The following is a 55741-nucleotide window of genomic DNA, read 5'->3' as shown; positions in this document are numbered from 1 at the left end:
TATCCATATGCAAACAATACCGTAACCCTTGCGGCCCCATGCCGCGTGAGGCTACGACGCGAGTCGATCCATGGGTAAAACTGGCTATTTCACACACCGCGATTGCTGGAAGCACGACATGGGGGCCGGCCATCCGGAGTGCCCCGCGAGGCTCGATGCGATCGAAGACAGATTGCTCGTCACTGGCGTCGGCGACGCATTGCAACGTGGTGAAGCGCCGCTCGCCACGCTCGCGCAGATCACCCGAGCGCACAGTGTTGCGCACATGGAGTATCTCGAAGCGCTGAGCCAGCGCCTGATCGAGGACGCACCGGCCGGCGGCCCGGACCACGCGCAGATCGATCCCGACACCGCGTTGACCCGCTTCACCGTGCTGGCCGCGCGCCGCGCCGCCGGTGCCGCGATCGCGGCGACCGACGCGGTGATGGCAGGCGAGATCGACAACGCCTTCTGCGCCGTGCGCCCGCCCGGTCACCATGCCTGCCGCGACAAGGCCATGGGCTTCTGCTTCTACAACAACGTTGCGATCGCCGCGCGCCATGCCATCGAAGAGCACGGGCTGGAACGCGTTGCCATCGTCGACTTCGACGTGCACCACGGCAACGGCACCGAAGACATCCTGAGCAACGATCCGCGCGTGCTGATGGTCGGCATCTTCCAGCACCCGTTCTATCCGTACAGCGGCACGGAGCACCCCGCGGCGAACATGCTCAACCTGCCGGTGCCGGCCTACACCCGAGGCATGGACGTGCGCGAGCTGATCGAGGCCTGCTGGATGCCGCGGCTCGAAGAGTTCAAGCCGCAGATGATTTTCGTGAGTGCCGGTTTCGATGCGCACCGCGACGACGACCTGGGCCAGCTCAAGCTCAACGAGCAAGACTTCGGCTGGATCACGAGCCGCATCGTCGATGTGGCGCGCCGGCATTCCAACGGGCGCATCGTGTCGATGCTCGAAGGGGGCTACAACCTCGACGCCTTGGCCCGCAGCGTCGAAGAGCATCTGCGGGTGCTGGCGGATCTCTAGCCCGGACCGATGGATTTCAGCGTCTTTACCCAAAGATTCAACGAGATCCATGCGCGCAGCGTGTGGATAGAAGTCGTCGTGTTGGTCGTTTGCGTCGGTGTTGCCTGGGCGGCATGCCGTTGGTTCGGGCGCGACCAGCCGAAGGATTCGATCTGGTTCGGCGAGCGGACCTTCGATGGCGTGCTGTTCCCGCTGGTGGCACTGGTGCTCACCGATCTGGCGCGACGTGGGACCTTGACCTTCCAGCCGGTGTTCGTGCTGCGCATCGCGGTGCCGGTGTTCCTCTCCCTCGCGGTGATTCGTTTCTTCGCGCTCGTATTGCGCGCCGTGTTTCCGGCTTCGGCCATGGCGCGGCTGGTGGAGCGGACCATCTGGTGGTTCGCGTGGATCGGGGCGGTGCTCTGGATCATCGGCTTGCTGCCGCCGGTGCTGGCGGAACTTGACGAGATCACGCTGGCCTTCGGGCGGACGCGGGTGAGCCTGCGCACCATCCTCAGCGGCTTGCTGTCGGCCGGGCTGGTGCTCGTGATCGCACTGTGGATCTCGTCGACCATCGAGAACCGCATCTTGCGGGAGGCGGTGCATGACCTGTCGATGCGCAAGGTGGCGTCGAATGCGGTCCGTGCGTTGCTGCTGCTGATCGGCCTGCTGTTCGCCTTGTCGGCGGTGGGTGTCGACCTGACGGCACTGTCCGTGCTGGGCGGCGCGCTGGGCGTGGGCCTGGGCTTCGGCTTGCAGAAGCTCGCGGCCAACTACGTCAGCGGGTTCGTGATCCTGCTCGAACGGTCGATCCGAATCGGCGACAACGTGCGGGTCGACGGTTTCGAAGGCCGCATCACGGACATCAAGACACGCTACACGCTGGTGCGCGCGGGCAACGGGCGCGAATCGATCGTGCCCAATGAATCGCTCATCACGAGCCGGGTCGAGAACCTTTCGCAGGCCGATCTCAAGTTCAACATCACGACCAACATCGTGGTGGGCTACGACAGCGACGTCGCGAAGGTGCAGGAGATCCTGTGTGCGGCTGCGGCGGCGCAGCCGCGCGTGATGACCGACCCGGCGCCGGTTGCCTTCCTCCTCAACTTTGTGCCGGACGGATTGGAGTTCAGCCTCAACTTGTGGGTGTCCGATCCGGACAAGGGCAGGGACAACCTCCGCTCGGCCATCAACATCGCGATTCTCCAGGGGTTGCGCGATGCCTGCATCGTCGTTGCCCACCCGCAGAGGGTGGTGCGCATCGATTCGTTACCGCCTATTGTGGTTCCAGCCGAGCAGGCTCGCCTATAATCGCAAAAAAGCACGATCGTTCGTTTTCCGGGCCACGACGTGCCACCCCGATTGAAATGGACAGTTCGCGCAGAGGCCGGCGCCTAAAATCTCCGGCTGCCCTGCACCCCCCGGTTTCGCAATTCAATGGAGTCAACCCAATGAAGATCCTGGTCCCCGTCAAGCGGGTCGTCGACTACAACGTCAAGGTGCGCGTCAAGTCCGACGGCACCGGTGTGGACATCGCCAACGTCAAGATGAGCATGAACCCCTTCGATGAGATCGCCGTCGAAGAGGCAGTGCGCTTGAAGGAGAAGGGCGTCGCCACGGAAATCATCGCCGTCTCGTGCGGTGATGCGAAGTGCCAGGAGACCCTGCGCACGGCCATGGCCATCGGTGCCGATCGCGGCATCCTGGTGGAGACCACCGAAGAGCTGCAACCCCTGGCTGTTGCCAAGCTGCTCAAGGCGCTGGTCGACAAGGAACAGCCCCAGCTCGTGATCCTGGGCAAGCAAGCCATCGACGACGACGCCAACCAGACCGGCCAGATGCTCGCAGCCTTGGCCGATCTGCCCCAAGCCACCTTCGCCTCCAAGGTCGAAGTGGCCGGCGACAAGGTCAACGTCACGCGCGAAGTCGACGGCGGCCTGGAAACCATCTCCTTGTCGCTGCCCGCGGTCATCACGACCGACCTGCGCCTGAACGAGCCGCGCTACGTGACCTTGCCCAACATCATGAAGGCCAAGAAGAAGCAGCTCGACACCTTCAAGCCCGAAGACCTCGGGGTGGACGTCACGCCGCGCCTGAAGACCCTGAAGGTCTCCGAGCCGCCCAAGCGTGGCGCCGGCATCAAGGTGCCCGACGTGGCCACCCTGGTGGACAAGCTGAAGAACGAAGCCAAGGTGATCTGAGGAAGAACGACATGACCGTACTTGTTATTGCCGAACACGACCACGCCACGCTCAAGCCGGCGACCCTGAACACCGTGACCGCAGGCATCGCTTGCGCGAGCGGCGATGTCCACGTGCTGGTCGCTGGCGCCAATGCCGCCGAAGCCGGCAAGGCTGCCGCCCAGGTGGCAGGCGTTGCCAAGGTGATCGTGGCCGACAGCCCGAGCCTGGCGGAGAACCTCGCCGAGAACGTTGCAGCTCAGGTTCTCGCGATCGCCAAGAACTACAGCCACATCCTGTTCCCGGCCACGGCCAACGGCAAGAACGTGGCGCCTCGCGTGGCTGCCAAGCTCGATGTCGCGCAGATCAGCGACATCACCAAGGTGGACAGCCCCGACACCTTCGAGCGCCCCATCTATGCGGGCAATGCGATTGCCATCGTGCAGAGCAGCGACCCGATCAAGGTCGCGACCGTGCGCACCACGGGCTTCGATGCGGCCGCAGCCACTGGCGGCAGCGCAGCGGTGGAAACCGTGGACGGCGTGGCCGACAGCGGCAAGAGCAGCTTCGTGGGCCGTGAAGTGACCAAGAGCGAACGCCCCGAACTGACGGCCGCCAAGATCATCGTCTCGGGCGGCCGGGCACTCGGCAGTGCCGAGAAGTTCACCGAAGTGATGGCACCGCTGGCGGACAAGCTCAACGCAGGCCTCGGTGCGAGCCGTGCGGCAGTGGACGCAGGCTACGCCCCGAACGACTGGCAAGTGGGACAGACGGGCAAGATCGTGGCGCCGCAGCTCTACATCGCAGCCGGCATCTCCGGCGCGATCCAGCATCTGGCGGGCATGAAGGACTCCAAGGTGATCGTGGCGATCAACAAGGACGAAGAAGCACCGATCTTCAGCGTGGCCGACTACGGCCTTGTGGCTGACCTGTTCACGGCCGTGCCGGAACTGGTCAAGGCACTTTGAGATAGACCCCCACTCGATGTTCGAGCCAAAGGGCATCGTTCGCGATGCCCTTTTTTTCGCATCGGTTCGCGTTCGGCCGAAGGGCCACAGGAGACAAAGATGAGCTACACCGCTCCCCTCAAGGACATGCTGTTCGACATCGAACACCTCGCGAACATCGCGCAGGTTTCGCAGATGCCGGGCCTCGAAGAAGCCGGCCTCGAAACCGCACAGGCCGTGCTCGAGGAATGCGCGCGCTTCAATCAGGACGTGGTTGCGCCGCTCAACGTGGCGGGCGATCGGGATCCTTCCTCGTTCAAGGACGGCAAGGTCACGACCACGCCGGGTTTCAAAGAAGCCTTTGCCCAGTACGTCGCGGGCGGCTGGCAGGGCCTGCAGCATCCGTCAGCCTTCGGTGGCCAAGGCCTGCCCAAGACGATCGGCGCTGCGTGCGTGGAGATGCTGAACTCGGCCAACCTGAGCTTCGCGTTGTGCCCGCTGCTGACCGACGGGGCGACCGAGGCGCTGCTCACGGCCGGCTCCGACGAACTGAAGGCCATCTATCTCGAGAAGCTCGTGAGCGGCGAGTGGACCGGCACGATGAACCTGACCGAGCCGCAGGCCGGCAGCGACCTCGCGATGGTGCGCAGCCGCGCCGAGCCGCAGCCCGATGGCACCTACAAGGTGTTCGGCACCAAGATCTTCATCACCTACGGTGAGCACGACATGGCCGAGAACATCGTGCATCTCGTGCTGGCGCGCGTGACCGGGGCGCCCGAAGGCGTGAAGGGCATCAGCCTGTTCGTGGTGCCCAAGTTCCTCGTGAATCAGGACGGCTCGCTGGGTGCGCGCAACGACGTCCATTGCGTCAGCATCGAGCACAAGCTGGGCATCAAGGCCTCGCCGACCGCAGTATTGCAATACGGCGACCATGGCGGCGCGGTGGGCTACCTCGTCGGCCAGGAAAACCGCGGCCTCGAATACATGTTCATCATGATGAACTCGGCCCGCTATGCGGTGGGCATGCAGGGTATCGCGGTCGCCGAGCGCGCCTACCAGCATGCGGTCGCCTATGCCAAGGACCGCGTGCAGAGTCGCCCGGTCGATGGCTCGATCAACGCCAGCGCACCGATCATTCATCACCCCGACGTGAAGCGCATGCTGATGACGATGCGCGCCTACACCGAAGGCTGCCGCGCCATGGCGAGCGTGGCAGCAGCTGCCTATGACGCGGCGCACCATCACGCCGACGCCGACACACGCAAGCAGAACCAGGCCTTCTACGAATACTTGGTGCCGCTGGTCAAGGGCTACAGCACCGAGATGAGTCTGGAAGTCGCCTCGCTCGGCGTCCAGGTTCACGGCGGCATGGGATTCATCGAGGAGACCGGTGCGGCGCAGTATCTGCGCGACGCCAAGATCCTGACGATCTACGAAGGCACGACGGCGATCCAGGCCAACGACCTTGTGGGTCGCAAGACCGCGCGTGACGGCGGCCAGACCGCCAAGGCGATCGCCGCGCAGATCGAGAAGACCGAAGCCGAACTCGCGAAGCGCGGCACGCCCGATGCATCGGCGATGGCCAAGCGCCTGAAGGCCGCACGCGAGGCCTTTGTCGACGTGGTCGAGTTCGTCGCCGGTCAGACCAAGGCATCGCCCAACGCCGTGTTCGCGGGCAGCGTGCCCTACCTGATGCTCGCGGGCAATGTGGTGGCGGGCTGGCAGCTTGCGCGTTCATTGCTGATCGCGGAAGACCTGGCAAAGGCCGGGACCGACGTGGCCTTCATGAAGGCGAAGGTCGCGACGGCACGCTTCTACGCCGAGCACATCCTGAACAAGGCGCCCGGCCTTCGCGACAGCATCGTCGAAGGTGCCGACAGCGTCATCGCCCTGGCGCTCGAATCGTTCTGACCGCACGCGCCGCGCCCTGTCACTCAACTGACGGGCGCGGGCCGCGCATGACCCTAAGCTTCACCCAACATTTCCCCGGAGACCCCATGTCCAAGTTGCCGCCTGTGCTCGCCAATCTGCCGTTGCCCATCATCGGTTCACCGCTGTTCATCATCAGCAATCCCAAGCTCGTGATTGCGCAGTGCAAGGCAGGCGTGGTGGGCGCGATGCCGGCGCTCAATGCGCGGCCCGCGTCGCAGCTCGAAGACTGGCTTGCCGAGATCACCGAGGAACTCGCGGCCTACAACAAGGCGAATCCGGACAAGCCGGCCGCGCCGTTCGCTATCAACCAGATCGTGCACAAGAGCAATGACCGGCTCGAGCACGACATGGAGATGGTCGTCAAGTACAAGGTGCCGATCGTGATCACCTCGCTCGGCGCGCGCACCGACGTCAATGACGCGGTCCATAGCTATGGCGGCGTGACCTTGCACGACATCATCAACAACAACTTCGCGAAGAAGGCGATCGAGAAGGGCGCCGACGGCATCATCGCCGTCGCTGCGGGCGCCGGCGGCCACGCGGGGGTGAAGAGCCCGTTCGCCCTGGTGCAGGAAATCCGCCAATGGTTCGACGGCCCCATCGCGCTGTCGGGCTCCATCGCCACCGGTGGTGCGGTGCTGGCGGCGCAGGCCATGGGCGCCGACTTCGCCTACATCGGCACGGCCTTCATCGCGACCGAAGAGGCGCGGGCGAGCGCCGAGTACAAGCAGGCCATCGTCGACGGCACGTCCGACGACATCGTCTATTCGAACCTGTTCACCGGCGTGCATGGCAACTATCTCGCGCCGAGCATCGTGGCGGCGGGCATGGATCCGACCAACCTGCCCGAGGGCGATCTGAAGACCATGAACTTCGGCGGTGGCGATGGCAGCAAGGCCAAGGCCTGGAAGGACATCTGGGGTTCGGGCCAAGGCATTGGCGCGGTCACCGAGGTCGCGAGCGCCGCGGCCTTCATCGAGAAACTCAAGCGCGAATACCAGGAAGCGCGTAGCCGCCTTGCAGTCTGAGCGCGTGACCATGGGCACTCCCGTGCCAGCTTCCCTGGGGCGCATGCCCCTTCTCGACGCGGTGAAGGGCATTGCTTGCGCCGTGATCGTCGCGCATCACCTCTCGCGCTACGGTCCCATGCCAGAGGGCGCGTCTACGCTCGCGCCAGCGTTGTTCGATTGGTTGGCGGAAGACGGACGGCTGGCCGTCCAGGTGTTCCTAGTGCTGGCCGGTTTCCTGGCTGCAGGGAGCCTCGCGCCCGACGGCGTCCTGCGCGTCGATCGGCCGCTGGTGCGTGTCTTCCAGCGCTACGGGCGGTTGGTCATGCCGTATCTCGTGGCGCTGATCTTGAGTGTGCTGGTCGCCGCCCTGGTCCGCCCGTGGCTCGATGACGAGGCCGTGCCCGCACCGCCGGGCATGGCGCAGTTGCTGGCGCACGGGTTGTTGCTGCAGGACCTCCTTGGCTACGACGCCTTGTCGACCGGCGTGTGGTACGTCGCCATCGACTTCCAGCTCTTCGTCCTCGCGCTCGCAGCGATCGCCTTGTCGGAGCTGATGCAGCGGCGCTGGTCCGTGCGGCCCGAGCGATCACGCTGGCTGGTCGCGGGGCTCGTGCTGGCGCTGGTCATCGCTTCGCTGGCAGTGTTCAACCGACACGAGGAGCTCGACACCACGGCGCTGTACTTCTTCGGCTCCTATGGACTGGGCATGCTGGTTTTCTGGATCGGCCGAGCGACTCGGACCAGCACCTGGGCCTTTTCCATCGTCTTGCTGGCATTGCTCGGTGCTGCGGCGTTGGCGCTCGATTGGCGCAGCCGCATCGCGACGGCGCTGGTCACTGCGCTCTGCGTCGCCATCGTCCAGCACCTCGACGGGCTGAAGCCTGCCGCCTGGCCGTCGATGGGCGAGCCGCTGGTGCGACTGGGGCGCATCTCGTATTCGCTGTTCCTCATTCACTTCCCGGTGCTCTTGCTGGTGAGTGCGGTGGTGAGCCGGTTGCTGCCCGCAACGCCGTGGATCGACTTGCTGGGACTTCTCGTCACCTTTGCGCTGTCGATCGCGGCGGCCTTGCTTCTGTACCGCTGCGTCGAATCGCGGCCTGCCACCTTGCGCGCGGTGCTGAGCCTGTTCGCGGGCCTGCTGGCCTGCGGGCTGGTGTTGGCGAGCTAGCGGGCGCGCAGGGCCCCGCCCTGGTCCCGGCCGGAGAGCGCCTTCGCGTAGTGTTCCGCGAATCGCAGCGCCACGGATTCCCAGTCGTAGCGCTTGGCTTTGCGTTGCGCGGCGCTCGACATCGCCTCGCAGCGCGCCGGGTCCAGGCTGGTGATCTCGCGCACCGTGGCGAGATCCTTCGGGCCGTTGTCGAAGTCGAGAAAGAAGCCGGTCTCTGACTTGTCGACGAAGCCGTTGATCGGCTCGATGTCGCGGCAAACCACGATCTTGCCTGCCGCCATTGCCTCGACGATGCCGATGCCGAAGCCTTCGTATTCGCTGCCCGTGATGAACACGGTGCGTTGCTGCAGTTCCTGCATCAGGGCCGCATCTTCGATGTACGGATGCATCCGGACCGAGTCGCCCAATTGGAGAGCGTCGATCCGGGCCCGCAGTGATTCACCCAGCTTGTCGAAATCGGGGCCGGCGATCAGCAGGTCGATCGCGATGCCGTTGTCCCTCGCCATGGCGACCGTGTCGATGACCGCATCGATGCGCTTGTTGCGCGACCACCGGCCCCAGTAGATCCAGCGGGTCGGGTCCGGCGTGCCGGTCGTGCGGCCGCTCTGGAACTTGCCGAAGTTGATGCCGGGTTCGTTCTTCGCGATGTTGTCCGAATAGCGGGCGAAGTAGATCATGTCCGAATCGCTGCCGGCCAGGACCTTGCGGTAGTGCCGCAACAGCCTGCGCATCAGGAAGCGCTCGTGGAGCCACTTGAATGCCTCGTGCTGCCTGGTGTGATGAAAGCCGCCATGCGTGCTCAAGACCGCCGGAACGTTTCGACACTGAAGGATGATGTTGGTCGTCAGCACCATCAGATGCGGGTCGTGCACGTGCAGCAGGTCGTAGCCGGCCGCCAGCCGGCCCAGCCCTCGTGCATAGCCCACGAGGCGGTTGCCGGTCACCGGCACGCGATACACCTTGAGGCCGTCCATCTCGCTCACCGAGAAGGCTGCATGGTTTGCCGAGACATGGGCAACGTCCACCTGCGTGCCGCCGCGCGAAATGCGCGTCGCGAGTTCACGCACGAAGGATTCGATACCCCCGATTTCCGGAAAGTAGGTCGGCGTGATGGAAAGGATCTTCAATTGGCGTTCTCCGTCGATCGACACTGGAGCTTAGCGGTTGCGTCATGGGGATTTGGCATTCTGGTGCGGGCTTTGCGGCGAAGATCGTCGGCGCAGCGCGACATCTCTTATGATTGCCGAGTTTTCAGTAAATACTGAAATTACACGAATTCAAAAAGTGAATCAACCCGCTTCGACTTCCGGCTTGCGCTCCCTCGACTCTCCCGGGCTGGGGAGCCTGGTTCAGGGCTTCGCGGCGCTGCTGTGGATACCGCAAGCGGCACTGCTGGCGTGGGCCGTGCAGCGGCTGGGTGAGGGAGAAGGCGTCGACGTGATCATCGTGCCCGCGGCAGGCATCCTACTGTTGGGGTTGCTGCGAGCAGTCTGCGAAGCCTGGGGCATGCGTCGCGTCTATGCGGCAGCTCGCTCGCAGTTGTCCGGTCTGCGTGCGGGCGTGGCCGCCGCGCTCGCCGCGCGCTCGCCACTCGATAGTGCGCGGCCCGCTTCGGGACTCGCCGCCAGCGTGATTGCCGAGCAGGCCGAGGCCGTTGTGCCCTACTTGGTGCGCTACGGCCCGGCCCGCTGGCGCGCCACGGTTGTTCCGCTGGTGATCGTGGTGGCCGTCGCGAGCCTGTCGTGGGTTGCAGCGCTGGTGTTGCTGATCGCGGCGCCGCTGATCCCGATCTTCATGGCGATCGTCGGCTGGCGAGCCAAGGCCGCGAGCGAGGCACAGCTGATCGAAGTGGGCGACATGAACGCATTCCTGCTCGACCGCCTTCGAGGGCTGGCGACGCTGCGCGCCCTCGGCGCCATCGACGCCACCGCCCGAAGACTGGGCGAGGCAGCGAAGAGCCTGCGCGAACGAACGATGGTGGTGCTTCGCATCGCTTTCTTGTCGTCCGCCGTGCTGGAGCTGTTCTCGGCGCTGGGTGTCGCCATGGTGGCGGCGTATGTCGGCTTCCATCTGCTGGGGACCTTCGAATTCGGCACCTGGGGCGTGCGCCTGAGCCTGGGCCAGGGCATGTTCATCCTACTGCTGGCGCCTGCATTCTTCGAGCCGCTGCGCGAGCTGTCGGCGGTGTGGCATGACCGCGCGGCCGGCGAGGCGGCGCTCGATTCGCTTGAAGGCCTTGCGCGCGATGGCGTGCCGCTGCCGGGTGCGCAAGCGACCGCGTCGCAGCAAGGCCTGGCCGTGGCAGGTGCGCCGTCGATCCGTATCCACGGATTGCGTTTCGCTCACGCCGGCGAGCATGCCTTCTTCGAAGGCTTCGACCTGCGTGTCGCTGCGGGCGAGCATGTTGCGTTGTTGGGCCCGAGCGGCTCGGGCAAGACGGCCCTGCTGAGCTTGATTGCCGGTCTGGTGCCCGTTCAGCAGGGCGAGATCGTGATCGGCGGCGTGCCGCTGTCGGACCGAACGGCCGTCGCGCTGCGCGGTCGCATGGCGTGGATGGGCCAGAAGCCGCACGTGTTCGCGGGCTCCGTTCAGGCCAACGTCGCGATGGGACGTGCAGGCGTCCACACGCCGCAGGTTGAAGTTGCGATGCAGTTTGCGGCCCTGGACGGCGTGGCCCAGGCGCACCCCAGCGGCGCGCTGGGGGAGGGCGGCACCGGACTTTCCGGCGGCGAGTCCGTGCGGCTGGCGCTGGCGCGCGTTGCCGCCCATCCCGATGCCGACCTTCTGCTGGTCGACGAGCCGACTGCCCACCTCGACACCGAAACCGCGGAGCGCGTGGCCGATGCACTGCTCGAACTCGCGCGCGGAAAGACCCTGATCGTGGCGACGCACGACCCCGTGCTCGCCGCGCGAATGCACCGCGTGATTCGCCTGGATGCAGTGCTCGAAGAGGAGGCCGCGTGAAGCTCTGGCGCGATCTTCGTCCGGTCATCGTTCCCTTCCTGGCCGCGGAGCCCGGCCGGCTCGCGCTGGGTGCTGCGATGGCTGCGCTGACCGTGTTGATGGGCATGGCGCTGCTGGGTCTCTCGGGATGGTTCATCACCGCCACGGCGCTCGCGGGTCTCAACGCCATGACGGCCATCCGCTTCGACGTGTTCATGCCATCGGCAGGCATTCGCTTGCTCGCTCTGGGACGCACGGCATCGCGCTACGGTGAGCGGCTCGTCACCCATGACGCCACCTTCGCCGTGCTCGCCGCACTGCGCGAGCGGCTCTTCCGCGGATGGGCGCGTCCCGATGCCGCGCGCCAATTGCTGGCACGTCCCGCGCGATTGCTGTTCCGCCTCACGGCCGACATCGATGCGCTCGAGTCGCTCTATCTGCGCATGCTCGTGCCGGGCGGCGCAGCGTTCGGCGCCGCATTGTTGGCGGGCATCGTGCTCGGCTTCATGAGCCCATGGATGGGCGTGGCGCTCGCGCTCTGGTTGATCGGCGCCGGCTGGGGCATCGCATTGGTGGCCGCGGCGCGTGCGCAGCCCGCCGCGGTCCGGCGTGCACAGGCGATGGAAGCCTTGCGCGCGCGCGCCGTGGATCTGGTGGCGGGCCAGACGGAACTGGTCATGGCCGGCAGGATCGATGCGCAGTGCGAAGCGCTCGCCGCGGCGGATCGCCATCTGGCCCAGGCCGACCTGGTGCTCAATCGGCTGGAGGCCGGAACAGGCATGGCCTACGGCATGGCGGGCACGCTGACATTGGCAGGGGTGCTGATCGCAGTGGGTTGGCTCGTCGGCGAGGGCTCGATCGGAGCGCCGGCCGCGGCGCTCGCGCTGTTGGTTGCGCTGACTGCCATCGAGCCCTTCGCCGCCTTGCGTCGCGGCGCGCTCGAAGCCGGTCGTTCCTGGTTGGCGGCCCGGCGCTTGGCGCCTCGCATGGCGCAGCAGGAGGCGCCCGCTCTGGCCGTGACCGGCATGCTCGGCGAAGGCTATGCACTGCAAATGACCGAAGCCACTGTGGCCCATCCCGGTAGTCGCACCGCCGCATTGCACAAGGTCTCATTGACTCTGTCCTCAGGAGAGCGTGTAGCGCTCATAGGCCCCAGCGGCGCCGGCAAGTCCACCTTGCTCGCGGCGCTGGCGGGCGAACTGCCGCTGCAATGCGGCAGCGTCCGTGTCCAGCCGCACTGCCTGCTGACCCAACGCACGGAGCTTTTCCAGGACAGCCTGCGCGACAACCTCAGGCTGGCCGACCCCAATGCGGACGACGCCCGAATCTGGCGCGCGCTGCAATTGGCCGGCCTCGCGCAGGAAGTGAAGGCGATGGCTTCGGGACTCGATACCCCGCTCGGCGAGGGCGGCCTGGGACTTTCCGGCGGCCAGTCGCGACGCTTGGCGCTGGCACGGCTGCTGCTGCGAAACGTACCCTTTTGGCTGATGGACGAGCCGACCGAAGCGTTGGACACTGCGACGGCGCACGATGTGCTGCAGCGCCTCGAAGTCCAAGCCGCAGGTCAAACGCTCCTGATCGCGACCCACCTGCGGCGCGAGGCCACCCTGGCAGATCGCCTGGTCTGCATGAAGGAAGGCCGCATCGCGGCGGACCTGAAGCGCGGCACCCCCGCCTTCGATGCCGCACTGAGCGCGCTGCGGCCAGACTGAGATACGAGCGATAGGCAAGAACACGAAAGGAACCCCATGGACTTCGACATCGTCGCCCTCTCACGATTGCAGTTCGCCCTCACGGCGCTGTATCACTTCCTGTTTGTCCCGCTGACCATTGGCCTCGCCGTGCTCCTCGCGATCATGGAGACGGTCTATGTCATGACCGGCCGCACCATCTGGCGCGACATGACCAAGTTCTGGGGCGTGCTCTTCGGCATCAACTTCGCGATGGGCGTTGCAACCGGCATCGTCATGGAGTTCCAGTTCGGCATGAACTGGAGCTACTACAGCCACTACGTGGGCGACGTCTTCGGGGCGCCGCTCGCGATCGAAGGGCTGATGGCCTTCTTCCTCGAAGCGAGCTTCGTCGGGCTGTTCTTCTTCGGCTGGGACAAGTTGTCGAAGGTGGCCCACCTGATCGTCACCTGGCTGGTGGCCATCGGCTCCAACTTTTCGGCGCTGTGGATCCTGATCGCCAATGGCTGGATGCAGAACCCCGTGGGCGCAGCCTTCAACCCGCAGACCCTGCGCATGGAGGTGACGGACTTCTTCGAGGTGCTGGTCAACCCGGTGGCGCAGGCCAAGTTCGTGCACACCGTATCGGCGGGCTACACGGTGGCGTCCATCTTCGTGCTCGGCGTGTCGGCCTGGTACGTGCTGAAGGGCCGCCATCTGCAGTTGGCGAAGCGCTCGATGACGGTGGCTGCCTCGTTCGGCCTCGCGGCCTCCCTCTCGGTGGTCCTGCTGGGCGACGAGAGCGGTTACCTCTCGACCGAACACCAGAAGATGAAGGTCGCCGCGCTGGAGGCGATGTGGAAGACCGAGCCCGCGCCAGCGGCCTTCACGGCCTTCGGATTCCCCGACCAGCGGACCCGCGAGACGCACTTTGCCGTTCATATCCCGATGCTGCTGGGTCTGATCGGCACGCGCTCTCTCACCACCGAGATTCCCGGCATCGACGACCTGGTGCATCGCGCCGAGTTGAACATCCGCGTCGGCATCTCGGCCTACGACGCCCTGCAGCAGATACGCGAAGCCGGCAGCACGGGCGCGGTACCGGAATCGGCCCGCAACATCTTCGAGCAGAACGGGCACGCGTTGGGCTACGCGCTGCTTCTCAAGCGCTACGTGGACGACCCGCGGAAGGCAACACCCGAACAGGTCGCGCAGGCGGCCCAGGACACCGTGCCCGCGGTGGCGCAGCTGTACTGGTCCTTCCGCATCATGGTCGGGCTCGGCATGTTCTTCATCGTGCTCACGGCCACCTTCTTCGTGCTCTCGGCACGGCGCAAGCTCGACGCCTACCCCTGGCTCCTCAAGGTGGCGGTCTTCGCCATTCCCTTGCCGTGGCTGGCCGCCGAGCTGGGCTGGATCGTGGCCGAGGTCGGACGCCAGCCGTGGGTGATCGAAGGCGTGCTTCCGACCGCGGTCGCCGTGTCGAATCTGGGCGCCACCACGCTGCTGATCACCATCCTCGGCTTCGCGCTCGTCTACACGATCCTCATCGTCATCGAGATGAAGCTCATGCTCAAGGCGATCCGCAAGGGCCCGAAGGAACATCCCGTGCCGGCGCCCTCGGTCTACCGCGCCGAAGCCGACCCCGAGCTGACCGCACTTCGGTCCACGCCCCTTTCCGCCGACTGAACCCGGAGCACGACCATGATCCTGCACACACTGCTTTCCTACGAATTCCTGCGTGTCGTCTGGTGGCTGCTGCTCGGCGTGCTGCTGATCGGCTTTGCCGTGACCGATGGCTTCGACCTGGGGACCGGCATGCTGCTGCCGTTTGCCGGCCGCAACGACCTCGAGCGTCGCGTGATCATCAACAGCGTCGGCCCGATCTGGGAGGGCAACCAGGTCTGGCTGATCCTCGGCGGAGGCGCGATCTTCGCGGCGTGGCCGCAGCTCTATGCCGTCTCGTTCTCAGGCTTCTACCTCGCGATGTTCGCGATCCTCGTCGCACTCATATTGCGACCCGTGGCCTTCAAGTTCCGGGGCAAGCGCGACGATGCGAAATGGAAGGCGCGCTGGGATGTGGCCCTGTTCGTCGGTGGCTTCGTGCCTTCGCTGATCTTCGGCGTGGCGATGGGCAACGTGCTCAAGGGCGTGCCCTTCCGTTTCGGGCCGGACATGCACATCTTCTACGACGGCTCCTTCTTCGGCTTGCTGAATCCGTTCGCCTTGCTGTGCGGACTGGTGTCCGTCGCCATGCTCGTGATGCACGGCAGCGCGTGGCTTCAATTGAAGACACAGGGCCTCGTCGCCCAGCGCGCACGGGCCTACGGAAGCGTCGCTGCGGTAGCCACCGTCGTTCTCTATGCGCTGGCCGGGTTCATGCTGTGGTCCTTCGTGGACGGCTTTCGCGTCACGAGCTCGCTGCCGCCGGACGGTCCTTCGAATCCCTTGCTGAAGACCGTCGAAGTGCACGCGAGCGCGTGGTTCACCAACTATGCGGCGTATCCGTGGCTGTATGTCGTTCCGGCGCTGGGCCTTGGTGGCGCGTTGGTCGCGTTGCTCGGGCTGCGCATGCGCGCGGAGATGCTGACACTGATGGCGAGCGGCTTGAGCATCGCAGGCATCATCCTCAGCGTTGGCGTCTCGATGTTCCCGTTCATCCTGCCGTCGTCGATCGATCCGCGCGCCAGCCTCACCGTGTTCGACTCGTCGTCCAGCCACCTCACGCTCTTCATCATGCTGGTCGTGACCGCGATCTTCATTCCCATCATCGTGGCCTACACGAGCTGGGTCTACTACGTGCTCCGAGGCAAGGTGGACGCCGACGCGATCCGCGAAGACCGCGGGCACGCCTACTGATCCGCCCTTCAAGAATCAAACAAGGAACTCACTCATGTGGTACTTCGCCTGGATCCTGGGGCTGCCCCTTGCCGCGACCTTCGCGGTGCTCAATGCGATGTGGTACGAGCTGATGGACGACGAGGCCATCCGCCGAGACAAACTGAACAAGCCATAGGCGCTACGAAGCCGGCTTCTTTTCCTTGGCGCCGGTCAACCTGTCCTTGAGCCCGAGGACCCGGGTCACGGTGGCGCCCATACCCATGAGCTGCATGGCGGTCTCGGGGGCGAGGCGCTGCACGTCGTCGAACCACTTCATGAGCCGGTCGATGAGATCGTGCATTTCGCGCATGCGCTGCTGCGCATGGCGTTCCTCGTCGGAAGAGGGCTCTTCGAGCAGCGCCATCCGCAGCATCGACAGCGTGGGCTCGATCTCGCGGCGACGCCGTTCCTCGGCCAGGACGCGGAAGATCTCCCACACGTCGGAAGGCGCCTCGAAGTACTCGCGCCGGTCGCCCGGGTGATGGCGCAGGCGCACCAGCCGCCATGCCTGCAGTTCCTTCAGGCCCATGCTCACGTTGGAGCGCGAGAACTCCAGCAACTCGGCAATCTCGTCCGCATTGAGCGCCCGTTCGGAGATGAAGATCAGCGCATAGATCTGGCCGACGGTGCGGTTAATGCCCCACTTGCTGCCCATTTCTCCGAAGTGGGCGACGAACTGACGGTTGAGCGGGGGGAGCGACTGGGTAGGCATCAAGCGATTTTCAGTCCGAATTCCCTGAAGCTTCAAGAAAGACTGAAGAGTCTCTTCCCGTCGGGCCTGAAGGATCTGACTATTTCCACGGCGTGGGCGGCGGGACCTCGCAGGCAGGTTCGACGTCGACGCTCTTGAAGTCGGCCGGCGAGACGATCTCCAGATACTCCATGTCGGGCGAGTAGTCGAAGAGAAAGTGCCGGATGCCGGGTCGCTGGTGCACGACATCACCGGCCTCGACGAGCGTTTCCTTGTCTTCGTACATGAAGCGGGCCCAGCCCTTCACCATGATGACGATCTGGAAGTCCGCCTCGTGCCGGTGCCAGCCGGTGCCCGTTTCCGGTGCCATGTTGGCCTTGACGAGGTGCGCGATCACCTTGCCATGGGTGGCCTCTGCGATGCCAAGGTCGCGGTACAGGAAGAAGTCGCGCAACCCGCCCGAGACGAACTCGGTGTCGCCGGGCTTGACGTGGGAGAACTTCGTGTCGGTACGGTCCAGCATGTGCGCTCCTCGGAGGTTTTGAAGGTAGGGATGCTGCGCCGCAGCACGCATAAACCATTCCAGAAATTGCCTTGACATCGGTTCGTCGCGCTTTGAAACTCAACCGTATGGTTCACTCTGACGACGGCACTCTCGATGCCATCTTTGCCGCGCTCTCCGATTCGACGCGCCGGTCGGTGCTCGAACGACTCGGGGAGGGTGGCGGCCTCACCGTGACCGAACTTGCACAGCCGCACGGCATGTCGCTCACCGGCTTCATGAAGCACCTGCGGGTGCTCGAGAACGCCGGACTGGTGTCCCGCACGAAGGAGGGCCGCATCGTGCGATGCGAGCTGTCCCCTCAGCCGATGCAGGAGGCCGCCGTGTGGTTGTCTCGCTATGAAAAGTTCTGGGCCGGACGCCTCGACGCGCTGGCCCGCTTCCTGTATCACCAAGAGGAGACCGCATGGCGAGCCCAGCCACCCGCGACGAAGAGCGCCCCTCGCTCACCCTCCGACGCCACTTCGACGCCTCCCCCGACAAAGTCTGGCGGGCGTGGACCGAGCCACAAGCGCTGAAGCAGTGGTTCGGACCTGAGGAGATCGTTGCGGTGCCCGTCGCCGAGGTCGACCTGCGCATCGGCGGCGGATTTCGCGTCGTGATGGTTGCTGCCGACGGCGAGCGCCATGAGGTCAGCGGCCTCTACCGCGAGATCGTGCCCGACCGAAAGCTCGTGTTCAGCTGGTCCTGGGTCACCACGCCAGAGCGCGTGTCGCGTGTCACGGTGTCGATCGAGCCCGCCGGTCGTGGCACCGAGTTGACGCTGAGGCACGAGGACTTCTTCGACGAGGCCGCGCGCGATGGGCACAACCACGGCTGGACCGGCTCCCTGGTGAAGCTGCAAGTCTTGCTCGGCCGCGCGAGAGCCGACGGATGAACCCGCGGCCGGTCGCGTCGGATGGCGTGCGCGAAACGGTGGACGCGGTGTACCGCGACGAATCGCGCCGCATCTTTGCCACGCTGGTCCGGCTACTGGGCGATTTCGATCTGGCCGAGGAAGCGTTGCACGACGGCTTCCGCGCCGCTCTCGAACAGTGGCCGACGGAGGGTGTACCGGCGCATCCACGGGCTTGGCTGGTGTCGGCGGGGCGCTTCAAGGCCATCGATGCCATCCGCCGCCGTGCGCGCTTCGAAGCCTGGGATGACGCGGCGGATGCCGTCGAGACGGCCATCGATGCCGCTCCCGCATGGGACGACGACGCGGAATTGCTCGAGGACGATCGCCTTCGTCTGGTCTTCACCTGCTGCAACCCCGCGCTGACACCGGACGCGCAGGTAGCGCTCACGCTGCGCGAGGTATGCGGTCTCGCGACGGAAGACATCGCCAACGCCTTTCTGGTGCCGGCGCCCACGATGGCCCAGCGCATCGTTCGCGCCAAGGCGAGGATCCGCGACGAGGGCATTCCGTACCAGGTGCCTTCGGCGGCCGACCTGCCGGACCGACTGGATGCCGTGCTGCGCGTCGTCTACCTGGTGTTCAGCGAAGGCTATGCCGCATCCTCGGGCGAGACGCTGACGCGACCCGATCTGTCCGCCGAGGCGATCCGGCTGGGGCGGCTCTTGCTCGACCTGCTTCCGGAGCCCGAGGCCATGGGCCTGCTGGCGCTCATGCTGCTGCACGAATCGCGACGTGCCGCGCGCACGTCCGCCTCCGGCGATGTGGTGCTGCTCGACGAGCAGGACCGCAGCCTCTGGAACCGGGAGCTGATCGCGGAAGGGATGGCGTTGGTGGCGCACGCCTTGTCGTCGCGCCGCTTCGGTCCGTACACGCTGCAGGCTGCGATTGCAGCCGTGCATGCCGAGGCGGCCGACGCGGCCGCGACCGATTGGGCACAGATCGTCGGTCTCTACGAGGTTCTGTCGAGAGCCGAGCCCTCACCGGTGGTGGAACTCAACCGTGCCGTCGCGATCGCGATGCGCGACGGACCGGCGGCAGGCCTGGCATTGATCGACGGCATCCTCGCGCGTGGCGAACTTGGGGACTACCACCTTGCCCACGCAGCGCGCGCGGACCTCTGCCGCCGCCTCGGTCGCACGGCGCAGGCTCGCGCGGCCTACGAACGTGCGCTGACGCTCGCCCGGCAGGCGCCGGAGCGGAAGTTCCTGGAAAGACGATTGGCGTCATTGCCGGCTTAGGCTTGCAGGGCAGGGCAGGCGATGCATGCCGATACAAATTTTCGAGCGCGTATCGATCGACGAATGTCGATTCAGGGGCCTGCCAATCGACCAGTGGGTGTCCTATCACTCGAAGCTCTGGAGATGCCCATGAAATACCTGTGCCTGGTCTACTTCGACGAAGCGCTGCTCGATGCGTTTTCCGACAGCTCGAGCGCTGCGCTCGCCGCCGAATCGATCGCCTACGACGAAGAACTCAAGTCGCGTGGTCAGCTGGTCGTTGCGGATGCGTTGCAGCGCGTGAAGAACGCCAAGGTCGTGCAAGTGCGGCGAGGAAGGACCTCGCAGACGGACGGGCCCTTCGTCGAGACCAAAGAGCAGCTCGGCGGCTTCATCCTCGTCGAAGCCAAAGACCTCAACGCGGCGATCCAGATCGCAGCGAAGATTCCGCTGGCGCGCATGGGCAGCATCGAAGTGCGGCCCATCGCCAAGGTCGAGCGCCTGCAAGGGAGCGCGTCATGAGATACCTCTGCATGATCTTCGCGACCAACGCGCAGATGAACGCGATCCCGCCCGACGAGCTGCCGGCCTTCGTGAATGCGCACCTCGACTACGACGACCGGTTGAGCGCAAGCGGGAACCTGATCGCCTCCGAAGGGTTGGAGTCATCCGACAAGGCCGTGGTCGTCCGCATGCGCAACGGCAAGTTGTCCGTGACGGATGGTCCTTTCGCCGAAACCAATGAGCAGCTCGGCGGCTTCTACCTCGTCGAGGCTGCGAGCGACGAGGAGGCCGTGCGCATGGCGGCAGGCATTCCATCGGCGTGCGTGGGCAGCATTGAGGTGCGGCCCGTGTCCGCGCCGCGTGGCGATGCCCAGGGAGACGCGCGATGAACTCCGCCAAAGCAAACCCCAAGGCCGCGGCGCGCGAATGGATCGGCCTTGCCGTCATCGCACTGCCGTGCCTGCTCTATTCGATGGACCTGACGGTCCTCAACCTGGCGGTGCCCCACCTGAGCGCGGCGCTGCGCCCCACCAGCGCGCAGATGTTGTGGATCGTGGACATCTACGGCTTCATGCTCGCGGGATCGCTGATCACGATGGGCACGCTCGGTGACCGCATCGGGCGGCGCAAGCTGCTGCTGATCGGCGCGGCCTGCTTCGGCATCGCATCGGTGCTCGCCGCCTTCTCGACCAGTTCGGAGATGTTGATCGCCACGAGGGCGCTGCTGGGCATAGCGGGCGCCACGCTCGCGCCGTCGACGCTCTCGCTGATCCGCAACATGTTTCTCGATGCGGAAGAACGCACCGTCGCGATCGACATCTGGGTGGCGAGCTTTGCGGTCGGCGGCGCCATCGGCCCGTTGGTCGGCGGCTTGCTGCTGGAGCACTACTGGTGGGGCTCGGTGTTCCTGGTGGGCGTGCCGGTCATGGCGCTGCTGCTCGTGCTCGGTCCCTTGCTCCTGCCCGAGTACCGCGACGAAAAGTCCGGCCGGCTCGATCTGCCGAGCGCGGCACTGTCCCTTGTCGCCGTGCTGGCTGTCATCTACGGACTCAAGCGCATCGCCGAGGCGGGAATGGGCGCGCTCCCGGTCGGGGTGATGGCCGCGGGAGTCGCGATCGGCTTCGCTTTCATTCGGCGCCAGGGGAGGCTGGCCGACCCGTTGATCGACCTGCGGCTTTTCCGCGCGCCAGCCTTCAGTGCGGCGCTGCTCATCAACACACTGGGCTTCTTCGTCGGCTTTGCTGCCTTTCTTCTGATTGCGCAGTACCTGCAGCTCGTGCTCGGGTTGTCGCCGCTCAAGGCGGGCCTGTGGTCGGTGTCGTCGAGCCTGGCCTTCATCGTGGGGTCCAACCTCGTTCCGCGCATCGTGCGGCGGGTACGTCCGGGCTTCGTCGTGGCGGGAGGGCTGGTGCTTGCCGCTGCCGGCTGCGGGCTCTTGGCGGGGCTGGATCGGGAGAACGGCTTGCCGATGCTCATCGTCGGCTACGTGATCCTGTCGCTGGGGCTGTCCTTCGTCTTCACGCTGGCGGTCGACATGCTGGTGGGAACCGCGCCGCCGGAGCGCGCCGGTGCGGCGTCGGCGATCTCCGAGACCAGTTCGGAACTCGGCGGCGCGCTTGGCATCGCCGTGCTGGGAAGCGTGATCGTCGGCGTCTACAGGCATGCGCTGTCGGAGTCCTCGCTGGCCGGCGTGCCGCCCGCGGCAGCCGAAGCCGCACGTTCCAGCCTGGGTGCGGCGGCGGACGTGGCGGCAGGGCTGGCCGGAGCGGCGGGCGACCGGTTGATGGAGGCATCCCGCGAGGCGTTCGCGCAGGCCTTCGAGACGACGGCGTCCATCAGCGCAGCAGTGGCGCTGGCGGCCGCACTGCTGGCCGCGATCATGCTGCGCGGGGTCGGAACGCCGCCCGCGCCAGCCTCGACGCAAGGGCAAGCGACTTTGTTGGGATAATCCCCGCATGAGCGGCAATACCTTCGGCACCCTTTTCGCGGTGACCAACTTCGGCGAATCCCACGGACCCGCGATCGGATGCGTCATCGACGGCTGCCCGCCCGGCATGGCGCTCACCGAGGCCGACATCCAGGGCGACCTCGACCGCCGCCGCCCCGGCACCAGCCGCCACGTGACGCAGCGCAACGAACCCGATGCGGTGCAGATCCTCAGCGGCGTCTATGAAGGCAAAACCACCGGCACGCCGATCGCGCTGCTGATCCAGAACACCGACCAGCGCAGCAAGGACTACGGCCAGATCGCGCAGCAGTTCCGCCCCGGCCATGCCGACTTCACCTACTTCAAGAAATACGGCATTCGCGATCCGCGCGGCGGCGGTCGGTCTTCGGCGCGCCTGACGGCGCCGATGGTGGCTGCCGGTGCAGTCGCCAAGAAGTGGCTGTTCGAAAAGTACGGCACCGTATTCCGCGGGTGCATGGCGCAGATCGGTGACATCGTGATTCCCTTCGAAAGCTGGGACCACGTGCCGAACAACCCCTTCTTCGCGCCCGTCGCCGACGTCTCGCAGCTCGAGGCCTACATGGACGCGCTGCGCAAGGCCGGCGACTCCTGCGGCGCGCGCATCCGCGTGACCGCCTCGAAGGTGCCCGTCGGCCTCGGCGAGCCGCTCTTCGACAAGATGGATTCCGACATCGCCTGGGCCATGATGGGCATCAACGCCGTCAAGGGCGTCGAGATCGGCGCCGGCTTTGCCAGCGTCACGCAGCGCGGCACCACGCATGGCGACTCGATCACGCCCGAGGGCTTCGTGACCAACAACGCGGGCGGCGTGCTCGGCGGCATCAGCACGGGGCAGGACCTCGAAGTGAGCATCGCGATCAAGCCGACCAGCTCGATCATCAGCCCACGCCAGTCCGTCGACGTCAACAATCAGCCGGTCGAGGTCGTGACCAAGGGCCGTCATGACCCCTGCGTCGGCATCCGCGCGACGCCGATCGCCGAGGCGATGCTCGCCCTGGTCGTGATGGAGCACGCTTTGCGCAATCGCGCGCAGTGCGGCGAAGTGAACATGCAGCAGGACCCGACGTCGCCCGGCGCCGAGTCCCCGTCGCCCCAGGCGTCCTTCCTCTAGTGTCCGCCCCGCAAGTCGCGGGTGGCCGCGGCCACCTGCTGGCCTTTGCGGCGCTTTCGGCGAGCTATTTCGCTCACATCGGTTTCTTCAACCCGTACCTTCCGCTGTGGCTGAAGGAACTGGGCTTGCCGATTTTCGTCATCAGCCTGCTGACGTCGGTGCAGTCGGTCACGCGTGTCTTCGCGCCCTACGCGTGGGGCGCGCTCAGCGATCACACGGGCGAACGCGTGAAGCTGCTGCGCTTTAGCGCGGCTGTGGCGCTGGTGTCGTCCTTCGGCCTGTGGTGGAACGGTGGGGCATGGTGGCTGGGGCTGGTGCTGCTCGTGATGTTCACGCACACGAGTTCGATGATGTCCCTGACCGAGGCGGCGATGGCGCATCTGGTCGCCGGGGACTGGGGCCGCTACGGGCGTATCCGCCTGTGGGGCTCGGCCGGCTTCCTGGTCACCGTGTTCTTCGCCGGCGAATGGTTCGAGCGCTTCGGCATGCGCCACTTTCCGGCATGGGCCGGCGGCACGCTCGCCATCGTGTTGATCGCGACATGGCGGCTGCCCGACGTTCGCGAGCCGGTGACAGCCCACGCTCAGGCCAAGGAGCCAGTCGGGCCTGTGCTGCGAGTGCCGGCAGTGCGTTGGTTCTTCGTCTCGCTGTTCTTTCACGTGATGGCGCACTTCGCGGTCTACGGCTTCCTGTCGCTATACCTCGATTCGCTCGGCTACGGCAAAGGCACGATCGGCTTGTTGTGGGCGCTGTCGGTCGTCGCCGAGATCGCGTGGTTCTTCCTGCAAGGGCGGCTCTTGGGCCTGATGGCGATGCCGCGCTGGCTCCTTCTGTGCGGCATTGCAGCCGTTGTGCGCATGGCCATCACCGCGGCCTGCGGGCAGTGGATCTGGGCGCTCGTGGTGGCGCAGGCGTTGCACGCGCTCTCGTTCGCGGCCCATCACACCGCCTGCATCGCCATGGTGTCGCGCCACTTCCCGGGACGACTGCGAGGGCGCGGGCAGGCGCTGTTCACCGTGATCGGGTATGGCTTCGGCGGCGTGCTTGGTGTGCTGGCGGGCGGCGCTATTGCGCAGCGGTTTGGCTACGTGGTCATGTTCTCGGTCGCGACGGTGCTGGCTGCGGTGGCGAGCATGTGTGCGTGGCGAGCGCAAAGAGTGGACGCCCAGGCCTGACCCTGGGCCAGGCCCTCAGTCCAACTCAGCCCGCCGCGGCATGTCCGCGCCGCGTCGCGAGCAGGTGATCGCTGCAGCGCGTGCCGCAAAGCGAAGCAGGGCGTCGAGCGATCCGCTGTCGAGCGCCGACAGCGCTTCGGGCGTGAGCGCGTCATGCTCGTCGAGCCAGGTCAGGAGGGCCGCCTGGAAGGTATCGCCCGCGCCGACGGTGTCGACCACTTTCGTCTCGGGTGACGCAGCGGCAGCCTGCGCAGCCCGCGTCCACGCACTCGCGCCATGCCTACCGCGCGTCACCGCCACCAGCGCGGCGCCTTGCGCGAGCCAGCGGGCGGCGACCTGCTCCGGCGTCTCCGCCGGGTAGAGCAGGCCCAGGTCCTCGTCGCTCACCTTCACCAGGTGCGCAATCGACACCATGGACTCGACCACCGCCCGCCAGTGCGTGAGGTCGGGCTCGACATTGAGTCGCACGTTCGGGTCGTAGGCGATCAGCCGCCGATCGCGCTCGCGTGCTGCCAGCGCGCGCAGGGCGCTGCCCACCGGCTCGACCGCCAGGGCATAGGAGCCGAACTGCAGCACCCGCGTGGCCGGCGGCAGAGCGGGCAGCGTGTCGTGCGTGATCTGCCGGTCCGCCGCGCCGTTGCCGTGGAAGGCGTAGCGCGGAACGCCGCTGGCATCCACGCTCACCACGCTCAGCGTGCTCGGTGCCTCGCTGCGCAGGATCAGCGAGGTGTCGACGCCCTCGGACCGGAGCGACGCGAGCAGCCGCTCGCCGAGCGCATCGGTCGACAGCCCGGTCAGGAAGGCTACCGGCCGCGCCAGCCGCGCGAGCCCCTGCGCCACATTGAGCGGTGAACCGCCGATGCGCGCGTCCAGCGTCATGCCGGTGGACGTGGCCTCACCCATGTAGACATCCATCAGCGCTTCGCCGCAAACCACGAACATGGCGGATCTCCTGCTCAGCGGGGTGCTTGCCAGCCCTTGTAGTCCTTGACGTTGGCGCGCGTGATCAGCGTCGACGGCAGCAGGGTCATCTGTTCAGCCGGCTTCTTTCCGTTGAGGATGTCGCGCCCGATCTCCACCGCCTTCTGCGCAATCATGAACGGGTCCTGGCTGGCCGATGCCTGCACCTGGGTGTCGGCCTTGAGCGCGGTCTCGATGTCCGGTGCGCCGTCGACCGAGGTGATGATGATGTTCTTGCGGTTGAGTTGCTTGGCCGCGAGGTCGGTGCCGACGGCTTGCGGATCGTTGATGGCAAAGACGGCGTCGATCTTCGGAAAACGCGTCAGGTGGTTCTGCATCACGTTGAGTCCACCTTCGCGCGAGCCCTTCGCGTCCTGGTCATCCGAAAGCACCTTGATGTCGGGGCTCTTCTTGAGCACCGTCTTGCAGCCGTTGACGCGGTCGATCACGGCCGAGACCTGTGGCCCGTTCTGGATGATCACGTTGCCCTTGCCGCCGAGCTTCTCGACGATGAACTGGCAGGCGATCTCGCCGGCCTGCACGTTGTTGGTCTGCACCGTCGCGTCCGAACCGTTGGCCGCCACGTCGACGCCGACCACCACGATGCCGGCCTTTTTCGCCTTCATCAGCGCGGGTTCGATCGCCTTGGCGTCCACCGCGTTGACGAGGATCAGGTCCGACCCGGCGGAGATGAAGCCGTCGATCTGCGAGAACTGCTTGTTCAGGTCGTAGTCGGCCGACAGCGCCGTGACCTTGGCGTTGGGGTTGTACTGCTTGGCCTTCGCTTCCGCACCCTTGGCGAGCGAGACGAAGAAGGGGTTTCCCATCGAGCCGAGCGTGATGCCCACGTTCTTGAATTCCTTCTGCTGGGCGTGCGCCACGGGCAGGGCGAAGGCAGCGGCAATGGCGGCGAGAGCGAAGAGTTGCTTGGTACGCATGAGTGAGTCTCCGTGTGGTTGAGTTGAGTGAGTGAATGAGGTCAGGTCCTTGCGGAATCCTTGCGGCGATAGCGATCGAGGGCGACGGCGCCGATGATCACGAGGCCCTTGACGATGTACTGCCAGATGTCCGAGACACCCATCAGGATCAGGCCGTTGGTGAGCACCGCGATGATCAGCGCGCCGATCAGCGTGCCGAGGATCGAGCCGGTGCCGCCGACGAAGCTGGTGCCGCCAAGAATCACGGCCGCGATCGCGTCGAGTTCATAGGAAGCGCCGAGCTGCAGCCCGTTGGCCGCATAGAGCCGTGCCGAGGCCATGACGCCGCCCAGTCCCGACAGCAGCCCCGAGGTGCAGTACACGAACAGCAGGACCGCCCAGACCTTGATCCCCGCGAGCCGAGCGGCCTCCGGGTTGCCGCCGACCGAGTAGATGTTCAGGCCCAGCACCGTGCGCCGCAGGATGAACCACGACAGCGCCACCACCGCGAAGGCGATGATCACGAGCCAGGGCACGCCCAGCACCTCGCCATTTCCGATGAAGGCAAAGGGCAGTTGCGGGTTGAACACCGTCGTGTCGTTGCCGATCAGCCGTGCGATGCCGCGCACCGCGGTCAACGAACCCAGCGTGACGATGAAGGGCGGCAGCTTGACGAATGCGATCAGCACGCCGTTGATCAGCCCGAACAGCAGCCCGCAGGCGAGCCCCGCGGCGATGCCGAGCATGCCGAACTGTGGAAAGTTCGACACCAGCATCGCCACCACGGCCGACGCGGCGAGGATGGAGCCGACCGACAGGTCGATGCCACCCGTGAGGATCACGAAAGTCATCCCGGCCGCGAGCACGATGTTGATCGACGCCTGCTGCGTCATGATCGACAGGTTCTGCAAGCTGAAGAAGTTGTCGCTCGAGAAGCTGAAGCCGATGCACAGCAGGATGAGCACCGGCAGCATGCCGAGTGCGCGAATGATTTCCTTGCCCGTGGCGCCGCGCAACGCGGAGGGCAGGGCGGGGTTCTCCGTCGCCGCGATGGCGGGCGATGCTTGCTTGTTCATTGCGTGTCTCCAGTGGGCCGTCTCAGTGAAGCGTCGGTGTGTGGGTGGGAACCGCGCCGGTGGCGAGCGCGACGATGTTTTCCTGGGTGATGGGCTGTCCGCTGCCGCCGCCGACCTCGCCGACGAGGTGGCCTTCACGCATCACGATCACGCGGTCGCAAATGCCGACCACCTCGGCCAACTCGCTCGAGATCACCAGCACCGCGACGCCGCGCCGTGCCAACTCGTCGATGAGCCGGTAGATCTCGCTCTTGGCGCCGATGTCGACGCCCCGGGTCGGCTCGTCCAGGATGAGCACGCGCGGCGCGAGTTCGAGCAGGCGCGCGAGCAGCACCTTCTGCTGGTTGCCGCCCGAGAGGGAGCCGACGTTGACCCGGGCCGACGCCACACGGATGGACAGCTGCGAGATCGCGTCGCGCGCTCGTTGCGCCGCGCGCTTGCCGTCCATGACGCCGCCCGCATTCGCGTCGCGCGGGCACACCATCACGTTGATGTTGTCGCGCACCGAGAGATCCAGGAACAGGCCTTGCCCCTTGCGGTCCTCGGTGAGATAGAGGATGCCGGAGCGGATCGCATCGATCGGCTTGTGGATGTTGAGCACCGCGCCGGCGCCGTTCAGCGAAACCTCGCCGCCGGTGCGCGGATCGGCGCCGAAAATCAGGCGCGCCAGTTCGGTGCGGCCTGCGCCCACCAGCCCTGCCAGGCCCAGAACCTCGCCCGAGTGCAGCTCGAAGCTGCAGCCGTGCACTCGCCGGCCATCGCTGAGTCCGCGCACCGTGAGCGCCTTGGCGCCGGTGTGCTGGCCGTGGTGTTCCTTGCGGTAGAAGCCCGACAGGTCGCGGCCCACCATCATCTTCACCAGCTTGTCTCGCGAGAGTTCGGCGCGATCCAGCGTGCCGACGTAGGTGCCGTCGCGCAGCACCGTGACCTCGTCCGCCAGCTCGTCGATCTCGTCCATGCGGTGGCTGATGTAGAGGATCGCGAGGCCTTCGTCGCGCAGGCGGCGAATCAGCGCGAAGAGACGATCGGTCTCGTGGGTCGAGAGAGGCGTGGTGGGTTCGTCCATCACCAGGATGCGGCAGTCGAAATGCACTGCGCGGGCGATTTCGACCAGTTGGCGTTGCGCGATCGATAGCGTCGCCACACGCGTTGCCGCGACGAAATCCGCGCCGAGGCGCTGCAGGGTGGCCTCGCAGGCGCTGGCCATGCCGGCGCGATCCACCAGGCCGCCGCGGCGCAAGGGGCGGCCCATGTAGATGTTCTCTGCCACGGTCAGGTTGGGTGCGAGGCTGAGTTCCTGGTAGATCACCGAGACGCCGAGGTTCTTGGCCGCGAGCGGGCCGTCGATGTGGACCGGCTTGCCGTCGATCAGGATCTCCGCTCCGGGGTCGGGCATGTAGGCGCCCGACAGCACCTTCATCAGCGTCGACTTGCCGGCGCCGTTTTCGCCCATCAGCGCGTGCACGTGGCCGGCGCGAGCGCTGAGGCGAACATCCTGCAGCGCCTTGACGCCCGGGAACGTTTTCGAGATCTTGCGCAGTTCGAGCAGCGCAGTGGGGGAGTCAGGCATTGGCGGTCTCCTGGTTGGCGGGGTGCGGACGGCCGCGCAGCACATCGGCGCGCGGTGAGAAGTTGAAGAACATGGGCAGGCTCGCGGCGCCGATGGCACCGGCGTCCGCGCGGAAGGTGCCGCGCAGGATGCGAGGCGTCTGCCGCGCCTCGGGCGCGATCAGCCGCAAGCCGGCATCGACGCGCTTCATCAGTTCGCTGACGATGCCGCTGTCGATGTCGCAGTCGATCACCACCGCCGGCAGGTCGAGCACGGCGAGCGATGCGCGGATCGAGGGCACCAGCGCATCCACGCAGTCGTCGAGCCATTCGCGCACTTCGGCGCTGTCCGACTGCACGCAGGCTTCCAGGTCCGCATGGCCGTGCACCGTGACGCCGCTATGCCGCAGATGGCGCGCCAGCGAATTGAGTGATGCGCGCGAGAGCAGGATGTCCCAGCGCCGGTCCGACGCCGGCGCTGAAGCCAGGCGACTGGGCGGCACCGGCATCAGCCCGAGGTCGGCCGCGTTGCCGCTGCTGCCACGCAGGCTCTCGCCGCCGATCACCGCGCCTGCGCCCAGGGCCGCACCGATGAAGACGTAGAGGAAGTCGCTTTCCTCGCGCCCGACGCCGAAGAACATCTCGGCGATCGCTGCCGCGTTGCCGTCGTTTTCCTTGAAGACAGGCTGTTCCACTGCCTGCGCGAGCAGGGTGCCGAAGTCCACTTCGTCCCAGATGCGGAAGTCCGCCTTGAGGTCGAGTTCGCGCAGCCAGCTGCCGAGGTTGTACGGCTGGGCGAGGCCGACACCCATGAGGCGGCGGCGCTGCGCCGTGTCGAGGACGGTCAGCATCCGGCCGACGTCCTTGCGGACCAGCGCGAGCGCCTGGTCGGGGTGGGGGAGCAGCAGGTCGTGCGCCTCGCGCGCCAGGATCTTGCCGCCGAGATCGATCAGCACCGTTTCGATGCTCGTGCGGTCCAGCCGCACGCCGATGCCGTAGGCGCCTTCGGGGTTGATGCGGTAGAGCCCCGCGGGTTGGCCGCGCTGGCCTTCCTGCCGCCGGCCGGCCGGCTCGATCAGCCGCGACTCTTCCAGCGATTGCACGATGCTGCCGACTGCCGTGTTCGTCAGTTGTGCCCAGCGGGCCAGGTCCGCCTTCGACGCCTCGCCGGCACGGCGCAGACGCTGTAGCAGCGTGCGCTCGTTGTAGAGGCGGAGGTTGACCGAATTCGTGCCTCGACCGGGACCGACTGATTTCACTGGCTGTCTCCTGCCGCCGCGGCTGCTGAGCCGTGCGTCATTAATTAATTCAAGTTGAATAAATAGTAGGAGCGAGCGGTTTCATGGCCTTGGGGGTTAACCCGAGAAAATGCAAGAAAGTATGTATTCGGGGCCGCCACGGCGTCCGAGCGGCGCCTAGGCGTCATCACGGTATCGGTGCTCACTTTGTGATGCACGGAAGGGCTACCGGCGTTAGCTCGCGGCGCGCATACTGTCGCGCGACCACTCTGTCGCCAGACCGGTCACGTCGAAAACCTCTGGAGGAGCCTGTCATGCTCGAATCTCTGAGAACCGACCCCACCTTCCATCCCTCGCCGCGCCTCGCGATGGAAGCCGAGCCCGAGCGCATCGCCTACACGGCGCTACTCTCGCCGGACGCCTCCCGTCCCGATGCCTTGGCGGTCGTTGACGTCGACCCATCCTCCAAGACCTACGGCACGGTGCTGCACCGGCTCGACATGCCGAACCGCGGCGACGAGTTCCACCACTTCGGCTGGAACGCGTGCAGCTCGGCGCTGTCGCCGATGTCGGGCCATGCCTTCCTGAAGCGTCGCTATCTGATCATCCCGGGCATACGCTCATCGCGGGTCTACGTCGTCGACACGCAGCCCGATCCGGCGCGCCCCACGATCGTGCGGGTGATCGAGCCCGAGGAGGTTGTTCGCAAGACGGGCTACTCGCGTCCGCACACGGTGCATTGCGGACCAGAAGGTCTCTACATCAGCACGCTCGGCGGGGCCGGCGCGGACGGGACGGAGGGGCCGCCCGGCGTGTTCCTGATGGACTGCGAAAGCTTCGAGATCCTCGGCAAATGGGAGATCGACCGCGGCCCGCAGAAACTGCACTACGACTTCTGGTGGAACCTGCCGCGCGACTACATGGTGTCGAGTGAATGGGGCCTGCCGCCGCAGTTCGAGAACGGCATCGTCGCCGAGGACCTGCTGGGCAATCGCTACGGCCATCAGCTTCATTTCTGGGACCTGCGGGCGCGTCGGCATGCGCAGACCATCGACCTGGGCGCCAACCACCAGATGGCGCTGGAAATCCGGCCTGCGCACGATCCGACACGCGAGTACGGCTTCGTCGGCGTGGTGGTCGACACCACCAACCTCGAAGGCTCGATCTGGACATGGTGGCGCGAAGGCGGCGAGTTCCATGCGAAGAAGACGGCGGTCATTCCGCCGGAGCCCGCCGATGCGTCGCTGTTGCCGGAACTGCTCAAGGGATTCGGCGCCGTGCCGCCGCTGATCAGCGATATCGACCTCTCGCTGGACGATCGATTCCTCTACGTCGCGTGCTGGGGCACGGGCGAGTTGCGCCAGTACGAGGTGACCGATCCGATGAATCCGCGCCTGGCCGGCAGCGTGCGCATCGGTGGCATCGCGGAGCACACCCCGCATCCGAACGGCTCGGCCTTCGGCGGCGGGCCGCAGATGACCGAGATCAGCCGCGATGGCAAGCGCGTGTACTTCACCAATTCGCTCTACAGCAAGTGGGACACGCAGTTCTATCCCGACGGCATACCGGGTCGGCAGGTCATGTGCAACGTCGGCAAGGACGGCGGCATCGAGCTGGACAAGAAGTTCGTCGTCGATTTCGGCGCGGACTACGGCGCGCACCAGATCCGCCTGCAGGGCGGCGACTGCTCGACCGATTCGTTCTGCTATCCGTCGGCCTGAGGCGGATCGAGCCGATGCCGGGTCCATCGTGAGCGTTGCGGCAACGGCGTCCCTCTGGGCCGGCGTGGTGGCGATAGGGATCTACCACGGCCTGAACCCCGCCATGGGCTGGCCGCTCGCGGTGGCCAATGGCCTGGGCGAAAAGCGCAATACCGCGGTGTTCGCCACCTGGGTGCCGCTGGGCGTCGGGCACCTGCTCGCAACGGCGCTCGTGCTCGTGCCTTTCGCGATGCTCGCGTGGATGCTGCAATGGGGGCAGGAGATCCGCATCGGCGTCGGCGCAGGGGTCATGCTGTTCGGCGTCTCGCGACTGGTGCTGCCGCATCGTCATCGATGGTCAGGACGCATCCGGCCCACTCAACTGGCGCTGTGGTCCTTCCTCATGGCGACGGCGCACGGCGCCGCGCTGATGCTGCTGCCGATCCTCCTCGGGCTGTGCGAGCCGCTTCCAGCGGGCAAGGTGGAGGCCGCAATGGCCTTCAGCAACTTCGACCATGAATCCATGATGTCGCTGATGCGTTCGAGCGTGGGGATCGCGATCACGGTTTCGCTCGTCCACAGCATCGCGATGATCGCCTCGGGCCTGGGAATCGCCTGGGTGGTCTACCGCTATCTCGGCTTGCGCGCGCTGCGGACTGCATGGCTCGATTTCGATACGGTCTGGGCGCTGGCGCTGATCGCCTCGGGTGCCGCTGCGGTTGTGGCTGCCGTCTGGGCTTGATCGGGCTCGGGCTCAGGCGCCGAGGGGCGCCGAATTCCTGGTACAAACCCTGACTCTGCGCGAACAGTGAACAACCGCGTTCGATGATCGATCAGCGGACGTCTCGGCAGCGTTGTGAATAAGCGCCCGCCGCTTCACAGTCGCGACCTTCAGTTCATTCATCGACTGAAATCCCGTCCCGATTGTTTACAGACCCATCGAATTCACCCCCTATCGGAGAGACAAATGAGCATCGCCACGGATCATGAGCCGCAAGGCCGACACCAGTCCAGGAAGGCAGCCGCCAGCGGCTGGATCGGTTCCGCGCTGGAGTACTACGACTTCTTCATTTACGCCACCGCGGCGTCGCTGATTTTTCCGCAGATCTTCTTCCCGTCGGGCAATCCGAAGATCGCCATCATCGCGTCGCTGGCGACCTACGGCGTGGGCTACATCGCACGGCCCATCGGCGCCTTCGTCCTGGGCCACTGGGGGGACACCCGCGGCCGCAAGCACGTGCTGATCGTGTGCATGTTCCTGATGGGGTTCTCGACCATCGCCGTCGGCCTGCTGCCGACCTACAGCCAGGTGGGCCTGCTCGCCCCGGCGCTCCTCGTCGCATTGCGCCTGGTCCAGGGCTTTGCCGTCGCCGGCGAAATCTCCGGCGCGAGTTCGATGATCCTCGAGCACGCACCCTTCGGCCGCCGCGGCTTCTTCGCCAGCTTCAGCCTGCAGGGCGTGCAGGCCGGCCAGATCCTGGCCGCCGCGGTGTTCCTGCCACTCGCGCACTACATGCCCCAGGATGCGTTCCTCTCGTGGGGTTGGCGCATTCCGTTCCTGCTGAGCTTCGTGGTGATCATCGCGGGCTACATCATTCGCCGCGAAGTGGATGAAACCCCTGCCTTCGCAGAGGAAGTCCGCCAGGGCGAGGTGCAGAAGGCGCCGGTCGTCGAGGCGCTGACGAACAACTGGCGCGACATGCTCCGCGTCATCTGCGCGTCGTTGATGAACGTCATCCCGGTGGTCGCGACCGTCTTCGGCGCTGCCTACGCGGTCCAGCCCGCCTATGGGATCGGCTTCGAGAAGGACATCTATCTCTGGATTCCGGTGCTCGGCAACATCCTCGCGGTCCTCGTCATCCCGTACATCGGCAACCTCTCCGACAAGGTCGGACGCAAGCCGCCCATCATCATCGGTGCGCTGGGTGCGGGGCTGTTGTCTTTCGGCTATCTCTATGCGATCAGCATCCACAACGTGCCGATGGCGATCGTCATGTCGCTGCTCATGTGGGGCATCGTGTACCAGGGCTACAACGCCGTGTTCCCGAGCTTTTATCCGGAGTTGTTCCCCACGCGCACGCGGGTTTCGGCCATGGCCATCTCGCAGAACCTCGGCACTGCCGCCACAGCCCTGTTGCCCGCTCTCTTCGTCGCCGTGGCGCCTCCCGGCGCGACCAACATTCCGCTGACGATCGGCGCGCTCACCTTCGGCATCACGATCATCTCGGCGCTGGCCGTCCTGAGTGCACGCGAAACCTATCGCGTCCACATGAAGGACCTGGGCAACCCGAACGCGGTACCGGTGCCCAAGCAGGACTACGAGCGCCTGCGCGAGAAGACCCTGGCCGAGGCGAGGCTGAGCAAGGCGGTTGCGTAAGCTAGATCAAGCTCCTCATGGCCTGCGCGGTTTCGCGCAAAACTGGCAAGACGCGGGCAACCGCGTCTTCGCTGCTTTCATGACCCATCGGCATGGTCACATTGAGCGCACCCACCAGGTCGCCGCGACGGTCTCGCAGCGGCACCGCGATGCCGCGAGAGTTCAAGTCGAGTTGCTGCTCGGACAGCGCCCAGCCCTGGGCCTGGATGCGCGCGAGTTCCAGCTTCATGCGCTCCTTGCTCGAAATGGTGTGTGGCGTGAAGACGGCCAGTTCCCGCGCCGCGAGCCACGCGCTGCGCTCCTCGTCGCTGCGCATCGCGAGCATCAGCATGCCGGCAGCCGTTACCTGCGCCGGCACGCGCGCGCCCAGCACATAGCCGGTGCTCATGCTGCGGTTCGGGCCGTTGCGCGCGATGTAGACCACTTCGTCGCCATCCATCACGCTGAGATAGGCGATCTCGTGCGTGCCAGCCGCGACACGCTGCAGGAAGGGCTGCACGATGCGCGGCAGCCGGGCCGATTCCAGATACGACTGCCCCAGGCGCAGCACGCGCGGCGTGAGCCAGAAGAGCTTGCCGTCGCTCGCCACATAGCCCATGTGCTGCAAGGTGAGCAGATAGCGGCGCGCGGCGGTGCGTGTCATGCCCGTGCGCTGGCCCGCCTCGCTGGCGGTCATGCGGGGATGTTCGTCATCGAAGGCTTCGATGATCGATACGCCGCGCTCCAGTCCGGCGATCCAGTCGCGCTTGTCGAGGCCCAACGGGGCAGGGGACAGGTCTGTGGTCATGCGTGCTTCGGGAGAAACCCTGAAATCGTTCGATTGTCGAACAAATAGGAGCGATGATCGCATTTCTGATGCCCTGTAGGGGTGTTGGCTAGACTCTCCGGCTACTACATTAGCGACGTTTCTTCCGGAATCGCGCGATAGTCGAACAGAACTTCAAGCGAGGCACCATCCCATGTTTCCTTCCATCGTCGGCAGCACCGCTCTCTACCTGCTCCCTGGTGACCCGGTGAAAAACGTGCGCCTGCCGCGCATGTTCAATGCCGTCTTCGAGCGCTTCGGCATCGACGCCGTGATGGCGCCTGTGCAGGTGCCGCGCCGTGATCTGGCGGTGTTCGTCAAGGCGGCCTTTCTCGGGAAGAACGTGCGCGGCATGGCGATCGCGCCGCCGCACAAGCCGCTGCTGGTCGACCTTCTCGACGGCTGCGGCCTCTTCGGCCGCGTGGCCGGCTCGGTCAACGTGGTGCGCCGCATCGACAACGGCGAACTCGAGGGCGACCTGTTCGACGGCGAGGGCCTGATCGGCGCGCTGGACCGCTACAACATTCCGTTTCGAGGCAAGCGCGTGCTCATCCTCGGTGCCGGTGTCAGCGCGGCAGCCATCGGCGTGGCGCTGGCTGAAGGCGGCACGGTCAACGGCGCCGATCACATCGCCTTCTACGACACGGCGGCGGGCAAGGCGGCGGGTGTCGCGGCCAAGCTCGATTCATTCTTCGATGCGAACACGGTGGCCGTGGACAGCAACGACCCCGCAGGCTACGACCTGGTCGTCAACGCGACGTCGCTGGGCTTGTCGCCGGACGACGTGCTGCCCGTCGACGTGTCTCGCATGGAGCCGCATGCCGCACTGTTCGACATCCTCCTGCGAAACCAGCCCACGCCGCTGGTGCGCGCCGCGCGGGCGCGTGGCCTCAATGCGCAGGCCGGCTTCGAGATGCTGATCCAGCAGATGCCGCACTACCTCGATTTCTTCGGCCACAAGGATGCGGCGAATGGCGTGCGCCATGACGCGAACTTCCTGCGCGAACTCATCTACCCGCCGGCGATGGCCGATGAAATCCAACACCCGCTGCGTTATCACTCCGCCAGCGTGGCCTGACGCTCCCCTGCGCGCCTTCAAGTTAGAGAACACCTCATGGCCATTGCCCTCGATCGCTTCGGCTTCAACACCGTCACCATGGGGGGAGAACTCAGCCACAAGCTCGAGTGCATGAAGGCGGCCGGCTTCGCTGGTGTCGAGTTGTGGGCGCGGGACCTGATCAAACATCCGGCCGGCGTCGAGAAGGCTGCGCAGTTGGTGAAGGACAGCGGCCTGAAGGTCACCGACTTCCAGCCGCTGCGCGACTTCGAGTGCGCGCCCGACGCCATGCGCCCGCACCGGCTCGAAATGGCGCGTGAGCAGTTGCGGCAGATGTCGCTGGTCGACACCGACATGCTGCTGTGCTGCTCGACCACCTCGCCGCTCGCGATCGATGACCCCGATCGCGCAGCCGAAGACCTGCGCACCCTGGCCACTCTGGCCACGCCGCTCGGCATCCGCATCTGCTACGAAGCGCTCTCCTGGGGCCGCCACACCAAGCGCTGGCACCAGGCGTGGGACATCGTGCGCCGCTGCGATCGGGAGAACGTCGGCCTCAACCTCGACTTCTTCCACATGTCGGTGCATGGCGACGACACCGCCGAAACGCTCGAGCAACTGGCCGAAGTACCGGTGGAGAAGATCTTCCTCGTGCAACTGGCCGATTACTTCTTCGAGTACAGCGACCGCCAAGCCGACATGATCGAGCTCGCCCGACACCAGCGCCTGTTCCCGGGCGAAGGCCTGCACGACGTGCGCGACATGGTGCAGTTGCTCGAGGACAAGGGCTATCGTGGCCACTACACCTTCGAGGTGTTCAATGACGACTACGTGAATTCCGACCCCGTGGTCATCGGCCAGCGTGCGATGAAGAGCGCGCGCTGGATCAGCGAATCGCATGTTGCCGGCGGTGTGTCGGCGTATGCCAACCAAGGAACATCATGATCTCCGGCAAGACCACCCTCATCGCCCACCTCGGGTACCCCACGGAGAGCTTCAAGGCTCCCATGATCTACAACCCCTGGTTCGACAAGCAGGGCATCGACGCGGTCGTCATGCCGATGGGCGTCAAGGCCGAGGACTACCCCGAGGTGCTGGCCTCGGTGTTCCGCCTCACCAACATCCGCGGGGCGCTGGTGACCATGCCGCACAAGATCACGACCATGTCGCTGGTCGACGAGGTTACGCCCACCGCGAAGATCGCCGGTGCGTGCAATGCGATCCTGAAGCGGCCCGATGGCACTTTGCTGGGTGACCAGTTCGATGGCGCGGGCTTCGTGCGCGGCGTGCTGCGCAAGGGCCGTGCGCTCGATGGTGCGCGTGTGCTGGTGTCGGGCAGCGGCGGTGTGGGCTCGGCCATCGCTGCGTCGCTGGCTGCGGCAGGCGTCGCCGAGATGGGGCTTTACGATTTCAACGCTGCGTCGTCGGAAGCGCTCGCAGGTCGGCTGCGCACGCACTACCCCAAGTTGAAGGTCACCACCGGTTCCAGCGATCCGGCCGGCTACGACGTGATCGTCAATGCGACGCCGCTGGGCATGAAGGAGGGCGATCCGCTGCCCTTCGATGTCAGCCGCATTGCGCCGACCACCTTCGTCGGCGAGGTTGTGATGAAGAGCGAATACACGCCGCTGCTGCGCGCCGCTCGCGACAAAGGCTGCATCGTCCAGGTCGGCACCGACATGCTGTTCGAGATGATCCCGGCCTATCTTGAATTCTTCGGCTATGGCACCGCCACGCCGGAAGACCTGCGGGCCGTGGCAACGCTGGCCTACTGAGCACTTCCATGAGCATCTTTGAAGGTTTTCTCTCGACGTCCGAAACCCTGGCCGCATTCAGCGACCGCAATTTCGTCGACGCCATGCTGCGCTTCGAGGCCGCGCTCGCGCGCGCGCAGGCGCAGGTCGGGCTGATTCCCGAATCGGCCGCGCATTCGATCGTCGGCAGCTGCAAGGTCGAGCTGTTCGACGTTGCCAAGATCGTGCGCGACAGCGGCCGCGCGGGCAGTGTCGCGATCCCGCTGGTCAAGAGCCTGAAGGAAGCCGTGGGCCTCTTCAATGCCGAGGCGGTGCGCTTCGTGCATTTCGGCAGCACCAGCCAGGACGTGATCGACACGGCGATGGCCCTCGTCACGCGCGAGGCGGTGGCGCTGGTCGAGGAAGATCTCTCCAAGGCGGCGCAGGCGCTGCTGCAGCACGCGCAGCGCTATGCCACCGCACCCATCCTGGCGCGCACGCTGATGCAGCCTGCGTCGGTGACCAGCTTCGGGTTCAAGTGTGTCGGCTGGGCGGCGCCGCTGGTGCGCAGCAAGGCTCGCCTTGCCGAAGCGGCCGGGCGGGCGCTGAATGTGCAGCTGGGCGGTGCCGTCGGCACGCTCTCGCAAATGAAAGGGCAGGGGCCTGAAGTTCGCCGCCACATGGCCCAGGCGCTGGGCCTGGGCGATCCCGGCGCGACCTGGCACACGCAGCGTGACGAATGGATCGCGCTCGGCTGCGAACTGGGGCTCATGGTCGGCAGCCTCGGAAAGATCGCGAAGGACATCGCGCTGATGGGCCAGTACGAGGTCGGCGAACTCGCCGAGCCCAGCGAGCCGGGGCGCGGCGGATCGTCGGCGATGCCACACAAGCGCAACCCGGTGGCTTCGATGGTCGCGCTCGCCGCCGCGCAACGGGCGCCACAGCGCGTGGCAGCGCTCTTGAGCGCGATGCCGCAGGAGCACGAACGCGCTCTCGGCGCCTGGCAGGCCGAACTGGCCGAGTGGCCGCAACTGTTGATGTCCGCGCATGGCAGCGTGCGCGCGCTCGCGGGGGCATTGCCCGGGCTGCAAGTGGACGTCGAGCGGATGCGTTCCAATATCGACCGCCTGCGCGCCGAATTGCCGCGCGACGCCGCGGACGAATGGTTCGATGCCGCATTGGCCGAGCCGGCCGGCGCGATCGCGCTGGCACAGGCCTTGGCGCTTCAGGCTCAACTCAACACACCGGACACCGCACGATGACTTCCCCCGAAACACCGGCCAACGCCTCCCTGGATTCGTACGAAAGCGGCCTCGTCAACCGCCGCCGCGTGCTCGGCGACGCCTGGGTCGACAAGTCGCTCGCCAACCGCAACGCCTTCAACAGCGAGTTCCAGGAACTCATCACGCGCCACGCGTGGAACGACATCTGGGGCCGCGCCGCGCTGGGCGACAAGACGCGCCGCTACATGGTGCTGTCGATGATGCTCGGCATCCACGCCTATGAAGAGTTCGCGATGCATGTGCGCGCGGCGCTCGACGGTCCACCCGAATCGCGGCTCACGCCCGACGACATCAAGGAAGTGATCATGATGGCCGCGATCTATTGCGGCGTGCCCGTTGCCAATCATGCCTTCGGCATCGCGACGGGCATCCTGCGTGAAAAGGGCCTGCTCGCGGACGCACCGAAGTGACCGGGGCTGCCGCGCGCAGCGGCATCTCCTTCGCGTTGCTCTTGCCGCTGCTGCTCGCCGCCCAGCCGGTGGCGACCGACAGCTATCTCCCGGCGCTGCCGGCCATTGCGCAGGATCTCGGTTCCGCCAGCGCCAGCCTCACTGTTTTCGTTCTCGCCTTCGGCTTCGGGCAGTTGCCTTGCGGTCCGCTGTCGGACCGCTTCGGTCGGCGCCCGGTGCTGCTGACCGGTCTCGCCATCTATGCGCTGGCAGCGCTCGGCTGCGCGGTGGCGCCGAGCATTCCCATGCTCGTGGCTTGCCGTGCGTTGCAAGGCTTTTCGATGGCGGCGATTCTGGTTTGTGCGCGCGCGGCGGTGCGTGATCTCTACCCGGCGCACGAAGGGCCTCATGTCATGGCGCGCGGCCTGACGGGGCTCGGCGTGGTGGCACTCATCGCGCCAGTGCTGGGCGCGTACGCGGTGCAGGCGACGGGCTGGCGCTGGGTCCTCGGTGGCATGGCGGTGTATGCGCTCGTGTTGTGGGCGTTGTGCTTGCGCGGCTTTGCCGAGACCCGGGTCAGGTCGTCCGATCCGTCCGCGCCGAAGGGCAGCGTTCGCGAGGTTTTCGCGAGCCAGAGCTTTCGCGCCTGGGCCTCCGTCTCCGCCGTGACCTACGGCGGCCTGTTTTGCTTCCTGCTGTTTTCGCCGATGGTCTACATCAGCTTTCTCGGGCTTTCGCCAGGCTGGTACGGCTGGATTCCGGCGGGCGGATCGCTGGTCTACATCTTCAGCACCACGATGTGCCGGCGTCTGCTGACGCGCCATGGCGCCGTACGCACGGTGCAGATGGGCTCGCTGCTGAGTCTTGCCGGCCCGCTGGTGCAGGCGCTGGGATGCTGGATGTTGCCGATGTCGGCTTGGCCGCTGCTGCTGGGCCACGCGATCTACTGCGTTGGCCACGGCATTCACCAGCCTTGTGGGCAGGCCGGCGCCGTCGGAGAACTGCCGCACCTGGCGGGGCGCGCCGTATCGTGGTCAGGTTTTGCGATGATGGCGGTCGCGTTCGTCGTCGGGCAGATCGCCGCGAGTTTCGTCAATCCCCAGTTCAGCAACGGCGCCTGGCCGATGGTGGTGCCGATGGCGCTGGCCGGCGTCACGCTGGTGCTGATCGCCTACTTGTGGCTGCCACGTCTGCAACTCTCCCATTCACGAAAGGAAACTCCATGACCCGTTTGAACGTTGTGCGCGAGGGCAATGGCCCGATCGTCGTGCTGAGCCACGCGCTGGGCTGCGACCTCCACATGTGGGACGGCGTCGCAGCCTTGCTGGCGCGCGCCCATACGGTTGTGCGCTACGACCACCGCAATCACGGTGCTTCCGAAGTCATCGCCGGACCGCTCACGCTGCAGACGCTGGCCGACGATGCGGCCGAGGTGATCGAGCGCGAGGCGCAAGGCGAGCCGGTGCATTTCGTCGGCTTGTCGATGGGCGGCATGACCGCGCAGGCGCTTGCGCCGAAGCATCCGAAGCTGCTCAGGAGCGTCGTCATCGCGAACTCGTCGGCGCACTATCCCGATGCTGCGCCCTGGCGCACGCGCGTGGAGACGGTGCAGGCGCAAGGCGTGGCTGCCATCGCCCCAGGTGCCGTGGCACGCTGGCTCACGCCGGAATACGTCTCGACGCCGGAAGGCGCCGCAGCCGCGGTGACGCTGCACGACGCCCTGGTGGGTACCGATGCGGTCGGCTACATCGCGAGCTGCAATGCCGTCGCGGCCATCGACTTTCGCGAGAGCAACCGTCGCATCTCGGTGCCGACGCTGGTGATCGCCGGCACGCGCGACGAGGCCACGCCGCCCTCGATGTCCGAGGCGATGGTGGCGGCGATCCGGGGGTCGCGTCTCGCCACCATCGAGGCCGCGCATCTGAGCGCGGTCGAGCGGCCGGTGGAGTTCACCCAGTTGCTCGTGGATTTCTGGCGCAGCCTGTGATGCGCTGCAGCCGCGGCGCTCAACTGCCGCGGTAGGTCGAGCAACTCCACGGCGTGCACAGCATCGGCACGTGGTAGTGCTGTTGCGTGTCGAAGATCGCGAAGCGCACCGGCACCGTGTCGAGGAAGGGCGTGTCGTTCCCTCCCGGCTGGCGCCGGAAGTAGTCACCGACGTGGAAGAGCAGTTCGTATTGCCCGGTGCGGGCCGCGTCGGGCGCCAGCACCGGCTGGTCGGTGCGGCCGTCGGCGTTGGTGGTGATGCTCTTCACCAGTTTCCAGCGGTCGCCTTCGCGCACTGAGAAGTCGATGCGCATGCCGGCGCCGGGACGCCCGGTGCCGCTGTTGAGTACATGGGTGGATATGCCGGCCATGGTCCTTGTCTCCTTATGCTGGTTATGAGCCGCGGTAGTACGAGTAGCCCCACGGCGTGAAGAGGATCGCGAGGTGGATGCGTTCCGCCGGATTGGCGATCAGGAATCGCACCGGCACCTGCGCGAGGAAGTTCGGCTTGGGCAGCGCCGTGCCGCGCGCCGCGAAATAGTCCTCGACCTGCAGCAGCAATTCGTAGCGGCCGGGCTGGTAGCTTTGGTCGACCAGCAGCGGCTCGTCGGTGCGTCCGCCGCGGTTGGTTTCGAAGCGGCGCAGCACGCGGTAGTCGTTGCCGTCGTGCATCGAGAGCTGCACCTTCATGCCGGCGCCAGGGCTGCCGTTGTGGGTGTCGATCGCATGCATCGTGAGGCGCGGGCTCAGATTGATCTGCGAGACCGGTGCCGTCGTCAGGCCGGCTGGCGCGTTCTGCGCAGCCGCAGTGCCCGCGGCCAGGCTACCGAGCGCGAGGCCTGCCGGCAGGAAGGCGCGGCGGGTGAGGGTGGGGGAAGCCATGGTGTCTTGTCTCCTGTCTCTTTGTTCCGCGCTGCTACATCACGGGCGACGCCAGCAGCCGGCCGAGCCGCAGCCGCGTAATGATCGCGATCTGCTCCAGCGCGGCTTCGAGTTCGGTATTGGTGTCGCGGGCAGTGCGCGTGCGCAGCGCCTCGAAGATCTGCGCCCGGGTGTTGGCGAGCACGGCGATCACGAAGGGAAAGCCGTGCTTCGCCGCATACGCGGCGTTGAGCGCGCGCAGCGTCTGCAACTGGTCGCGGCTGAGCGCGTTGAGGCCGGCCTGCTCCGTGGTCGAATGGCCGGTCATGGTGCCGGCCTGGGCCTCCTTGCCCGCCAGTTCCGGATGCATGCGCAGGAAATCGATGCGCACTTCGCGGGACGTTGTGCGCACCACGCCCATCATCGTGCGGTGCAGGTGGTCGATGCTTGCGAAGGGGCGCTCGGCCCACGCACTGGTCGCGACCCACGGCGAGTGTTCGAACACACCGCCCAGCGCGGCGACGAAGCGCACGCGGTCGAGCTGGTTGATGTCGGCCAGCGTCAATGCCGGCGTTTCGAAAGCGAGTACGGCGCTCATCGGGCCACCGCCTTCTTCACGAAGCGCGGCACGAACGCGATGATGAGGATCGCGGCGCAGATTTCGACGGCAGCCACGATGAAGAGACCCGGCGAGAGCAGGCCGGTCGACGCCTTGATGGCGCCCAGCATGGAGGGCGCGCCGAAGCCCGCGAGATTGGCGATCGAGTTGATCAGCGCCACGCCGCCCGCTGCAGCGGCGCCGGCGAGGAAACGGCCCGGCAGCTGCCAGAAGACGGGGATCGCACTCATGGTGCCGACGATGGCAAGGGTCTGTGCGGCCAGCGCGAGCATCGGGCTCTGCTTCATGAAGAGCGCGGTGAGTGCCAGGCCGACTGCGCCGAGCGCCGCCGCGAAAGCGCAGTGCAGTCGGCTCTCCTGATGGCGATCGGAGTGCAGGCCGTTGTAGATCATGCCGACCGCGCCGCAGAGGTACGAGAAAGCCATGATCCAGCCGACGGTCGCGGGATTGGTGAAGCCCACTTCCTTGACCACCGACGGGCCGAAGAAGGTCAGCGACGAGTTGGCCGCGATGATGCAGAAGAAGATCAGGATCAGCAGCCACATGCGGCGGTCCTTCAGCGATGCGATGAGGCTCTCTTCGCGATGGCCGAGCGCCTTGCCGTCGCGCGCCAGGTCCTCGTGCACCAGGCGGCGCTGTTCGGCCGAGAGCCACTTGGCCTGCTCGGGGCGGTCGGTCAGGTAGAACCAGGTCACGAAGCCTGCGATGACCGAGGGCACGCCTTCGATCAGGAACACCCACTGCCAGCCCGACCAGCCGTTCAGGCCATGCAGGTTGTTCATGATGCTGCCGGCCAGCGGGCCGCCGAGCACGCCGGCAATCGCCGATGCCGACATGAAGATGCCGAAGGCCTTGGCGCGCCGCTCGCTCGGGTACCAGTAAGTCAGGTACAGGATGATCCCGGGATAGAAGCCGGCTTCGAACACGCCCATGAGGAAGCGCAGGAAATAGAACATTGCCGGCGTCTTCACGAACATGGTCGCGACGCAGACGATGCCCCAGCCGATGGTGATGCGCATGATCGTCTTGCGCGCGCCGATCTTCTGAAGCAGCAGGTTCGACGGCACCTCGAAGAAGAAGTAGCCCAGGAAGAAGATGCCGGCGCCGAGGCCGTAGACCGCTTCGCTCCAGCCCAGTTCGTCGAGCATGGTGAGCTTGACGAAGCCGACGTTGACGCGGTCGATCCAGGCCAGCACCCAGAGCGCGAAGATGAAGGGAATGATGCGCCAGGTGATGCGGCTGTATGCCGCGTCGAGCGCGCTGGGCGCAGCGGTGGGCGCTGCGCGTTGCGGGATTTCCAGGGTGGCCATGAACAAACTCCTTGGCGGGTCAATGAGGGTCTCGAAGGGGTCTGGGGATTGGGCCAGCCGACACCCCGACCTGTCGATACCGCCGCGGCATGCGAATCGCTATAGACTGCATCGGACATATCGATAGACAGCGACTACGGGAAAACACCATGCAACGCGGCGTTGATCTGCTCGACGGTCATCTGCTGCGCGTGCTCGCCACGGTGGTGGAAGAGCGCAGCGTGTCGCGTGCCGCTGCACGTCTGCGACAGACGCAGCCAGCGGTGAGCGGCTCGCTCAAGCGCTTGCGCGAGATCTTCGGAGACGCGCTCCTGGTGCGCGACGGCACGACCATGGTGCCGACCGCCCGTGCAGCGGGACTTGCGAGTCAGGCGCGACGGGCGTTGGGCGAGCTGGAGGCACTGCTGGTCGAGCCCGATGAGTTCGTGCCGGCCCACGCGGAGCAGCGCTTCCGCATCGCATCGCCCGACTACATCGCGCCTTCGTGGATCGCGCGCCTCGCGCAGCACGTGGGCATCGAGGCGCCTCATTGCCGCATCGAGCTTCGTGCGCTCGGCCCCACCTTCGACTTCGAACGGGCGCTCGGCGATGACGAGCTCGACCTCGTCATCGGCAACTGGCCTTCGCCACCCGAGCACCTGCACATCTCCTTGTTGCTGGAAGACGAGTTGGTCTGCCTGATGGCGCGTGACCATCCGTTGGCGCAGGGCGCGATGCAGGTCAGCGAGGCGGACTATCTGACTGCGGGGCACGTCGTGCCGGTCCCGTATGCGATGGCGCAGCGCGGCGTGGTCGAGACCTACCTCGGCGAGCGGCGTCTCGGGCGCGATGCGCGCGTGCAGGTGCCTTACTTCGGACTGGCTCCGTCGATCGCGGCGAGCACGCAGCTCATCTTCACGACGGCGCGCCATTTCGCCGAGTACCACGCGCACCTGTTGCCGCTGGCGTTGCTAAAGGCGCCGGACGGTTTTCCGCGCATGCGCTTCTATCAACTCTGGCACGACCGTGTGCACCATTCGCCCGCGCACCGTTGGCTGCGCGGCCTGGTGGCGCAGTTCGGTCGGGAACTGGTCGATCGCGAAGGCGCAAAGCCTGTGGGGTGATCGCCGCCGCGACGGTTGAAAGTTGGACCGGCGGCCTCATCATTCGTCCCATGCCTACCCAACTTCAAATCGATTTCGTATCCGACGTGTCCTGCCCGTGGTGTGCCGTCGGCCTTGGTGCGCTCGAAGCCGCTCTCAGGAGCGTTGCGCCGGACGTGACTGCCGAACTGCGCTTTCAGCCTTTCGAGCTGAACCCGCAAATGCCCCGCGAAGGCCAGGACGCCTTCGAGCATCTGAACCAGAAGTACGGCTCCAGCCGCGAGCAGCAGGCGCAGGCGCGTGAAGCGATCCGTGCGCGAGGCGCGGCCGTCGGCTTCGAGTTCAGGCGTGAAGGGCGCTCGCGTGTCTACAACACTTTCGACGCGCACCGACTGCTGCACTGGGCCGAATTGGAGGATGTGGCGAAGCAGGTCGCATTGAAGAAGGCGCTGCTCAAGGCATGCCATACCGATGGCGAGAATCCGTCAGACCCTGCGGTGCTGGTGCGCCTCGCGAGTGAGTCTGGGCTTGACCCGCAAAGGGCGCGAGCAATCCTCGATAGCGATGAGTTCGCAGGCGAGACTCGTGAGCGCGAGCGGCTCTACACGGATGCCGGGATTCATTCGGTGCCGGCCATCATCATCAACAACCAGCATCTGATCTCCGGTGGCCAGCCGGTAGAGGTCTTTGAACGCGCCTTGCGCCAGATTGCTGGCGCTGCCCCTTCTAATCTCGCTGTCGCTTGATTGGGTAGTTCTTCAGGCGGTGTGCCCTGTGCCGGCCGACGACGCTGAGACGTTGGGGTTGAGCCAAGAGTCAGTCCGGCAACAGCAGAGAACGCTGCCCCTCCACAGTCTCCCGCAAGAAATCCCAAGTCGCCTTCATCCGTGCCAAGTGCCGAGTCTCGGCAGGCACCGACATCCAGAACGTACGCGTGAAGTTCGCCTCATTCGGCAGCACCCGACGCAATGACTTGTCGCGTTCGGCAATGAATGCCGGCAACACCGCGATCCCCGCACCCGCCACCGTGGCCTGGTGCTGTGCCAGGATGCTCGTGCTGCGCAGCGCAAACGAATCCGGCCTGTAGAGCTCGTCGAGGTACTGCAGCTCCTTGCTGAAGAGCAGATCGTCCACATAGCTGATGAAGGTGTGCCCGCGCAAATCGTCGCGCGTGCGAATCGCTCCGTGTTTCGCCAGATAGGGCTTCGATGCGTACAGGCGCAGCACATAGTCCGTGAGCTTGGTCACCACCACCGGTCCGCGCGCTGGCCGTTCGAGCGAGATCACGATGTCCGCTTCGCGCCGCGACAGATGCACCAGCCGAGGCATTGCCAGCAGATCGATCACCAGCTTCGGATGCTGCTGGGCGAACAGCGCGAGATGCGGCGCCAACACGATCGTGCCGAAGCCTTCCGTCGCGCCGATCCGCACCAACCCCGACAACCCTTCGTCCGACGTAGGCGTCGCGCTCTCGACCGTGAGAAACGCACTCTCCATCGCCTCCACCTGCGGCTGCAGCCGGCGGCCCGCTTCCGTCAGCCGATGCCCATCCGCCTCGCGCGAAAAGAGGGCCGTGCCCACCTGCTTCTCCAGCGCCTGGATGCGCCGCGCCACCGTCGTGTGGTCGACCGCCAGCCGCCGCGCAGCGCCGACCAGCGTGCCCGAGCGCGCAAGCTCCAGAAAGTAGCGCAGGTTGTCCCAATCCATGATGTGCAATTATGCAGATCGCGGGTGCGTATTTGTCTATTGCTAATGCAAAAGTGCAAAGCTAGCATCCCCCTCCTGCACCCCCCAATCAGGAGACAAAGTACATGGACGCCACCACCACGCCCGCGACCAAAATCGCCACCGTCAAGCTGCTCATCGGCGGCAAGTTCGTCGAATCTAAAACCACCGAGTGGCGCGACATCGTCAATCCGGCCACGCAGGAAGTGCTCGCCAAAGTGCCCTTCGCCACGCAGGCCGAAGTCGACGCCGCCGTGGACTCCGCCAAGGAAGCCTTCAAGACCTGGCGCAAGACCCCCATCGGCGCGCGCGCCCGCATCTTCCTGAAGTACCAGCAGCTCATCCGCGAGAACATGGCCGAGCTGGCCGCGATCCTCACGGCCGAACAGGGCAAGACCTTGCCCGATGCCGAGGGCGACGTTTTCCGCGGCCTCGAAGTGGTCGAGCATGCATCGGCCATCGGCAACCTCCAACTCGGCGAGATGGCCAATAACGTCGCCAACGGTGTCGACACGTACACGCTGCTGCAGCCGCTCGGCGTCTGCGCAGGCATCACGCCTTTCAACTTCCCCGCGATGATCCCGCTGTGGATGTTCCCAATGGCGATCGTCACCGGCAACACCTTCGTGCTCAAGCCCTCCGAGCAGGACCCGATGGTCACGATGCGCCTGTGCGAACTCGCGCTCGAAGCCGGTATCCCGGCCGGCGTGCTCAACGTCGTGCATGGCGGGGAGGCCGTGGTCAATGCGATCTGCGACCACAAGGACATCAAGGCGATCTCGTTCGTCGGTTCGACCAAGGTCGGCACGCACGTCTACAACCGCGCCACGGTCGCCGGCAAGCGCGTGCAATGCATGATGGGCGCGAAGAACCACGCCATCGTGATGCCCGACGCCAACAAGGAGCAGACGCTCAATGCGCTGGCCGGTGCGAGCTTCGGCGCCGCGGGTCAGCGCTGCATGGCCGTGTCGGTCGCGGTGCTGGTGGGCGATGCGCAGAAGTGGGTGCCGGATCTGGTCGCGAAGGCGAAGACGCTGAAGATTGGCGCCGGTACCGAGAAGGGCGTGGACGTCGGCCCGCTGGTGTCCTGCGCGGCGTACGACCGCGTCAACGGCCTGATCGAACGCGGCTTGGCCGATGGCGCGACGCTGGCACTCGATGGCCGCAAGCCCACCGTCCCCGGCTACGAGAAGGGCAACTTCGTCGGCCCGACGGTGTTCGCCGACGTCAAGCCCGGCATGACCATCTATGACCAGGAAATCTTCGGCCCTGTACTGTGCCTGGCGAACGCCGACAGCATCGACGAAGCGATCGAGTTGATCAACGCCAACCCGAACGGCAACGGCACCGCGATCTTCACGCAGTCGGGCGCGGCGGCGCGTCGCTTCCAGGAAGACATCGACGTGGGGCAGGTCGGCATCAACGTGCCGATCCCGGTGCCGGTGCCGATGTTCTCGTTCACCGGTTCGCGCGCATCGAAGCTTGGCGACCTGGGTCCGTACGGCAAGCAGGTCATCATGTTCTACACGCAGACCAAGACGGTGACCTCGCGCTGGTTCGACGACAGCACGGCGCACGGGCTCAACACGACGATCAGCCTCAAGTAAGCTCGTCCGCATGGACTTCGAGCTAACTGAAGAGCAGCGGGCCTTTGCGCACACGGCGCGCGAATTCGCCCAGGCCGAATTCGCGCCGCATGCCGCCCAGTGGGACGCGGAAGCGATCTTCCCCAAGGACGCGATCGCGAAGGCCGGCGAGTTGGGTTTCTGCGGGCTCTATGCGCCAGAAAGCATCGACGGCCTGGCGTTGCCGCGCCTCGATGCGACGCTGGTGTTCGAGGAGATGGCGGCGGTCGATCCGTCGACCACCGCCTTCATCACGATCCACAACATGGCGACGTGGATGCTTGGCACATGGGGCGGTCCCGCGGTGCGCGAGCGCTGGGGCGCGGACCTGACCAGCGGTCGCAAGCTGGCCTCGTACTGCCTCACCGAACCGGGCGCCGGATCCGACGCCGGTTCGCTCAAGACGCGCGCCGAGCTGCAAGGCGGTGAGTACGCCATCAACGGTGGCAAGGCCTTCATCTCGGGCGCGGGTTCGACCGACGTGCTGGTGCTCATGGCGCGAACGGGCGGTGGCGGCGCGAACGGCATCTCCGCCTTCGCGGTGCCGGCGGACGCGCCGGGCATCAGCTACGGCAAGAAGGAACACAAGATGGGCTGGAACAGCCAGCCCACCCGCACCATCAATTTCGACAACGTGCGCGTGCCGGCGGAGAACCTGCTGGGCAGCGAAGGCGAGGGCTTCCGCATCGCGATGAAAGGCCTCGATGGCGGGCGGATCAACATCGCGACATGTTCGGTCGGCGCCGCGCAGGGGGCGCTCGATGCGGCCCGCCGCTACCTGCACGAGCGTCAGCAGTTCGGCAAGCCCCTGGCGAGCTTCCAGGCGCTGCAGTTCAAGCTCGCCGACATGGCGACCGAACTGGTCGCCGCACGCCAGATGGTGCGGCTCGCCGCGAGCAAGCTCGACGCGGGCCATGCCGACGCGAGCACCTATTGCGCGATGGCCAAGCGCTTCGCCACCGATGCCGGCTTCAACGTGTGCAACGATGCACTGCAACTGCACGGCGGCTACGGCTACCTGAGCGAATTCCCGCTGGAGCGGCTGGTGCGCGACGCGCGCGTGCACCAGATCCTCGAAGGCACCAACGAAATCATGCGCGTCATCGTCGCCCGCAAGCTCCTCGAGGGCGACAGCGACATTCGATGAACCTGCCAAGAAACATGACCGACCCCGTCGTCCTCTTCAAAGAAATCAAGGCATCCAACGGCAAGCGCTTCGGCGTCGCCACCCTCAACGCGCCAGCTTCGCTCAATGCGCTGTCGGTGGAAATGGTGCGGCTCCTCATTCCCCAGCTGCGCGAATGGGCGCAGGACGAAGGCGTCGTCGGCGTGCTGTTGGACGCCAGTGGCGAGAAGGCCTTCTGCGCCGGCGGCGACCTGCGCCAGCTCTACCAGACGCTGCTCGAATGTGGGCCTGCGCGCAACACCTACGCCGAGAGCTTCTTCAGCGAGGAGTACGAACTCGACCACATGATCCACACCTTTCCGAAGCCCTTCCTGTGCTGGGGCCACGGCATCGTGATGGGGGGCGGCGTCGGCCTCATGGCGGGCGCCTCGCACCGCGTCGTGACCTTGCAGAGCCGCATCGCGATGCCCGAGATCAGCATCGGCCTGTACCCCGATGTGGGCGGCAGCTGGTTCCTGCGTCGCACGCCGGGCCGGGTCGGGCTGTTCCTCGCGCTCACGGCGGCGCCGCTCAACGCGGCGGATGCGATCTTCTGCGGCCTGGCCGACATCGTGGTGCCGCAGGAGCGCAAGTCGCAGTTGCTGGAGGCCATCTCCGCCCATGCGTGGAAGGGCGAAGCCAAGGTCGACCGGGCCGCACTGTCGCGCCTTCTCGCGCAGGCCGGTGAAGGCGCAGAGAGGCAGCCTTCCAAGGTGCGCGAGCATTTCGACACCATCAACGAACTCATGGCCGGCGACGACCTGCTCGACATTGCGAGGCGCCTGCACGAACTGAAGTCCGACGATCCTTGGCTGCAGAACGCCGCCAAGACCTTCGCCAAGGGCGCGCCCAGCTCGGCCGCCCTGTCCTTCGAACTCTGGCAGCGTGTGCCGCGCATGTCCTTGGCCGAAGTGTTCCGGCTGGAGTACTGGGCCTCGCTCGGCTTCTGCGCCCACAAGGATTTCGCGGAAGGTATCCGCGCAGTGCTGATCGACAAGGACCGCACTCCGCGCTGGAGTCCGGCGACGCTCGAAGAGATCACGCCGGAGTTCATCGAAGACCACTTGCGCGTGCGCGCCGAAGGCCTGCACCCGCTCGCCGCGCTCGTCTGAGCCGACCTTACAAAACCAACGGAGACACTCACATGAAGATCGCATTCATCGGACTGGGCAACATGGGCGGCCCGATGGCATTGAACCTGCATAAGGCCGGACATGCGGTCAGCGCCTTCGACCTGTCGGCGGACGCATGCAAGAAGCTCGGCACGGACGGCGTAGCCATCGCCAAGTCCGCGGCCGACACGCTCACGGGTGCCGAGGTGGTGATCAGCATGCTGCCCGCGAGCCAGCACGTCGAGGCGCTCTACCTCGGCAGCGACGGCAAGCCGGGGCTGCTCGAAAGCATTCCCGCCGGTACGCTGGTGATCGACAGCAGCACCATCGCCGCCGCGACCTCCCGCAAGGTGGCCGAGGCAGGCGCGAAGCGCGGCGTGGCCGTGATCGATGCGCCCGTGTCGGGCGGCACCGGCGGTGCCATCGCCGGCACGCTGACCTTCATGGTCGGTGGTTCGGAAGCCGACCTCGAACGCGCCCGGCCCGTGCTCGAGAAGATGGGGGCCAACATCTTCCACGCCGGTGGTGCAGGCGCAGGCCAGACGGCGAAAATCTGCAACAACATGCTGCTCGGCATTCTGATGATCGGCACGTCCGAGGCCATCGCGTTGGGCGTTGCCAACGGGCTTGATCCCAAGGTTCTGTCCGAGATCATGCGGCGGAGTTCGGGCGGCAACTGGGCCCTCGAGAAGTACAACCCGCTGCCCGGCGTGATGGAGGCTGCTCCGGCCTCCAAGGGCTATGCCGGCGGCTTTGGCACCGACCTGATGCTCAAGGATCTGGGGCTCGCCCAGGAGAACGCCGCCGCAGTGCGCGCCGCCACGCCGCTGGGCGGACTGGCGCGCAATCTCTATGCCGCGCACAGCCTGGCCGGACATGGCGCGCTCGATTTCTCGAGCGTCATCAAGCTTGTGCAGCCCAAGTCAACTTGATGCGCGGGGTTGCAGGGAGCGACTAGGCGTCACCTCGCCCGGCGCGAATTGAACACTGCAGTGAGCAAGGTCTGCCAGTCAGCACCCTCGGGCCTGCGCGCCAACACCGGGTTCAGTCGACCGTCGATCAACAACATGGCAAAGCCGTGCACCAGCGACCACGCCGCGACCATCGTCGCGCTTTGATCGGGAGTGACCGGCGCACCCGCTTCCTGCGACAAACCAAGGCGCTCCGCAGCGGCACCGGCCAGCGCCTGTTGGGCCAGCTCGATCGCCTCTCGCAAGGCGGGCCGCTCCATGTCGAGTCGCTCGCTGCGAAACATCAGCAAGAACATCGCCGGATGCTCGCGCGCGAAGGCGACATAGGCGTGGCCGATGGATTCGAATCGCTCAGGCGAGGCGACGGCATGGCCAGCAGCCGCCAGCTGCAGCGCATCGGCGAACTGGCGAAAGCCTACTGCCGCCAGCTCGCTCAACAAGCCGGTCAGGTCATCGAAGTGATTCTTGGGCGCCGCGTGCGAGACACCGGCCGCACGCGCGGCAGCGCGCAACGTCAGACCTTCCAGCCCCTGGCTTTCAAGGATGTCCTGTGCCGCTGCGAGCAGGGCGGCATGCAGCGCGCCGTGGTGATAGGGGGCAGCAAGGGGCTTGGGCCGCCCGCGAGATGCAGATGCGGGTTCGCGCCGGGTCTTCGTGGCGGGGGCGGGCATGGCGGGCGTAAGAGGGCGACGGTGCGCGTTGATGTTGACGGCGTCAATTTTACTTGACTTCGCTTCTGTATAGTTTTCCAATTCGAGTGTTGACAGCGTCAATATCAACTCCAAGGAACCTGCAATGACCCAGGAAACCCCTCCCCGGCGCGTGAACGGCGCCCCGATCACCTTCGAGGCCGAAGCCGCCTTCTTGCCAATCGTGGGCCAACTGCCCGCCGGCCTGAACGGCACGCTGTACCGAAACGGCCCGAATCCCCAGTTCCCGAGCGCCGATGCACACCTGTTCGGCGGCGACGGCATGTTGCATGCCTTCGAACTGGCGAACGGGCGCGCGAGCTATCGCAACCGCTGGGTCCGCACTGCCCACTGGAAGGCCGAGCACCAGGCCGGCCGCCGTCTGTTCGACGGCTTCGGGCGACCCAAAGAGGGTGATGGCGCTGCTGCGGGAGTAGCGGACGAGGGCGTCGCCAACACACATGTCGCATGGCACGCGGGTCGGCTGCTCGCATTGGAAGAAGCGCACCTGCCGATCGAGATCGATCCCGTCACGCTCGCCACGCGTGGGCCGTTCGACTTCGGTGGTGGCTTGAATGGCCCCTTTACCGCACACCCCAAGACCGATCCGGTCACCGGCGAGATGCTCTTCTTCGGCTACGGCACCACCGGGCCGCTGTCCAGCGGCATGACCTACGGTGCCATGGATCCGGCAGGCCATGTCACGCGATTCGATCGCTTCGAGGCGCCCTACGCGAGCATGGTGCACGACTTCGCCATGACCGAGGGCCACGTGCTGTTCCCCGTGCTGCCGCTGTCGGCCAGCATGGCCCGCGCGCAGCGGGGCCTGCCGCCTTTCGCGTGGGAGCCTGAACTCGGCGCTCGCGTCGGCGTGATGCCGCGCGACGGGCGCGTCGAGGACATCCGCTGGTTCGAAGGCGATGCTGGCTATGTCTTCCACGTGATGAATGCATGGGAGGAGCAGGACGACAAGGGCGCCCACCGCATCGTGGCCGATGTGATGCGCTACGACGAACCGCCGCTGTTTCCTTATCCCGATGGTCGGCCGACCGATCCGCAGCGCAGCGTGGCACGACTGTGCCGTTGGACTTTCGATCTCTCGGCACCTGGCAACCGATTCGAACAGCAGCCGCTGGACGACCTCGCGGGCGAGTTTCCGCGCATCGACGAACGCCGAGCCGGATTGCCTTACCGCCACGGCTGGTACGCCTGCCAGCGTGAGGCTCGCTACGGCGCGGGCAACGAAGGCCTGGCGCACTACGACGCAGTGACGGGCCATCGCACGCTGCACTACCTGCCGCCGGGCGATCGCGTGTCCGAGCCCGTGTTCGTCCCGCGAGCGCCGGATGCGCCAGAAGGCGAGGGCTGGTTGCTGGCGACCGTCTACCGCGCGGCCGAATGCCGCAGCGACCTGGTGGTCTTCAATGCGCAGGCGCTGGTCGATGGTCCGATCGCCACCGTTCAGCTTTCACACCGGGTGCCCTCCGGCTTTCACGGAAGCTGGCTGCCTGCCCGTGGCTGATGCCGGCTTCGGCGGCGGTTCAGAAGGCCAGTGTCGGATTGCGCCGTGCTTCGTCTCGCCGACGCTCCTCTCGCACGAGGTCGCACCGCGGGTGCCTCGTGTATTCCGGCTTGTCGCAATGCGCGGCTTCGCAACGGGCGGCAAAGATGAAATTGAGAGTCTCGCATCCGGCCCTGGGATCGAGTGCCATTGCGCGAGCGGGCGGGGCGGCGCGCGGCGGCTGCCTCCGCTCGGGCGAAGGGGGCGGCGGAGCGGACACGACCGGAGGGTGCACCGGCGCCGCGGCCGGACCTGGTGGAACCTCGACTTCTCCCGCGGCCAATGAGGTGCCGAGCGGCACGGGCTCCAGAGGCTTGGCCGGCTCCCGCACCTTTGGCGCCGCCGTGACAGTTGCCGTTGGCGGGCCGGACGGGGCAACAGGCGCTGCGCGCAGAACCTTCGCCGTTTCCGGTGCATGCAAGGGTACTTTGCGTGTCACATAGGCAAACCAGCCGAGGAAGCCGAGCGCAATAGCGAGTATCAGCACGCCGATGCGAATCCAGAACCTGCGCATTTCGGCAGACATCATGATGCGGCCCGGGCCGTCTGCAGCGTCCGCAGCGTCGGCAGCGAACGACTCGCCACCCGCCTGCCTCAGCTTCATCGAATCCAGCAAAGAAGGTCCAGTGGCCGCGAAGGTAGGCAACTTGCGCGCGCAGCCATGGCAGAACATCGCGGCGTCGCGGTTTTCGGTATTGCAGACAGCGCAAATCACCGGCATTAGTTGCTCTCCAGAAGCGTGAAAACGCAATCCTTCGAATTTGCGCATTCCGGCGGTGCGATGTCTGCCAGCGGCCGCCTACTTTTTTACCCATGGTCGCGGTCAGGTCGGTCATCGTGAATTCGACAGATGCGTAGACTCTACGCACATTCTCCGAATCCGGATCCCGTATGAATCGCGTCAGCCCGACTTGCCGCGGGCGACCTTCTTTTCGGCGCGTGGAGCGTCCGCGCTGCCGGGGCCACCGGCGCTGTGCAACTGGTCGAGACCCAGCAAGGCATCGACATACGACATGAACCGGCTCAGGTACTCCGGCGACACGTCACGCATCAACCGGAGCGATCGGTGCACGAGATGGTGCGAGTTGAGCGGGCCGGCATTCTGCGGCACCGTCGCCTGGGATTGAGTCAGCCGTCGTTCGGCGCTGAGCCGCGACCAGGTGCTTCTGAACTGCGTGAGCGTCTTCAGTTCATCCCTTGTCGCCGGATCGTCACCCAGCGGCGAAGCATGTTGGCCGATGTGATCGACGAGCGCTCCGAGCGCGCCGCGCTGGCGCTGCACCTTCGCGTTCTGCTTCGCGGTGCCACCGTCGGAGGGCGGGGCCTTTTCGAGATCCCCGGCATACGCCGCAAGCAGTCTGGCGACCTTGTCGTCGAGGATCCGCCGCGCTTCACCACGGTGCGTGGCGGACCGCTTGGCCAGGGCCTCGATGAAACGAAAGCGGACGGGGTCGAGGCGATGATCGCCACGGCGGCGCCGTGCGTCGATCATCGCGAGGGCGTCGCTCGCTTCGTCGCTACTCACGGGAATTCACGTGGGAGTTGGAAGGCCTCGGCGTCGGCGCCATCTCGACTCGCCGATTCTTCGACCGACCTTCGGCATCGGCATTCGACGCCACTGCCTGCTCGGAGCCGAACGCTGCGGCAAAGACCGAGGACGATGGGATGCCTTCTTCGATCAGCGACCGCGTCACCGTCAGGGCGCGTTGTGCGGACAATTCCCAGTTGTCGGCGAACTGGCGGTTGCCTCCGCGCACCTGCCGGTCGTCGGTGAAGCCGCTCACCATCAGGATTTCGTCGCGGGCCTGCAGGTATGCGGCCAGCGGCCCGGTCAGGCTCCTCAGCAGTTGACGGCCTTCGGGCTGAAGCTCGGCGGAGTTGACCGCGAACAGCACGCTTCCGCTGATGCCGATGCGCCCGTTGTTCAATGTCACCCGGCCTGCCGCCAAAGGCCCGGCCAGTGCTTTTTCGAGTGCCTGCAGGCGCTGCGCCGCCTCTTGCCGCTGCTTGACCTCGGCCTCCAGCTTGGTCGAGAGATCCAGTTGCATGCCGACCACGCACACCAGGATCAGCACGAAGGCCCCCAGCAGCC

The 55741-nt window shown here is 66.1% G+C and carries 55 protein-coding genes (1 of these 55 running past the window's edge); 37 read left to right on the top strand and 18 right to left on the bottom strand.

Translation table 11 applies throughout. The features are described 5' to 3' along the window. The first annotated feature begins 70 nt into the window (after positions 1 to 70). From QTI04_RS07220 to QTI04_RS07190, 7 genes are all read left to right on the top strand, one after another. Positions 71 to 1024 carry a histone deacetylase family protein gene (locus QTI04_RS07220; RefSeq protein WP_286614718.1) on the top strand — a complete coding sequence of 318 codons (954 nt, stop codon included), beginning with the start codon at positions 71 to 73 and terminating at the stop codon, positions 1022 to 1024. Between the two features lie 9 nt (positions 1025 to 1033). Next, a complete protein-coding gene (locus QTI04_RS07215) occupies positions 1034 to 2314 on the top strand; it encodes a mechanosensitive ion channel family protein (RefSeq protein WP_286600063.1) in 1281 nt (426 codons plus the stop codon). A 140-nt stretch (positions 2315 to 2454) separates the two neighbouring features. Continuing rightward, positions 2455 to 3204, top strand: coding sequence for an electron transfer flavoprotein subunit beta/FixA family protein (locus QTI04_RS07210; RefSeq protein ID WP_286600938.1), 750 nt, complete (start codon positions 2455 to 2457; stop codon positions 3202 to 3204). A gap of 11 nt (positions 3205 to 3215) precedes the next feature. After that, the gene (locus QTI04_RS07205; protein WP_286614717.1) at positions 3216 to 4151 is read left to right on the top strand and encodes an electron transfer flavoprotein subunit alpha/FixB family protein; all 936 of its coding nucleotides are present in this window, start codon (positions 3216 to 3218) and stop codon (positions 4149 to 4151) included. A gap of 99 nt (positions 4152 to 4250) precedes the next feature. Next, positions 4251 to 6041 carry an acyl-CoA dehydrogenase gene (locus QTI04_RS07200; protein WP_286614716.1) on the top strand — a complete coding sequence of 597 codons (1791 nt, stop codon included), beginning with the start codon at positions 4251 to 4253 and terminating at the stop codon, positions 6039 to 6041. Positions 6042 to 6127: 86 nt separating this feature from the next. Beyond that, complete coding sequence (locus QTI04_RS07195) at positions 6128 to 7090, top strand: nitronate monooxygenase family protein (protein WP_286614715.1); 963 nt, start codon at positions 6128 to 6130, stop codon at positions 7088 to 7090. Positions 7091 to 7133: 43 nt separating this feature from the next. Continuing rightward, the gene (locus tag QTI04_RS07190) at positions 7134 to 8240 is read left to right on the top strand and encodes an acyltransferase (protein WP_286614714.1); all 1107 of its coding nucleotides are present in this window, start codon (positions 7134 to 7136) and stop codon (positions 8238 to 8240) included. Here QTI04_RS07190 and QTI04_RS07185 read toward each other — a convergent pair. Continuing rightward, positions 8237 to 9367, bottom strand: coding sequence for a glycosyltransferase family 4 protein (locus tag QTI04_RS07185; RefSeq protein ID WP_286614713.1), 1131 nt, complete (start codon positions 9365 to 9367; stop codon positions 8237 to 8239). The two genes, QTI04_RS07190 and QTI04_RS07185, sit on opposite strands and share 4 nt — an antisense overlap. 157 nt (positions 9368 to 9524) lie before the next feature. Between QTI04_RS07185 and cydD the strand changes: the two genes are divergently transcribed. The 5 genes from cydD to cydX all read left to right on the top strand — a co-directional run bounded on the left by cydD (position 9525) and on the right by cydX (position 15869). Continuing rightward, positions 9525 to 11204, top strand: a complete 1680-nt coding sequence (cydD, locus tag QTI04_RS07180; protein WP_286614712.1) for a thiol reductant ABC exporter subunit CydD — start codon at positions 9525 to 9527, stop codon at positions 11202 to 11204. A gap of 77 nt (positions 11205 to 11281) precedes the next feature. Continuing rightward, entirely contained in the window at positions 11282 to 12895 is a 1614-nt protein-coding gene (locus QTI04_RS07175; protein ID WP_286614872.1) for an amino acid ABC transporter ATP-binding/permease protein, read from the top strand. Positions 12896 to 12931: 36 nt separating this feature from the next. Continuing rightward, complete coding sequence (locus QTI04_RS07170) at positions 12932 to 14542, top strand: cytochrome ubiquinol oxidase subunit I (RefSeq protein WP_286605493.1); 1611 nt, start codon at positions 12932 to 12934, stop codon at positions 14540 to 14542. Positions 14543 to 14557: 15 nt separating this feature from the next. Continuing rightward, positions 14558 to 15712, top strand: coding sequence for a cytochrome d ubiquinol oxidase subunit II (gene cydB, locus QTI04_RS07165; protein ID WP_286605492.1), 1155 nt, complete (start codon positions 14558 to 14560; stop codon positions 15710 to 15712). Between the two features lie 34 nt (positions 15713 to 15746). Next, positions 15747 to 15869, top strand: a complete 123-nt coding sequence (cydX, locus tag QTI04_RS07160) for a cytochrome bd-I oxidase subunit CydX (RefSeq protein ID WP_286572428.1) — start codon at positions 15747 to 15749, stop codon at positions 15867 to 15869. 3 nt (positions 15870 to 15872) lie between these two features. Here cydX and QTI04_RS07155 read toward each other — a convergent pair whose 3' ends face one another. Both QTI04_RS07155 and QTI04_RS07150 read right to left on the bottom strand, forming a co-directional pair. After that, positions 15873 to 16445, bottom strand: a complete 573-nt coding sequence (locus tag QTI04_RS07155) for a GbsR/MarR family transcriptional regulator (protein ID WP_286572427.1) — start codon at positions 16443 to 16445, stop codon at positions 15873 to 15875. A 79-nt stretch (positions 16446 to 16524) separates the two neighbouring features. Beyond that, positions 16525 to 16947 carry a cupin domain-containing protein gene (locus QTI04_RS07150; protein ID WP_286605490.1) on the bottom strand — a complete coding sequence of 141 codons (423 nt, stop codon included), beginning with the start codon at positions 16945 to 16947 and terminating at the stop codon, positions 16525 to 16527. A gap of 107 nt (positions 16948 to 17054) precedes the next feature. On the opposite strand from QTI04_RS07150, the gene QTI04_RS07145 reads away from it, so the two are divergent. The 8 genes from QTI04_RS07145 to QTI04_RS07110 all read left to right on the top strand — a co-directional run bounded on the left by QTI04_RS07145 (position 17055) and on the right by QTI04_RS07110 (position 23860). Then, a complete protein-coding gene (locus QTI04_RS07145) occupies positions 17055 to 17504 on the top strand; it encodes a helix-turn-helix transcriptional regulator (RefSeq protein ID WP_286614710.1) in 450 nt (149 codons plus the stop codon). After that, complete coding sequence (locus QTI04_RS07140) at positions 17393 to 17863, top strand: SRPBCC domain-containing protein (protein WP_286614709.1); 471 nt, start codon at positions 17393 to 17395, stop codon at positions 17861 to 17863. Before QTI04_RS07145 ends, QTI04_RS07140 begins: the two co-directional genes overlap by 112 nt. Beyond that, positions 17860 to 19122: an RNA polymerase sigma factor gene (locus QTI04_RS07135; RefSeq protein WP_286614708.1), complete on the top strand. Its 1263-nt coding sequence runs from the start codon at positions 17860 to 17862 to the stop codon at positions 19120 to 19122. The genes QTI04_RS07140 and QTI04_RS07135 overlap by 4 nt, the downstream gene beginning before the upstream one ends. Before the next feature lie 129 nt (positions 19123 to 19251). Beyond that, positions 19252 to 19623, top strand: a complete 372-nt coding sequence (locus QTI04_RS07130; protein WP_286614707.1) for a YciI family protein — start codon at positions 19252 to 19254, stop codon at positions 19621 to 19623. Beyond that, the gene (locus tag QTI04_RS07125; protein WP_286614706.1) at positions 19620 to 19994 is read left to right on the top strand and encodes a YciI family protein; all 375 of its coding nucleotides are present in this window, start codon (positions 19620 to 19622) and stop codon (positions 19992 to 19994) included. The genes QTI04_RS07130 and QTI04_RS07125 overlap by 4 nt, the downstream gene beginning before the upstream one ends. After that, a complete protein-coding gene (locus tag QTI04_RS07120) occupies positions 19991 to 21553 on the top strand; it encodes an MFS transporter (protein WP_286614704.1) in 1563 nt (520 codons plus the stop codon). Before QTI04_RS07125 ends, QTI04_RS07120 begins: the two co-directional genes overlap by 4 nt. A gap of 7 nt (positions 21554 to 21560) precedes the next feature. Next, positions 21561 to 22685, top strand: coding sequence for a chorismate synthase (gene aroC, locus QTI04_RS07115; RefSeq protein WP_286605478.1), 1125 nt, complete (start codon positions 21561 to 21563; stop codon positions 22683 to 22685). Then, positions 22685 to 23860 carry an MFS transporter gene (locus QTI04_RS07110; protein WP_286605476.1) on the top strand — a complete coding sequence of 392 codons (1176 nt, stop codon included), beginning with the start codon at positions 22685 to 22687 and terminating at the stop codon, positions 23858 to 23860. The genes aroC and QTI04_RS07110 overlap by 1 nt, the downstream gene beginning before the upstream one ends. A gap of 15 nt (positions 23861 to 23875) precedes the next feature. Here QTI04_RS07110 and QTI04_RS07105 read toward each other — a convergent pair whose 3' ends face one another. Genes QTI04_RS07105 through QTI04_RS07085 form a run of 5 tightly spaced genes read right to left on the bottom strand, consistent with a single transcriptional unit; the run spans position 23876 to position 29620 of the window. Beyond that, on the bottom strand, positions 23876 to 24802 hold the full coding sequence (locus QTI04_RS07105; protein WP_286614702.1) for a carbohydrate kinase: 927 nt from the start codon (positions 24800 to 24802) through the stop codon (positions 23876 to 23878). A 14-nt stretch (positions 24803 to 24816) separates the two neighbouring features. Next, entirely contained in the window at positions 24817 to 25758 is a 942-nt protein-coding gene (locus QTI04_RS07100; protein WP_286614701.1) for an ABC transporter substrate-binding protein, read from the bottom strand. Between the two features lie 41 nt (positions 25759 to 25799). Beyond that, entirely contained in the window at positions 25800 to 26813 is a 1014-nt protein-coding gene (locus QTI04_RS07095) for a ribose ABC transporter permease (RefSeq protein ID WP_286605472.1), read from the bottom strand. 22 nt (positions 26814 to 26835) lie between these two features. Continuing rightward, on the bottom strand, positions 26836 to 28383 hold the full coding sequence (locus QTI04_RS07090; RefSeq protein ID WP_286605471.1) for a sugar ABC transporter ATP-binding protein: 1548 nt from the start codon (positions 28381 to 28383) through the stop codon (positions 26836 to 26838). After that, the gene (locus tag QTI04_RS07085; RefSeq protein WP_286614700.1) at positions 28376 to 29620 is read right to left on the bottom strand and encodes an ROK family protein; all 1245 of its coding nucleotides are present in this window, start codon (positions 29618 to 29620) and stop codon (positions 28376 to 28378) included. The genes QTI04_RS07090 and QTI04_RS07085 overlap by 8 nt, the downstream gene beginning before the upstream one ends. A gap of 293 nt (positions 29621 to 29913) precedes the next feature. On the opposite strand from QTI04_RS07085, the gene QTI04_RS07080 reads away from it, so the two are divergent. The 3 genes from QTI04_RS07080 (at position 29914) to QTI04_RS07070 (ending at position 33676) form a co-directional block, all read left to right on the top strand. Next, entirely contained in the window at positions 29914 to 31320 is a 1407-nt protein-coding gene (locus QTI04_RS07080) for a selenium-binding protein SBP56-related protein (RefSeq protein WP_286614698.1), read from the top strand. 28 nt (positions 31321 to 31348) lie between these two features. Continuing rightward, positions 31349 to 32041 (top strand): hypothetical protein, encoded by a 693-nt coding sequence (locus QTI04_RS07075; protein ID WP_286614697.1) that lies wholly within the window; start codon positions 31349 to 31351, stop codon positions 32039 to 32041. 225 nt (positions 32042 to 32266) lie between these two features. After that, a complete protein-coding gene (locus tag QTI04_RS07070) occupies positions 32267 to 33676 on the top strand; it encodes an MFS transporter (protein ID WP_286605463.1) in 1410 nt (469 codons plus the stop codon). A gap of 1 nt (position 33677) precedes the next feature. Here QTI04_RS07070 and QTI04_RS07065 read toward each other — a convergent pair whose 3' ends face one another. Continuing rightward, a complete protein-coding gene (locus tag QTI04_RS07065) occupies positions 33678 to 34463 on the bottom strand; it encodes an IclR family transcriptional regulator C-terminal domain-containing protein (protein ID WP_286605462.1) in 786 nt (261 codons plus the stop codon). A 172-nt stretch (positions 34464 to 34635) separates the two neighbouring features. Here QTI04_RS07065 and QTI04_RS07060 point away from each other — a divergent pair, with 172 nt between their 5' ends. From QTI04_RS07060 to QTI04_RS07030, 7 genes are read left to right on the top strand one after another with little or no spacing between them, the layout of a single operon-like run. Then, positions 34636 to 35559 (top strand): shikimate dehydrogenase, encoded by a 924-nt coding sequence (locus QTI04_RS07060; protein WP_286614696.1) that lies wholly within the window; start codon positions 34636 to 34638, stop codon positions 35557 to 35559. Positions 35560 to 35595: 36 nt separating this feature from the next. Beyond that, positions 35596 to 36483, top strand: a complete 888-nt coding sequence (locus tag QTI04_RS07055; RefSeq protein WP_286614695.1) for a sugar phosphate isomerase/epimerase — start codon at positions 35596 to 35598, stop codon at positions 36481 to 36483. Further along, complete coding sequence (locus tag QTI04_RS07050; RefSeq protein ID WP_286605457.1) at positions 36480 to 37313, top strand: shikimate dehydrogenase; 834 nt, start codon at positions 36480 to 36482, stop codon at positions 37311 to 37313. The genes QTI04_RS07055 and QTI04_RS07050 overlap by 4 nt, the downstream gene beginning before the upstream one ends. Positions 37314 to 37321: 8 nt before the next feature. Continuing rightward, the gene (pcaB, locus tag QTI04_RS07045) at positions 37322 to 38533 is read left to right on the top strand and encodes a 3-carboxy-cis,cis-muconate cycloisomerase (protein WP_286614694.1); all 1212 of its coding nucleotides are present in this window, start codon (positions 37322 to 37324) and stop codon (positions 38531 to 38533) included. Then, positions 38530 to 38964, top strand: a complete 435-nt coding sequence (locus QTI04_RS07040; protein WP_286614693.1) for a carboxymuconolactone decarboxylase family protein — start codon at positions 38530 to 38532, stop codon at positions 38962 to 38964. Before pcaB ends, QTI04_RS07040 begins: the two co-directional genes overlap by 4 nt. Further along, positions 38961 to 40169, top strand: a complete 1209-nt coding sequence (locus QTI04_RS07035; protein ID WP_286614691.1) for a multidrug effflux MFS transporter — start codon at positions 38961 to 38963, stop codon at positions 40167 to 40169. The genes QTI04_RS07040 and QTI04_RS07035 overlap by 4 nt, the downstream gene beginning before the upstream one ends. After that, a complete protein-coding gene (locus tag QTI04_RS07030; protein ID WP_286614689.1) occupies positions 40166 to 40930 on the top strand; it encodes an alpha/beta fold hydrolase in 765 nt (254 codons plus the stop codon). Before QTI04_RS07035 ends, QTI04_RS07030 begins: the two co-directional genes overlap by 4 nt. A 19-nt stretch (positions 40931 to 40949) precedes the next feature. On the opposite strand, the gene uraH (QTI04_RS07025) is transcribed toward QTI04_RS07030, so the two are convergent. The 4 genes from uraH (QTI04_RS07025) to QTI04_RS07010 are packed head-to-tail and all read right to left on the bottom strand — an operon-like array spanning position 40950 to position 43719. After that, a complete protein-coding gene (uraH, locus tag QTI04_RS07025; protein ID WP_286605449.1) occupies positions 40950 to 41300 on the bottom strand; it encodes a hydroxyisourate hydrolase in 351 nt (116 codons plus the stop codon). A gap of 22 nt (positions 41301 to 41322) precedes the next feature. Continuing rightward, a complete protein-coding gene (gene uraH / locus QTI04_RS07020; protein WP_286605448.1) occupies positions 41323 to 41811 on the bottom strand; it encodes a hydroxyisourate hydrolase in 489 nt (162 codons plus the stop codon). Positions 41812 to 41845: 34 nt separating this feature from the next. Then, positions 41846 to 42388, bottom strand: coding sequence for a 2-oxo-4-hydroxy-4-carboxy-5-ureidoimidazoline decarboxylase (uraD, locus tag QTI04_RS07015; RefSeq protein ID WP_286614688.1), 543 nt, complete (start codon positions 42386 to 42388; stop codon positions 41846 to 41848). Then, positions 42385 to 43719: an MFS transporter gene (locus QTI04_RS07010; protein ID WP_286605446.1), complete on the bottom strand. Its 1335-nt coding sequence runs from the start codon at positions 43717 to 43719 to the stop codon at positions 42385 to 42387. Before QTI04_RS07010 ends, uraD begins: the two co-directional genes overlap by 4 nt. A 149-nt stretch (positions 43720 to 43868) precedes the next feature. Between QTI04_RS07010 and QTI04_RS07005 the strand changes: the two genes are divergently transcribed. Both QTI04_RS07005 and QTI04_RS07000 read left to right on the top strand, forming a co-directional pair. After that, positions 43869 to 44822 carry a LysR family transcriptional regulator gene (locus QTI04_RS07005; RefSeq protein WP_286614687.1) on the top strand — a complete coding sequence of 318 codons (954 nt, stop codon included), beginning with the start codon at positions 43869 to 43871 and terminating at the stop codon, positions 44820 to 44822. A 50-nt stretch (positions 44823 to 44872) separates the two neighbouring features. Then, positions 44873 to 45547 carry a DsbA family oxidoreductase gene (locus QTI04_RS07000; RefSeq protein WP_286614869.1) on the top strand — a complete coding sequence of 225 codons (675 nt, stop codon included), beginning with the start codon at positions 44873 to 44875 and terminating at the stop codon, positions 45545 to 45547. A 70-nt stretch (positions 45548 to 45617) separates the two neighbouring features. On the opposite strand, the gene QTI04_RS06995 is transcribed toward QTI04_RS07000, so the two are convergent. Further along, positions 45618 to 46508 (bottom strand): LysR family transcriptional regulator, encoded by an 891-nt coding sequence (locus tag QTI04_RS06995; RefSeq protein WP_286614685.1) that lies wholly within the window; start codon positions 46506 to 46508, stop codon positions 45618 to 45620. A 104-nt stretch (positions 46509 to 46612) separates the two neighbouring features. Here QTI04_RS06995 and QTI04_RS06990 point away from each other — a divergent pair, with 104 nt between their 5' ends. The 4 genes from QTI04_RS06990 to mmsB are packed head-to-tail and all read left to right on the top strand — an operon-like array spanning position 46613 to position 51360. Beyond that, positions 46613 to 48133, top strand: coding sequence for a CoA-acylating methylmalonate-semialdehyde dehydrogenase (locus tag QTI04_RS06990; RefSeq protein ID WP_286605442.1), 1521 nt, complete (start codon positions 46613 to 46615; stop codon positions 48131 to 48133). Between the two features lie 10 nt (positions 48134 to 48143). Then, the gene (locus QTI04_RS06985; RefSeq protein WP_286614683.1) at positions 48144 to 49298 is read left to right on the top strand and encodes an acyl-CoA dehydrogenase family protein; all 1155 of its coding nucleotides are present in this window, start codon (positions 48144 to 48146) and stop codon (positions 49296 to 49298) included. 14 nt (positions 49299 to 49312) lie between these two features. Continuing rightward, entirely contained in the window at positions 49313 to 50428 is a 1116-nt protein-coding gene (locus tag QTI04_RS06980) for an enoyl-CoA hydratase/isomerase family protein (RefSeq protein WP_286614681.1), read from the top strand. A gap of 32 nt (positions 50429 to 50460) precedes the next feature. Beyond that, complete coding sequence (gene mmsB, locus QTI04_RS06975) at positions 50461 to 51360, top strand: 3-hydroxyisobutyrate dehydrogenase (protein WP_286614680.1); 900 nt, start codon at positions 50461 to 50463, stop codon at positions 51358 to 51360. Between the two features lie 29 nt (positions 51361 to 51389). On the opposite strand, the gene QTI04_RS06970 is transcribed toward mmsB, so the two are convergent. Then, positions 51390 to 52070, bottom strand: coding sequence for a TetR/AcrR family transcriptional regulator (locus QTI04_RS06970; RefSeq protein WP_286614678.1), 681 nt, complete (start codon positions 52068 to 52070; stop codon positions 51390 to 51392). Positions 52071 to 52194: 124 nt separating this feature from the next. Between QTI04_RS06970 and QTI04_RS06965 the strand changes: the two genes are divergently transcribed. Then, the gene (locus tag QTI04_RS06965; RefSeq protein WP_286614677.1) at positions 52195 to 53610 is read left to right on the top strand and encodes a carotenoid oxygenase family protein; all 1416 of its coding nucleotides are present in this window, start codon (positions 52195 to 52197) and stop codon (positions 53608 to 53610) included. Positions 53611 to 53629: 19 nt separating this feature from the next. On the opposite strand, the gene QTI04_RS06960 is transcribed toward QTI04_RS06965, so the two are convergent. The 3 genes from QTI04_RS06960 to QTI04_RS06950 all read right to left on the bottom strand — a co-directional run. Further along, positions 53630 to 54418: a hypothetical protein gene (locus tag QTI04_RS06960; protein ID WP_286614675.1), complete on the bottom strand. Its 789-nt coding sequence runs from the start codon at positions 54416 to 54418 to the stop codon at positions 53630 to 53632. A 132-nt stretch (positions 54419 to 54550) separates the two neighbouring features. Beyond that, on the bottom strand, positions 54551 to 55174 hold the full coding sequence (locus QTI04_RS06955; protein WP_286614673.1) for a DUF2894 domain-containing protein: 624 nt from the start codon (positions 55172 to 55174) through the stop codon (positions 54551 to 54553). After that, positions 55167 to 55741, bottom strand: partial view of an OmpA family protein gene (locus tag QTI04_RS06950; protein ID WP_286605428.1) — the 3' portion only. Its footprint extends 73 nt past the window's final position; the window shows 575 of its 648 coding nt (coding positions 74-648); its start codon lies off the right edge, out of view — the gene reads right to left on this strand; it ends in the stop codon at positions 55167 to 55169. The genes QTI04_RS06955 and QTI04_RS06950 overlap by 8 nt, the downstream gene beginning before the upstream one ends.

It is taken from the genome of Variovorax sp. J22R115 (assembly GCF_030317005.1).
GTDB lineage: Bacteria > Pseudomonadota > Gammaproteobacteria > Burkholderiales > Burkholderiaceae_C > Variovorax.
Note: the sequence above shows the minus strand (reverse complement) of the source record. Positions and strands in the feature narration are given on the sequence as shown.

Coding starts and splice junctions, on each gene's coding strand:
- QTI04_RS06985 (WP_286614683.1), top strand. CDS start 48,144: ATGGACTTCGAGCTAACTGAAGAGCAGCGGGCCTTTGCGCACACGGCG.
- QTI04_RS06965 (WP_286614677.1), top strand. CDS start 52,195: ATGACCCAGGAAACCCCTCCCCGGCGCGTGAACGGCGCCCCGATCACC.
- aroC (WP_286605478.1), top strand. CDS start 21,561: ATGAGCGGCAATACCTTCGGCACCCTTTTCGCGGTGACCAACTTCGGC.
- QTI04_RS07080 (WP_286614698.1), top strand. CDS start 29,914: ATGCTCGAATCTCTGAGAACCGACCCCACCTTCCATCCCTCGCCGCGC.
- QTI04_RS07090 (WP_286605471.1), bottom strand. CDS start 28,383: ATGCCTGACTCCCCCACTGCGCTGCTCGAACTGCGCAAGATCTCGAAA.
- QTI04_RS07010 (WP_286605446.1), bottom strand. CDS start 43,719: ATGGCCACCCTGGAAATCCCGCAACGCGCAGCGCCCACCGCTGCGCCC.
- QTI04_RS07120 (WP_286614704.1), top strand. CDS start 19,991: ATGAACTCCGCCAAAGCAAACCCCAAGGCCGCGGCGCGCGAATGGATC.
- cydX (WP_286572428.1), top strand. CDS start 15,747: ATGTGGTACTTCGCCTGGATCCTGGGGCTGCCCCTTGCCGCGACCTTC.
- QTI04_RS07000 (WP_286614869.1), top strand. CDS start 44,873: ATGCCTACCCAACTTCAAATCGATTTCGTATCCGACGTGTCCTGCCCG.
- QTI04_RS07140 (WP_286614709.1), top strand. CDS start 17,393: ATGGCGAGCCCAGCCACCCGCGACGAAGAGCGCCCCTCGCTCACCCTC.
- QTI04_RS07205 (WP_286614717.1), top strand. CDS start 3,216: ATGACCGTACTTGTTATTGCCGAACACGACCACGCCACGCTCAAGCCG.
- QTI04_RS07105 (WP_286614702.1), bottom strand. CDS start 24,802: ATGTTCGTGGTTTGCGGCGAAGCGCTGATGGATGTCTACATGGGTGAG.
- uraD (WP_286614688.1), bottom strand. CDS start 42,388: ATGAGCGCCGTACTCGCTTTCGAAACGCCGGCATTGACGCTGGCCGAC.
- QTI04_RS07220 (WP_286614718.1), top strand. CDS start 71: ATGGGTAAAACTGGCTATTTCACACACCGCGATTGCTGGAAGCACGAC.
- QTI04_RS07135 (WP_286614708.1), top strand. CDS start 17,860: ATGAACCCGCGGCCGGTCGCGTCGGATGGCGTGCGCGAAACGGTGGAC.
- QTI04_RS07150 (WP_286605490.1), bottom strand. CDS start 16,947: ATGCTGGACCGTACCGACACGAAGTTCTCCCACGTCAAGCCCGGCGAC.
- QTI04_RS07200 (WP_286614716.1), top strand. CDS start 4,251: ATGAGCTACACCGCTCCCCTCAAGGACATGCTGTTCGACATCGAACAC.
- QTI04_RS07130 (WP_286614707.1), top strand. CDS start 19,252: ATGAAATACCTGTGCCTGGTCTACTTCGACGAAGCGCTGCTCGATGCG.
- uraH (WP_286605449.1), bottom strand. CDS start 41,300: ATGGCCGGCATATCCACCCATGTACTCAACAGCGGCACCGGGCGTCCC.
- QTI04_RS07050 (WP_286605457.1), top strand. CDS start 36,480: ATGATCTCCGGCAAGACCACCCTCATCGCCCACCTCGGGTACCCCACG.
- pcaB (WP_286614694.1), top strand. CDS start 37,322: ATGAGCATCTTTGAAGGTTTTCTCTCGACGTCCGAAACCCTGGCCGCA.
- QTI04_RS06990 (WP_286605442.1), top strand. CDS start 46,613: ATGGACGCCACCACCACGCCCGCGACCAAAATCGCCACCGTCAAGCTG.
- QTI04_RS07155 (WP_286572427.1), bottom strand. CDS start 16,445: ATGCCTACCCAGTCGCTCCCCCCGCTCAACCGTCAGTTCGTCGCCCAC.
- QTI04_RS07195 (WP_286614715.1), top strand. CDS start 6,128: ATGTCCAAGTTGCCGCCTGTGCTCGCCAATCTGCCGTTGCCCATCATC.
- QTI04_RS07060 (WP_286614696.1), top strand. CDS start 34,636: ATGTTTCCTTCCATCGTCGGCAGCACCGCTCTCTACCTGCTCCCTGGT.
- QTI04_RS07145 (WP_286614710.1), top strand. CDS start 17,055: ATGGTTCACTCTGACGACGGCACTCTCGATGCCATCTTTGCCGCGCTC.
- QTI04_RS07095 (WP_286605472.1), bottom strand. CDS start 26,813: ATGAACAAGCAAGCATCGCCCGCCATCGCGGCGACGGAGAACCCCGCC.
- QTI04_RS07100 (WP_286614701.1), bottom strand. CDS start 25,758: ATGCGTACCAAGCAACTCTTCGCTCTCGCCGCCATTGCCGCTGCCTTC.
- QTI04_RS07030 (WP_286614689.1), top strand. CDS start 40,166: ATGACCCGTTTGAACGTTGTGCGCGAGGGCAATGGCCCGATCGTCGTG.
- uraH (WP_286605448.1), bottom strand. CDS start 41,811: ATGGCTTCCCCCACCCTCACCCGCCGCGCCTTCCTGCCGGCAGGCCTC.
- QTI04_RS07215 (WP_286600063.1), top strand. CDS start 1,034: ATGGATTTCAGCGTCTTTACCCAAAGATTCAACGAGATCCATGCGCGC.
- QTI04_RS07005 (WP_286614687.1), top strand. CDS start 43,869: ATGCAACGCGGCGTTGATCTGCTCGACGGTCATCTGCTGCGCGTGCTC.
- QTI04_RS07170 (WP_286605493.1), top strand. CDS start 12,932: ATGGACTTCGACATCGTCGCCCTCTCACGATTGCAGTTCGCCCTCACG.
- QTI04_RS07210 (WP_286600938.1), top strand. CDS start 2,455: ATGAAGATCCTGGTCCCCGTCAAGCGGGTCGTCGACTACAACGTCAAG.
- mmsB (WP_286614680.1), top strand. CDS start 50,461: ATGAAGATCGCATTCATCGGACTGGGCAACATGGGCGGCCCGATGGCA.
- cydB (WP_286605492.1), top strand. CDS start 14,558: ATGATCCTGCACACACTGCTTTCCTACGAATTCCTGCGTGTCGTCTGG.
- QTI04_RS06970 (WP_286614678.1), bottom strand. CDS start 52,070: ATGCCCGCCCCCGCCACGAAGACCCGGCGCGAACCCGCATCTGCATCT.
- QTI04_RS07175 (WP_286614872.1), top strand. CDS start 11,282: ATGGCTGCGCTGACCGTGTTGATGGGCATGGCGCTGCTGGGTCTCTCG.
- QTI04_RS07065 (WP_286605462.1), bottom strand. CDS start 34,463: ATGACCACAGACCTGTCCCCTGCCCCGTTGGGCCTCGACAAGCGCGAC.
- QTI04_RS07040 (WP_286614693.1), top strand. CDS start 38,530: ATGACTTCCCCCGAAACACCGGCCAACGCCTCCCTGGATTCGTACGAA.
- QTI04_RS06980 (WP_286614681.1), top strand. CDS start 49,313: ATGACCGACCCCGTCGTCCTCTTCAAAGAAATCAAGGCATCCAACGGC.
- QTI04_RS07125 (WP_286614706.1), top strand. CDS start 19,620: ATGAGATACCTCTGCATGATCTTCGCGACCAACGCGCAGATGAACGCG.
- QTI04_RS07070 (WP_286605463.1), top strand. CDS start 32,267: ATGAGCATCGCCACGGATCATGAGCCGCAAGGCCGACACCAGTCCAGG.
- QTI04_RS06960 (WP_286614675.1), bottom strand. CDS start 54,418: ATGCGCAAATTCGAAGGATTGCGTTTTCACGCTTCTGGAGAGCAACTA.
- QTI04_RS07190 (WP_286614714.1), top strand. CDS start 7,134: ATGCCCCTTCTCGACGCGGTGAAGGGCATTGCTTGCGCCGTGATCGTC.
- QTI04_RS07055 (WP_286614695.1), top strand. CDS start 35,596: ATGGCCATTGCCCTCGATCGCTTCGGCTTCAACACCGTCACCATGGGG.
- QTI04_RS06995 (WP_286614685.1), bottom strand. CDS start 46,508: ATGGATTGGGACAACCTGCGCTACTTTCTGGAGCTTGCGCGCTCGGGC.